Source organism: Lihuaxuella thermophila (genome assembly GCF_900110165.1).
Lineage (GTDB): Bacteria > Bacillota > Bacilli > Thermoactinomycetales > Thermoactinomycetaceae > Lihuaxuella > Lihuaxuella thermophila.
This window is the reverse complement of the sequence record NZ_FOCQ01000009.1, coordinates 57,672-115,342: the sequence shown is the minus strand read 5'-3', so window position 1 is coordinate 115,342 and position 57,671 is coordinate 57,672. Positions and strand designations below refer to the sequence as shown.

Annotated in this window: 52 protein-coding genes (2 of these 52 cut by a window edge); 9 read left to right on the top strand and 43 right to left on the bottom strand. The window is 49.4% G+C overall.

The features are described from left to right. The 5 genes from ahpF to BMW55_RS11630 all read right to left on the bottom strand — a co-directional run. Nucleotides 1-307, bottom strand: partial view of an alkyl hydroperoxide reductase subunit F gene (gene ahpF, locus BMW55_RS11655; protein WP_089969350.1) — the start only. The gene continues 1,226 nt to the left of window position 1, outside the view; the window shows 307 of its 1,533 coding nt (coding positions 1-307); it begins with the start codon at nucleotides 305-307; its stop codon lies beyond the left edge, outside the window. A 12-nt stretch (nucleotides 308-319) separates the two neighbouring features. Continuing rightward, nucleotides 320-889: an alkyl hydroperoxide reductase subunit C gene (ahpC, locus tag BMW55_RS11650; protein ID WP_089969347.1), complete on the bottom strand. Its 570-nt coding sequence runs from the start codon at nucleotides 887-889 to the stop codon at nucleotides 320-322. Nucleotides 890-1,365: 476 nt separating this feature from the next. Beyond that, nucleotides 1,366-1,923 carry a GNAT family N-acetyltransferase gene (locus tag BMW55_RS11640; protein ID WP_089969341.1) on the bottom strand — a complete coding sequence of 186 codons (558 nt, stop codon included), beginning with the start codon at nucleotides 1,921-1,923 and terminating at the stop codon, nucleotides 1,366-1,368. Between the two features lie 87 nt (nucleotides 1,924-2,010). Next, nucleotides 2,011-3,069 carry a tartrate dehydrogenase gene (locus BMW55_RS11635; protein WP_089969338.1) on the bottom strand — a complete coding sequence of 353 codons (1,059 nt, stop codon included), beginning with the start codon at nucleotides 3,067-3,069 and terminating at the stop codon, nucleotides 2,011-2,013. Further along, a complete protein-coding gene (locus tag BMW55_RS11630) occupies nucleotides 3,066-3,254 on the bottom strand; it encodes a hypothetical protein (protein WP_089969335.1) in 189 nt (62 codons plus the stop codon). The genes BMW55_RS11635 and BMW55_RS11630 overlap by 4 nt, the downstream gene beginning before the upstream one ends. 293 nt (nucleotides 3,255-3,547) lie before the next feature. On the opposite strand from BMW55_RS11630, the gene typA reads away from it, so the two are divergent. Continuing rightward, nucleotides 3,548-5,374 (top strand): translational GTPase TypA, encoded by a 1,827-nt coding sequence (gene typA / locus BMW55_RS11625; protein WP_089969332.1) that lies wholly within the window; start codon nucleotides 3,548-3,550, stop codon nucleotides 5,372-5,374. A gap of 78 nt (nucleotides 5,375-5,452) precedes the next feature. Here the strand turns inward: typA and BMW55_RS11620 are convergent, their stop codons facing one another. The 3 genes from BMW55_RS11620 to BMW55_RS11610 form a co-directional block, all read right to left on the bottom strand. Further along, nucleotides 5,453-7,093 carry an enoyl-CoA hydratase/isomerase family protein gene (locus tag BMW55_RS11620; protein WP_170839903.1) on the bottom strand — a complete coding sequence of 547 codons (1,641 nt, stop codon included), beginning with the start codon at nucleotides 7,091-7,093 and terminating at the stop codon, nucleotides 5,453-5,455. A gap of 412 nt (nucleotides 7,094-7,505) precedes the next feature. Then, complete coding sequence (locus BMW55_RS11615) at nucleotides 7,506-8,168, bottom strand: flavin reductase family protein (RefSeq protein WP_244527547.1); 663 nt, start codon at nucleotides 8,166-8,168, stop codon at nucleotides 7,506-7,508. After that, a complete protein-coding gene (locus BMW55_RS11610; RefSeq protein WP_089969450.1) occupies nucleotides 8,165-9,322 on the bottom strand; it encodes a homogentisate 1,2-dioxygenase in 1,158 nt (385 codons plus the stop codon). The genes BMW55_RS11615 and BMW55_RS11610 overlap by 4 nt, the downstream gene beginning before the upstream one ends. A gap of 236 nt (nucleotides 9,323-9,558) precedes the next feature. Here BMW55_RS11610 and lepB point away from each other — a divergent pair, with 236 nt between their 5' ends. After that, entirely contained in the window at nucleotides 9,559-10,107 is a 549-nt protein-coding gene (gene lepB, locus BMW55_RS11605; RefSeq protein WP_089969326.1) for a signal peptidase I, read from the top strand. A 286-nt stretch (nucleotides 10,108-10,393) separates the two neighbouring features. Here lepB and BMW55_RS11600 read toward each other — a convergent pair whose 3' ends face one another. The 19 genes from BMW55_RS11600 to BMW55_RS11520 all read right to left on the bottom strand — a co-directional run bounded on the left by BMW55_RS11600 (nucleotide 10,394) and on the right by BMW55_RS11520 (nucleotide 36,907). Beyond that, nucleotides 10,394-12,130 (bottom strand): DUF4091 domain-containing protein, encoded by a 1,737-nt coding sequence (locus tag BMW55_RS11600; protein ID WP_425283855.1) that lies wholly within the window; start codon nucleotides 12,128-12,130, stop codon nucleotides 10,394-10,396. A gap of 305 nt (nucleotides 12,131-12,435) precedes the next feature. Then, nucleotides 12,436-13,449, bottom strand: coding sequence for a glycoside hydrolase family 15 protein (locus BMW55_RS11595; protein WP_170839902.1), 1,014 nt, complete (start codon nucleotides 13,447-13,449; stop codon nucleotides 12,436-12,438). A 303-nt stretch (nucleotides 13,450-13,752) separates the two neighbouring features. Then, the gene (locus BMW55_RS11590) at nucleotides 13,753-16,152 is read right to left on the bottom strand and encodes a sugar phosphate nucleotidyltransferase (RefSeq protein ID WP_089969319.1); all 2,400 of its coding nucleotides are present in this window, start codon (nucleotides 16,150-16,152) and stop codon (nucleotides 13,753-13,755) included. Nucleotides 16,153-16,181: 29 nt separating this feature from the next. Next, nucleotides 16,182-18,995, bottom strand: coding sequence for a 1,4-alpha-glucan branching protein domain-containing protein (locus BMW55_RS11585; protein WP_089969316.1), 2,814 nt, complete (start codon nucleotides 18,993-18,995; stop codon nucleotides 16,182-16,184). Then, nucleotides 18,995-19,777: a DUF4912 domain-containing protein gene (locus BMW55_RS11580; RefSeq protein WP_089969312.1), complete on the bottom strand. Its 783-nt coding sequence runs from the start codon at nucleotides 19,775-19,777 to the stop codon at nucleotides 18,995-18,997. Before BMW55_RS11580 ends, BMW55_RS11585 begins: the two co-directional genes overlap by 1 nt. A gap of 355 nt (nucleotides 19,778-20,132) precedes the next feature. Beyond that, nucleotides 20,133-22,421, bottom strand: a complete 2,289-nt coding sequence (locus BMW55_RS11575) for a right-handed parallel beta-helix repeat-containing protein (protein ID WP_170839901.1) — start codon at nucleotides 22,419-22,421, stop codon at nucleotides 20,133-20,135. 810 nt (nucleotides 22,422-23,231) lie between these two features. Continuing rightward, the gene (locus tag BMW55_RS19450; protein ID WP_170839900.1) at nucleotides 23,232-23,369 is read right to left on the bottom strand and encodes a hypothetical protein; all 138 of its coding nucleotides are present in this window, start codon (nucleotides 23,367-23,369) and stop codon (nucleotides 23,232-23,234) included. 308 nt (nucleotides 23,370-23,677) lie between these two features. Then, a complete protein-coding gene (locus BMW55_RS11570) occupies nucleotides 23,678-23,857 on the bottom strand; it encodes an H-type small acid-soluble spore protein (RefSeq protein WP_089969305.1) in 180 nt (59 codons plus the stop codon). A 91-nt stretch (nucleotides 23,858-23,948) separates the two neighbouring features. Next, entirely contained in the window at nucleotides 23,949-24,476 is a 528-nt protein-coding gene (locus BMW55_RS11565) for a GNAT family N-acetyltransferase (protein ID WP_089969445.1), read from the bottom strand. Between the two features lie 317 nt (nucleotides 24,477-24,793). Next, a complete protein-coding gene (locus BMW55_RS11560) occupies nucleotides 24,794-27,424 on the bottom strand; it encodes a DUF2309 domain-containing protein (RefSeq protein WP_089969302.1) in 2,631 nt (876 codons plus the stop codon). Then, nucleotides 27,421-28,956: an NADH dehydrogenase subunit 5 gene (locus tag BMW55_RS11555; protein ID WP_089969300.1), complete on the bottom strand. Its 1,536-nt coding sequence runs from the start codon at nucleotides 28,954-28,956 to the stop codon at nucleotides 27,421-27,423. The genes BMW55_RS11560 and BMW55_RS11555 overlap by 4 nt, the downstream gene beginning before the upstream one ends. A gap of 162 nt (nucleotides 28,957-29,118) precedes the next feature. Beyond that, complete coding sequence (locus tag BMW55_RS11550; protein ID WP_089969297.1) at nucleotides 29,119-29,481, bottom strand: Na-translocating system protein MpsC family protein; 363 nt, start codon at nucleotides 29,479-29,481, stop codon at nucleotides 29,119-29,121. A gap of 631 nt (nucleotides 29,482-30,112) precedes the next feature. Continuing rightward, nucleotides 30,113-30,295 carry an H-type small acid-soluble spore protein gene (locus BMW55_RS11545; RefSeq protein WP_089969294.1) on the bottom strand — a complete coding sequence of 61 codons (183 nt, stop codon included), beginning with the start codon at nucleotides 30,293-30,295 and terminating at the stop codon, nucleotides 30,113-30,115. Between the two features lie 81 nt (nucleotides 30,296-30,376). Further along, the gene (locus BMW55_RS11540; RefSeq protein ID WP_089969290.1) at nucleotides 30,377-30,889 is read right to left on the bottom strand and encodes an adenine phosphoribosyltransferase; all 513 of its coding nucleotides are present in this window, start codon (nucleotides 30,887-30,889) and stop codon (nucleotides 30,377-30,379) included. Then, complete coding sequence (gene recJ / locus BMW55_RS11535) at nucleotides 30,828-33,245, bottom strand: single-stranded-DNA-specific exonuclease RecJ (RefSeq protein WP_089969287.1); 2,418 nt, start codon at nucleotides 33,243-33,245, stop codon at nucleotides 30,828-30,830. The genes BMW55_RS11540 and recJ overlap by 62 nt, the downstream gene beginning before the upstream one ends. A gap of 69 nt (nucleotides 33,246-33,314) precedes the next feature. Beyond that, complete coding sequence (locus BMW55_RS11530) at nucleotides 33,315-34,214, bottom strand: cation diffusion facilitator family transporter (protein WP_089969284.1); 900 nt, start codon at nucleotides 34,212-34,214, stop codon at nucleotides 33,315-33,317. Nucleotides 34,215-34,289: 75 nt separating this feature from the next. Continuing rightward, complete coding sequence (gene secF / locus BMW55_RS19445; protein ID WP_170839899.1) at nucleotides 34,290-35,201, bottom strand: protein translocase subunit SecF; 912 nt, start codon at nucleotides 35,199-35,201, stop codon at nucleotides 34,290-34,292. Continuing rightward, the gene (gene secD, locus BMW55_RS19440; protein WP_170839898.1) at nucleotides 35,191-36,426 is read right to left on the bottom strand and encodes a protein translocase subunit SecD; all 1,236 of its coding nucleotides are present in this window, start codon (nucleotides 36,424-36,426) and stop codon (nucleotides 35,191-35,193) included. Before secD ends, secF begins: the two co-directional genes overlap by 11 nt. 196 nt (nucleotides 36,427-36,622) lie before the next feature. Then, nucleotides 36,623-36,907: a post-transcriptional regulator gene (locus BMW55_RS11520; protein WP_170839897.1), complete on the bottom strand. Its 285-nt coding sequence runs from the start codon at nucleotides 36,905-36,907 to the stop codon at nucleotides 36,623-36,625. Between the two features lie 193 nt (nucleotides 36,908-37,100). On the opposite strand from BMW55_RS11520, the gene spoVB reads away from it, so the two are divergent. Then, nucleotides 37,101-38,690 (top strand): stage V sporulation protein B, encoded by a 1,590-nt coding sequence (gene spoVB, locus BMW55_RS11515; RefSeq protein ID WP_089969281.1) that lies wholly within the window; start codon nucleotides 37,101-37,103, stop codon nucleotides 38,688-38,690. Here spoVB and BMW55_RS11510 read toward each other — a convergent pair. Beyond that, entirely contained in the window at nucleotides 38,687-39,388 is a 702-nt protein-coding gene (locus BMW55_RS11510) for a DUF421 domain-containing protein (RefSeq protein WP_244527546.1), read from the bottom strand. The two genes, spoVB and BMW55_RS11510, sit on opposite strands and share 4 nt — an antisense overlap. 131 nt (nucleotides 39,389-39,519) lie before the next feature. On the opposite strand from BMW55_RS11510, the gene BMW55_RS11505 reads away from it, so the two are divergent. Beyond that, on the top strand, nucleotides 39,520-39,918 hold the full coding sequence (locus BMW55_RS11505) for a TIGR04086 family membrane protein (protein WP_244527545.1): 399 nt from the start codon (nucleotides 39,520-39,522) through the stop codon (nucleotides 39,916-39,918). A 138-nt stretch (nucleotides 39,919-40,056) separates the two neighbouring features. Here BMW55_RS11505 and yajC read toward each other — a convergent pair whose 3' ends face one another. From yajC to BMW55_RS11445, 12 genes are all read right to left on the bottom strand, one after another. Further along, nucleotides 40,057-40,398, bottom strand: coding sequence for a preprotein translocase subunit YajC (yajC, locus tag BMW55_RS11500; RefSeq protein ID WP_089969272.1), 342 nt, complete (start codon nucleotides 40,396-40,398; stop codon nucleotides 40,057-40,059). A 41-nt stretch (nucleotides 40,399-40,439) separates the two neighbouring features. Continuing rightward, on the bottom strand, nucleotides 40,440-41,576 hold the full coding sequence (gene tgt, locus BMW55_RS11495; protein WP_089969268.1) for a tRNA guanosine(34) transglycosylase Tgt: 1,137 nt from the start codon (nucleotides 41,574-41,576) through the stop codon (nucleotides 40,440-40,442). A 106-nt stretch (nucleotides 41,577-41,682) separates the two neighbouring features. Beyond that, nucleotides 41,683-42,717 (bottom strand): tRNA preQ1(34) S-adenosylmethionine ribosyltransferase-isomerase QueA, encoded by a 1,035-nt coding sequence (gene queA / locus BMW55_RS11490; RefSeq protein ID WP_089969265.1) that lies wholly within the window; start codon nucleotides 42,715-42,717, stop codon nucleotides 41,683-41,685. Between the two features lie 44 nt (nucleotides 42,718-42,761). Beyond that, nucleotides 42,762-42,980, bottom strand: coding sequence for a DUF2905 domain-containing protein (locus tag BMW55_RS11485; RefSeq protein ID WP_089969260.1), 219 nt, complete (start codon nucleotides 42,978-42,980; stop codon nucleotides 42,762-42,764). After that, entirely contained in the window at nucleotides 42,977-43,975 is a 999-nt protein-coding gene (ruvB, locus tag BMW55_RS11480) for a Holliday junction branch migration DNA helicase RuvB (protein WP_089969258.1), read from the bottom strand. Before ruvB ends, BMW55_RS11485 begins: the two co-directional genes overlap by 4 nt. Nucleotides 43,976-43,986: 11 nt before the next feature. Beyond that, on the bottom strand, nucleotides 43,987-44,607 hold the full coding sequence (gene ruvA / locus BMW55_RS11475) for a Holliday junction branch migration protein RuvA (RefSeq protein ID WP_089969255.1): 621 nt from the start codon (nucleotides 44,605-44,607) through the stop codon (nucleotides 43,987-43,989). Continuing rightward, nucleotides 44,604-45,110 (bottom strand): crossover junction endodeoxyribonuclease RuvC, encoded by a 507-nt coding sequence (gene ruvC / locus BMW55_RS11470; RefSeq protein WP_089969252.1) that lies wholly within the window; start codon nucleotides 45,108-45,110, stop codon nucleotides 44,604-44,606. The genes ruvA and ruvC overlap by 4 nt, the downstream gene beginning before the upstream one ends. 223 nt (nucleotides 45,111-45,333) lie before the next feature. After that, a complete protein-coding gene (putP, locus tag BMW55_RS11465; protein ID WP_089969249.1) occupies nucleotides 45,334-46,800 on the bottom strand; it encodes a sodium/proline symporter PutP in 1,467 nt (488 codons plus the stop codon). A 380-nt stretch (nucleotides 46,801-47,180) separates the two neighbouring features. Further along, a complete protein-coding gene (locus BMW55_RS11460) occupies nucleotides 47,181-48,041 on the bottom strand; it encodes an endonuclease/exonuclease/phosphatase family protein (RefSeq protein ID WP_244527544.1) in 861 nt (286 codons plus the stop codon). 180 nt (nucleotides 48,042-48,221) lie between these two features. Continuing rightward, nucleotides 48,222-49,145 carry a polysaccharide deacetylase family protein gene (locus tag BMW55_RS11455; RefSeq protein ID WP_170839896.1) on the bottom strand — a complete coding sequence of 308 codons (924 nt, stop codon included), beginning with the start codon at nucleotides 49,143-49,145 and terminating at the stop codon, nucleotides 48,222-48,224. Between the two features lie 327 nt (nucleotides 49,146-49,472). Next, nucleotides 49,473-50,042 (bottom strand): class I SAM-dependent methyltransferase, encoded by a 570-nt coding sequence (locus tag BMW55_RS11450; protein WP_089969243.1) that lies wholly within the window; start codon nucleotides 50,040-50,042, stop codon nucleotides 49,473-49,475. Between the two features lie 178 nt (nucleotides 50,043-50,220). Further along, nucleotides 50,221-50,727 (bottom strand): PCYCGC motif-containing (lipo)protein, encoded by a 507-nt coding sequence (locus tag BMW55_RS11445; RefSeq protein ID WP_089969240.1) that lies wholly within the window; start codon nucleotides 50,725-50,727, stop codon nucleotides 50,221-50,223. A 174-nt stretch (nucleotides 50,728-50,901) separates the two neighbouring features. Between BMW55_RS11445 and BMW55_RS11440 the strand changes: the two genes are divergently transcribed. Further along, a complete protein-coding gene (locus BMW55_RS11440) occupies nucleotides 50,902-51,843 on the top strand; it encodes a DMT family transporter (RefSeq protein ID WP_089969236.1) in 942 nt (313 codons plus the stop codon). 37 nt (nucleotides 51,844-51,880) lie between these two features. Here BMW55_RS11440 and BMW55_RS19435 read toward each other — a convergent pair whose 3' ends face one another. Continuing rightward, a complete protein-coding gene (locus tag BMW55_RS19435) occupies nucleotides 51,881-52,054 on the bottom strand; it encodes a hypothetical protein (protein ID WP_170839895.1) in 174 nt (57 codons plus the stop codon). Nucleotides 52,055-52,383: 329 nt separating this feature from the next. On the opposite strand from BMW55_RS19435, the gene BMW55_RS11435 reads away from it, so the two are divergent. The 4 genes from BMW55_RS11435 to BMW55_RS11420 are packed head-to-tail and all read left to right on the top strand — an operon-like array spanning nucleotide 52,384 to nucleotide 56,304. After that, nucleotides 52,384-53,313 (top strand): metal ABC transporter solute-binding protein, Zn/Mn family, encoded by a 930-nt coding sequence (locus BMW55_RS11435; protein ID WP_089969233.1) that lies wholly within the window; start codon nucleotides 52,384-52,386, stop codon nucleotides 53,311-53,313. 20 nt (nucleotides 53,314-53,333) lie between these two features. Then, on the top strand, nucleotides 53,334-54,086 hold the full coding sequence (locus tag BMW55_RS11430; RefSeq protein ID WP_089969229.1) for a metal ABC transporter ATP-binding protein: 753 nt from the start codon (nucleotides 53,334-53,336) through the stop codon (nucleotides 54,084-54,086). 5 nt (nucleotides 54,087-54,091) lie between these two features. Continuing rightward, nucleotides 54,092-55,411 (top strand): metal ABC transporter permease, encoded by a 1,320-nt coding sequence (locus BMW55_RS11425; protein ID WP_089969226.1) that lies wholly within the window; start codon nucleotides 54,092-54,094, stop codon nucleotides 55,409-55,411. Continuing rightward, nucleotides 55,411-56,304 carry a metal ABC transporter permease gene (locus BMW55_RS11420; RefSeq protein ID WP_089969223.1) on the top strand — a complete coding sequence of 298 codons (894 nt, stop codon included), beginning with the start codon at nucleotides 55,411-55,413 and terminating at the stop codon, nucleotides 56,302-56,304. The genes BMW55_RS11425 and BMW55_RS11420 overlap by 1 nt, the downstream gene beginning before the upstream one ends. A gap of 55 nt (nucleotides 56,305-56,359) precedes the next feature. Here the strand turns inward: BMW55_RS11420 and BMW55_RS11415 are convergent, their stop codons facing one another. Together BMW55_RS11415 and BMW55_RS11410 are read right to left on the bottom strand one after the other, a co-directional pair. Beyond that, on the bottom strand, nucleotides 56,360-57,115 hold the full coding sequence (locus BMW55_RS11415; protein WP_089969220.1) for a YebC/PmpR family DNA-binding transcriptional regulator: 756 nt from the start codon (nucleotides 57,113-57,115) through the stop codon (nucleotides 56,360-56,362). Between the two features lie 23 nt (nucleotides 57,116-57,138). After that, nucleotides 57,139-57,671: the 3' portion of an NAD+ synthase gene (locus BMW55_RS11410; RefSeq protein ID WP_244527543.1), read on the bottom strand. It continues 319 nt past the right edge of the window; the window shows 533 of its 852 coding nt (coding positions 320-852); its start codon lies off the right edge, out of view; it ends in the stop codon at nucleotides 57,139-57,141.

The window sequence follows — 57,671 nt, the reverse complement described above, 5'->3', positions numbered from 1 at the left end:
CTTTCGGGGCTCTTCCGCTAACCTGCAACAGAGCGAGTACCAATGAAGTAAATTCATGTCCCAGAGGGATACCGGCAAACGTTACCCCGGTATCTTCGCCGATCCGATTCACACTAAAGCTGGGCGTTCTCGGCAATTGTGCATGCTCGATCTTAATGTTGGGTGACAGGCTGGCCAATTCATCCACTAAAGCCAGCATGTCGCGGGATACGTCATCGGATCCCGCGCTGACTTTCAGAAGTACATCTCCCTCCATCAATTGAAGGTATTGGGCCAATTGTGCTTTGATCTCTGCATCCAGTATCATGGATCATACTCCTTAAATTTTTCCTACAAGATCCAGGCTGGGTTTAAGGGTTGGAGCCCCTTCCTGCCATTTCGCCGGGCAAACTTCACCCGGGTTGTTGCGAACATACTGTGCTGCCTTAATCTTATTTACAATCGTGCTTGCATCGCGGCCGATGCCGCCCGCATTAATTTCAACCGCTTGAATGATCCCATCCGGATCAATGATGAAAGTTGCACGATCCGCCAGGCCCTCTTCTTCGTTCAGCACATCGAAGTTGCGAGAGAGCTTTCCTGAAGGATCCCCGATCATAATATATTCAATTTTGTTAATAGCTTCTGAGTGATCATGCCATGCCTTATGTGTAAAATGCGTATCTGTTGAAACGGAGTACACTTCAACCCCGAGTTCTTTCAGAGTTGCATATTGGTTTTGCAGGTCTTCCAGTTCAGTCGGGCAAACAAATGTAAAATCTGCAGGGTAAAAACAAACGACACTCCACTTCCCTTTTAGGTCGGCTTCAGTAACTTCGATAAACTGGTCTTTTTGGGGGTGGTAAGCCTGTGCTTTGAACGGTTTTACTTCTGTTCCAATCAGAGACATAATCCAATTCCTCCTTGGTATTTTAGAAGATTTATCTATCTAAAATAATTATAATTTAGTTATGATTATTACTTAAAAGGTATTCTTTTGTCAAGGACAAAATAAAAAATCCTACTTTTCACATAAATACTTTAGTGTATACAAGGCTAGACTGCCGTAGCTTCATCGTGTTCACAAACATAGATATGACAAGACGGAGAGCAATCCTTAGCTCAAAATGATTACTTGAAGGAATGGTTTACATGCAACTAAAACGCAGCTAAAGAAGGGAAAAAAAGACTCCATGTAGATATCCGGTCTACTTGGAGTCTTTTTCATCGTTTCTTTTTTGAATCCGGAATGAGCGGTTCAGGTTTAGCTTCGGCCTTGGCTGGCGAAATAGGTTTGATAACGGATTAAAATCGTTGTCCTGGCAATCCGTCAAAAAGCCATTCTCAATTCTTTTAAAGATCCGGTCGACCTGGTGATCGCTCAGATCAAACGTCTGCATCCGGTTTAAAATCTTCCATGGTGATCGCGTAGATCTTGTGGTCCTCCCAGCCCCCGTTGATCTGGAGATGATATCTGGAATAACCGATATAACGGAAACCGTTTTTTTCCAGAACGCGGATGGAAGAGATATTGCGTGGCATCACTCCTGCCTCCACCCGGTGCAATCCAGCCTCCCCAAATGCAAATCGCAATGCTGATTGCACAGCTTCCGTCATATATCCCCGCCCGTTGTGTTCCCGGTCCAGGAAGTAGCCAATCGTACAATTCTGCCACGCTCCGCGCACCACATTGCTGAGATTTACCCTGCCGATCAACTGGTGTGATGTGGACAAGAAAATTCCAAATCCATACCCGGTCCCCTGTTCCCACTGACCGATCCCTTGACGGATCGCTTCCAATTGCGCTTCCAGCGTATAATGAGAGTCGGGACGCACGGGCTCAAACGGTTGCAGGAAAGAGCGGTTTCTCTTTCGTAAATCCAGCAATGCACCCGCATCCTCCGGTTCCAATCTTCTGATGTAGATTCTGCGGTTGGAGATCATTTTCTTTTCCCCCATTGGTTCAATCTGTCAAAACGAGACGATTCGTTCTACAGCCGGCAAAAGCAAAATCACGGTGATACCCCTGTCCTACAGGGCTTTTAAACGCCGGCAGATTTCCCCGGTTACCTCCCGGGTGGAGGCGCTTCCTCCCATATCGGGAGTTTTCACTCCTGCTTCAGTTACTTCTTCGATCACCTTAAGAATTTTGTTTCCCAGTTCTTCTTCGCCAAAGTGGTCCAGCATCATTTTGGCCGTCCAGATCTGCCCGATCGGATTGGCGATTCCCTTGCCGTATATATCGGGGGCCGATCCGTGGACGGGTTCAAACATGGACGGATATTTTCCGTTTAAGTTGATGTTGGCCGCCGGTGCGATCCCAATACTGCCCATAATGGCTCCGCCCAGATCGGTCAAAATGTCCCCAAACAGATTGCTCGCCACGATGACATCAAACATCTGCGGCCTTGTTACAAAAAAAGCCGCCAGCGCATCGATATGAATGGAAGCGGTAGCAACATCGGGATAATCCTGTTTTACCTCATTGAATACTTCGTCCCAAAACGGCATGGAATGGAAAATGCCGTTGGATTTGGTCGCGCTCGTTACATGTCCCCTTCTTTTTTGGGCCAATTCAAAAGCATAGCGCATGGCCCGTTCCGTTCCTTTTCGGGTAAACACGGCATTTTGGATCGCCAATTCATCTTCTCCCCGATGAATCCTCCCGCCGACCTCACTGTACTCTCCCTCACTGTTTTCACGCACGACAATCAGATCGAAATCGTTTGGATTCACCAGCGGGGAACACAACCCTTTGAAACATTTGGCCGGCCGGATATTGATCACCTGTTCGAATTCGCGGCGAATTTTAATCAGCAATCCCCACAAGGAAATATGATCGGGAACGAGCCGGGGATTTCCGACCGCACCTAAAAAAATCGCGTCAAATCCCTGCAGAATTTGCAAACCGTCGTCCGGCATCATTTGCCCGTGTTTCAAATAATAATCGCAACTCCAGGGAAATTCCGTAAAGTCAAACCGGATTCCCCCGTGTACCTCCGCCGCTGTATTCAGCACCGTGAGTGCTGCCGGAACCACTTCCTTGCCGATGCCGTCCCCGGGAATGACGGCAATTTCAAATTTCTTCACAGCCATACCTCCATCATTTCTGAAGTTTCAATCCGGTCCCTGGCTTTCTGTAGAGATTCCGGTCCGAGCGAACCAAACAGTTCCATTTCGATTCCGTCGGGATCCGCCGGAGTTGCGTCCCGACGAACCAGGCTTTCCATTCTCCCCCATCGGTGGTGAAGATCGTTTTTCTCAGCATATGGCATCCCATTCCGCTTGTCTATCTCTATCCTCCACAGCAGATCCAATCAACATGGAGAGCGGAAGAGACGGATGGCTCTTTTATCCTTCTTTTTTGACAGTTAAAACAATAATTCCGGTTGAAACGGTTGGCCTTCCTCCCGCGAAAGATGAATCCATCGCGTCATACCAGTTTATTTCTTTGTTTTCCGGAAATCGATGATAGTAAGTTCACGCCTCCTGTGTTACTATTGCGGTTGGGAACAAAATTGAAATTGCAAAAAGGAGGTTGGGGGTCGGTTCAGGCTCCTCACCAGAAATGAGACCGGAAAACATTCGTAATATCGCCATCATTGCACACGTAGACCATGGAAAAACCACGCTTGTGGATGCGATGTTGAAACAGAGCCGTATTTTCCGTGAAAATCAGCAGGTAGATGAACGGATCATGGACTCCAATGCGCTGGAGCGGGAACGGGGGATTACGATCCTCTCCAAAAATACAGCCATTCAATATAAAGGAATGAAGATCAATATTGTGGATACTCCCGGACATGCGGACTTCGGCGGTGAAGTGGAACGGGTCATGAACATGGTGGACGGGGTTCTTCTGTTGGTGGATGCCGTGGAGGGCCCGATGCCCCAGACGAAATTCGTGTTGCGCAAGGCACTCGAACGCGGACACAAAGCGATTGTTGTCGTCAATAAGATTGATCGTGCAAACGCGCGCCCGGATGATGTGGTCAATACCACCTTTGAATTGTTTGTCGATTTGGGCGCGTCGGACGAACAATGTGAATTTCCTGTGATCTATGCCAGCGGGCTCTCCGGAATTTCCGGAACTTCCCCGGACGATCTCAAACCGACGATGGAACCCTTGTTTGAAGAGATTATCTCTTACCTGCCCAGCCCAAAAGTTGACCCGGACGGGCCTGCTCAAATCCAGGCCACTCTGCTCGGCTATGATGAATACAAAGGGCAGATTGTTATCGGAAGGTTAAACAGGGGGCGTATCCGGCGCAATCAATCCCTTGTCCTGCTCACTTCAGACGGGCAGAGCCGCCAGGTGAAAGCGGGTCAAGTCTTTACACATAATGGTTTAAACCGGCAGGAGGTGGAAGAGGCAACAGCCGGAGATATCATCGCCTTGACCGGACTGGGGGAAGTCGGCATTGGAGATACGATTGCCGATCCGGCAAATCCGGAAGCCCTTCCGCCGATCACGGTGGAAGAGCCAACGTTGCGGATGACCATCGGTGTCAACACCAGCCCGTTTGCCGGGCGGGACGGCACTTATCTCACTTCCCGCAAGATCCGTGAGCGCCTTTATCGCGAAGCAGACAAGGATGTCGCTTTAAGAGTAGAGGATACCGATTCGGCCGACAATTTCCTGGTTTCCGGCCGCGGCGAACTGCATTTGAGCATTCTCATTGAAAATATGCGCCGCGAAGGTTACGAATTCCAGGTGAGCAAACCGGAAGTGATCCTCAAGGAAATCGGCGGCATCAAAATGGAACCCGTGGAATCCGTTGAAATTGAAGTCAGCAGTGAATACCAGGGGGCCGTGGTGGAGCTCCTCGGCAAACGCAAAGGTCAATTGGAAGATATGAGCGTGCAGGAAAATGGCAACATCCGCTTTTCCTATAAAGTTCCGTCCCGCGGTCTGCTCGGGTTCAGGCAGCAACTGCTTACCGCAACCCGGGGGGAAGTAATTATGAACACGCTCTTTGCCGGCTATGAGCCCTACACCGGAGAGATCGACACCCACGATTACGGTTCCCTGATCGCCTGGGAATCCGGTACGGCCACCACTTACGCGCTCCATTCGGCCCAGGAACGGGGACAACTTTACATCACCCCCGGCACCGAGGTATATGAAGGGATGGTCGTGGGTCAGCATATCCGCGAAAACGATCTGGAAGTCAATGTCTGCAAAAAAAAGCATCTCACCAGTATCCGGCGGGCCACGGCGGAGGAAGCTCTGCGCCTGGACGCACCCCGGAACCTGACCATCGACGATGCCCTTGAGATCCTCAAGGAAGACGAACTGCTGGAAGTTACGCCAAAAACCTTCCGACTGCGCAAAAAATATTTGTCCAAAAACGAGCGTGCCCGTCACGCCAAGCAAAAGAATTTTCAGGGATGACCATAGAAACACACCATTCTCCCGAAAACAACGGAGAATGGTGTGTTTTTCGTTTATGGCCGTTGATGTGTGAACCTTTCACCTTGGCAACGCTGTCCACTCTTCAAACAATTGTTTGCTGTCCATCAGATCCAAACGGGGCAGCGCATGCTGAATCACACAGATGTCATTGTCCTCATCATCGCTCATCCGAATCGGAGCCAGCTCCTGCAAACGGCTGAACGGAACAAGATGGATGAATAAATCCCGTTGGTCCCAATAGCCGTTCCAAAGGTGATTATTTGGCGTGACCTGTGTGATATGGCAAACGGCAAACTGCTGATGCACCCCTTTCATCTGCTCCTGTATGGAGGAATGTTTGATATCTCTGACGGGCAGTCGGGGCTTCTTCTGCAAATGGATCGTCACCATCTCTCCGATATTCAACCATCCCTCCCGTTTCACTTCTTCGCCGATCGCGACTACCAGACCCAAACCCATGTGCCCGGTCACCGTGAAAGGTGCATCCTCCTTCCGGTGGTGCCTGGATAAATCGATATGATTCACTTCACTGGCCAGCACATATAGCAATACTTCATAAGCTTTCGGCTTTTTCACCGGCACAATTCTTTTCCTTACATCAAACCCGCGCATTCCCTCGATGGGGACAACTTGAAAGGCATACTGCCATTCGGGGAGTTGGGTAAAACGAGGGTAGAACGGAACTCCGGGCGGGAGCAATTGCCCCTTTTCCAGCCACTCCGCCTCTTTTTCAACCGGAATTTCCTCCTCACCGTGATTCTCGGCCACCCACAATCTGTCCATTTGAACATTTCTCCTTTCATCCCGTTCGCTGATCAGGCTCATATACAGTTCTTCCTCTCTAATGAGTCCCGCCTGAAAACCGTGTTGATAACCATATCGGATCAGTTCCCACACTTTTTTCTGCTCTTCGGAAAAATGAGGCAAATCCGGAACCAGCTCATCAGAGAGCGCCTTTTTCAACTCCCAATCCATCATCCATGCCTTCCGCCGCACATAGGCGCGCCAGAGGAGCCCTTCCCCTGAAACGATATACTCTTTGGCAATGGCTACGGCATATTGAAACACATCTGCTCCCGGCGATATCTCATCAACCAGACCGGTTCTCCACGCCTCGTCAGCCTGCAACACCCGCCCTTGAACCAACATGCGGACGGCTCCCAGAAACCCCTGTCTGCCGCGCTTACTTTGACACAGGCGCGGAAGCCGTTGCGTTCCTCCTGCTGAAGGCATGCACGCACCAAAAATCGCATCTTGATCAGCGATTACCAGATGCACGGCCCCCAACAGTTCACAGCCATGTCCGAACGCCCCCCTCGCCACAGCAGCCAGCACCGGTTTATTAAAATGTTCGATCAGATGGAACAATTGCCGGATTCGGTTTATCTTATCAGGCAAATCCTCAACCGCGACAAAGAAATCCTGCCCCTCGGGCCACCCCTCTTTTTCTTCGCCGGTCAGAATCACGGCCCGAACTTCATCTTTCCCGGCAATCCTGATCATGACCCGCTCGAAAGCATGGAGAAATTCATCCTGGAAGAAGGAGAGGGAAAAATTCCGCAGTACAATGGCCGCCACCCATCCCCCGGCATATAGTTCATGATACTGAACTTGAAAGTGGGGATAATGCTCAAAACACGGCTTCTTACCCGAGAAGCAGCGGTCTTTGCCCATTTGTTCCCTTGCCGATGCTTTCATCGAATGATCAACCCCTGCGATCTGTTGTAATAGTACATAACATATTTTAAACATCTGTTATATAATAATCTTGTTTTTATTCTATACGAATGACCGGCATAATGACAAGTATTTTTTGAAAAATAACATAAAAAAAGCCTCCAAACAGTTTAATTAGAACCGTTTGAAGGCTTGGAAGGATTGCTTTTCTTTATTCTTCGGGTATGGGAAGTACCCTTTGCCCCGTTCAGGCCGGACATCCTGCTGCCATTGTCCCGAGCGAAGAAAAGGGAAACGACTCCGCTAGCACAGCAATAATGACGCCTCATGCAAATGCGCCTTTGAGGCCTGCCGTGGGACGGACAAAAGCCGATTCTTCCATAGTGGAGAAAAGATCGGCTTTTGTTTTCCAGAACTGCATCGTTTTGTTGGACTACTCTTTCTTGTTCCCGGCAAGCCATTCATCGTATGACAACCGAGGCAGAGAGAAGATCTTCCCGATCTTGCCGTAATTCGTTCCCGCCAGCCGGCTGACCGGATCTAAAGCCAAGGTGTCGATTTTCCCGTCCTGATACAGTTCATCATCGACATGAAACTGTACCACTTCTCCGATGATCAAGTCCGCATTGGGAACGCCTTCTTGTCCTCCCAGCGCCAGCATCTGATGCAGCCGGCATTCCATCTGGACTCTGGTTCCGGCAATGCGCGGCACCCGTACAATGGCACCGGGCAGAAGCTCAAATCCGATCATTTCCGCTTCGCTCACTTCAGAGGGAAATTCCACTGACGTATCGTTGACTCGTTCCACGTTTTTTCCATCGACAATATGCACCACAAATTCTTTTTGCCCGGCGATATTACGGGCTGTATCCTTCATTTTCCCTCCAGGCTTCCGTATGCAGCTGAAGCAGATGAGCGGAGGCTCCGTTGCGACGACGTTGAAAAAACTGAACGGAGCGGCGTTTACCAATCCCTGTTCATTTACGGAGGTTACAAAGGCGATCGGCCGCGGCAAGACACTGCCGATCAACAGTTTGTAATTTTCCTGTTTTGTCTGCCGTTTCGGATCAATTTGCATCGTTTTCACCTTTTTCATTCCGGCAACCAGCTGTACATATAGTCCGGGTCCTCAATTTCCAAAGCCGCTTTGGTCACCTTTAACGGACGGAAGGTATCCACCATGACGGCCAGCTCTTCCGTTCGTTCCTTTCCGATGCTGGCCTCCGCTTTTCCCGGATGGGGTCCGTGCGGCAAACCGCTGGGATGAAGCGTGATCGATCCTTCTTTTATCCCTTTGCGACTCATAAAATTACCCCTCACGTAATACAAAACTTCATCACTGTTTACATTGCTGTGATAATAGGGAGCAGGGATGGCCAGCGGATGATAGTCATACATTCTCGGCACAAAGGAACACACCACAAAATTGGGTCCGGCAAACGTTTGATGAACCGGCGGCGGCTGGTGAATCGAACCGGTGATCGGTTCAAAATCCTCAATATTAAACGCCCAAGGGAATAAGTAGCCGTCCCAGCCGACCACATCAAACGGATGAAAGTCGTACGTATATGAGTGCAGTCGGTTTCTCGCTTTGACACGGACTTCAAAAGTTCCTTTTTCGTCACGCGGATGGAGCAGCTCCGGAACCCGGATATCCCGTTCACAGAATGGGCTGTGCTCCATCAATTGACCAAATTCATTGCGATATCTTTTAGGCGTGGTAATTTCTCCGAACGATTCGATCACAAGAAAGCGGCTTTCTTTGCTGTTCATTTCCAATCGGTAAGTCGTTCCTACCGGAATGACCAAATAGTCTCCCGCTCGGTAGGGCAAGTTCCCAAAAATCGTCTCCAAAATCCCTTCGCCCTCGTGAACAAAGATGATCTCATCTCCATCACTGTTGCGGAAAAAATAGTTCATCCGCTCGGTTGGTTTTGCAGTCGCGATGGCAACATCTTCGTTGACCAGCAAGTGAATCCGGCCGTCGATCGGATCCCCTCCCTCTTTCGCTTGAAAGGTGAGCAAATGACGGTGCCGGTTTGCTCCCTCTTCTTCGACCGGTACGCTCCAGTCCCTGATCAAGCGGGCAGCTTGTACTTGTGTAGGGGGATGGATATGGTACAGAATGGATTGCATTCCCGAAAACCCTTTTGTCCCCATCACTTGTTCTCTGTACAAGCTTCCGTTTTCCTGGCGAAATTGGATATGTCTCTTGGGTGGAACCTTCCCGAGACGATGATAAAACGGCATATTCTCCCCTCCAAACTTCCGGTTCTCTTCATTTGTAAGCGGATTCATTTTTATTTTAACAAATTGTCCGATCAATAGGAGTAGATCGATTTGAGTGACAGGCTCACTTCCGGTTCCGTCATCTGCCCCTGACTCCACCTGAAATGAAAATCAAGAAAAACAGCAGGAAAACTCCCCTAAAACAGCCAATTACTTCTTATAACTTTAACTTACGCAGGTGAGAGTGAATCATTTCCATGAACTGGCTCAGAGAAATTTCAACTTGGTTCAGTTCCATTACGATCGGGATTACGTTAGCCCTGATGATCAGCATCTTTGTTTTTCAACCAACCATCGTGCTGGGAAGTTCGATGGAACCAACCTTGTACAATAACAGCCGGATTTACGTGTCAAAATTGCCCCGAACCCTGAAATATCAACCCCATTACGGAGATATCGTCATCATAGACAGCCGCATCCACAGACAGCGCACCCTGAAAGATGATCTGATGGACAGTTCGCTGTTTAAACTATTGGTCGGGTACGAAGAACATAATATCTGGGTGAAACGAGTCATCGGAAAGCCCGGGGATTTGATTGAATTTAAAAATAACAGAGTTTACCGTAACGGTAGACTCCTGAAGGAAGATTATATCAAAGAGGCAATGATCCATACGCCGGATCAAAAAATCAAGGTGCCTCCAAACACCATTTTCGTCATGGGCGACAACCGCAACAACAGCCGTGACAGCCGCGAAATCGGCTGTGTGCCGCTCGATCACGTACTGGGAGTCAAGTTGTTTTAAAAATTCGCCGTCAAACAACTTGACTCCCTTACTTTTTTCACTTTGAGCGCATATATTCTAAAAAGATCCCGGATCATTTGGGGGCCGTTGGATCGTATATGGATCTTCCTCTTCCAGCTTTGGTCGTTGTTGGGTTGTCTTTGCATTTCTTAATGCATAAGAAACTATGGCGGCGACTGCAACTATGACCAAGACAACGATACCCAGCAATAAACTCTTGTCCATCAAGCTCAACCCCTTCATGTGAAAATACGACAGCAATAATGAATCACACCGACCCGCTCCATCAACCGTTCTTTTTCGTCAAGGAACCGGATCCAATCCGGTACAACCTGTCATAATCTCCCGGGTCTTGACTGTACAGTTCTGCTCCGGATTCCCCCACATACAAATCTTTTATATCTGCAAACAAAAACACATGGTTCAGCACCTTCTCCACTTCATGACCGCGCCCCGTTTCCTTGAGTAACTGCATATACTCAAAATCCCTGATGCCCCGCTGCAACCATTTATATCTGAGGGACAGCATCGGTTTGCCTGACGGCCCCGGGTATACAAAGTTGGTATCCCCGGCCGGCCACACCGAGGGGCGATACACGATATTTTCCAATGGCCGGTCCGGCCACACCGTATAATTCCATCGCAGAAATCCGTCATATTTCAATTTCTCGGCCAGCCAGGGGATCACTCTGGCTTCGATGGAAGGAGACCCGAGAAAGGTATTGGGGTACTTGGGATGGCAGCAGACATAAAAGAGCAATCGTCCCGGAATCTCTCCCCTTAATGACTCGATCTGTTCGGCTTCGTTTGCCGCGCAAGTAAGAATCGGAACATAATCATGCAATCCTTTCACCTTTTTTTGAATAAAATTGGCATGATTGATGGCTGCTTTATACTTGAAAGAGGGAGCGATCTGTTGCAACGTGTTAATTCTTTCGCTGAACAGCTCGTAATCAGCCGGCTCATCCGCGAGAATACGGACTTTGTCGATCCAGCCCTTCTCCGTCAAATGGCTTTCTAGCGCCCGGATGTAAGCTTCCAAATGCGGACGCTCACGAATATATCGGTAACTTCCTGACTGCTCGTCATAATAGCGGACCCGAATTCCATCCGGGTATCCTTCGACAATGGAACCGTAAACAGAATTTTGCCAGATGTTCAGAAGGCCAAATACTTCGATTTCACTGGAGATTCCATGTTTAAACCCTGTTTCGACGTAGCGGTCCAAGGCAGCAAAATCATACGAATAGCTTCCGTCCGGATGCCGTCGGACGTGAACCATGCTGTATTCAAATAAATCGGACGGTTCGCGATCCAAATAAGAACCCTGCCCCGACCATGGAATCTCCGACACAACAACCGACAGCGCTTTCTGCCCCAAATCCGCCAAACTTTTTAAATAGGCATCGATGAACAAAAAGTGTTCCTCCGACCAGAGCGGAACCTCATATTTTCGGGCAATATTTGAATTGTGTTGCCATAAATCCAAGTAGAACTTGTAATATTTCGGTTCGGGCAAAACCTCTTCCCGCACATGAACCGTAAAAACCAATTCTTCTTCCAACTTTTCATCGTCGAATAAAGTATGGGTCCATAATTTTAACTTCCCGCTGTAAGTGCCGGCCGGGATCTCTGACTCAGCTTCCAATTCGATCCAGACAGGCTGGATGCGGCGTCTTTCGACATAAATATGGCTCTGCTGAAGCAAGATGTCCGATTTAAGGCTTCGGTCATCATCTTCGATCAACCCGATTAAGTGGACATTCACCCGGAATGGGGCATCCGTTTCCACGGACAATCGGGCGATTTCAAGCGGCCCCCCTTTCCAAAACAGCGGCTCTTCACGAATGGTCAGCAAAAAATCTTCCTCTGAACTGACAACAGCCTGAAAGGCAGCGCTGTCCCTTCTTGCACAGGTGAGCTCGATCTGCTTTTGCCCCGTTTCCGTTTTGTGGTGGTTCCAGTCGTTCAATCCCCGCACATATTTGTAAAACATCGATTGTAAGCCAAAATACACCGCCATCGCTCCCATCTTGTCAGTCTATTGGGAAAAGTGTGACCTTTCTCAGTTTAAACCACCTGTGTATCTATGTAAAATAAATTTTTGGATAGACCGCCAGGTTCCCTTTCGATGTCTACTCTTTTGAACGGGCGCCGGATCAGAAATAGAACTTGTTCATCGCGCACGACCTTTTCATGCAACCAGATCATAGAAAAGACGGGGAATCTTCAGCCAGACTCCCCGTCTCCCCCGTGTCTGAACAATATGTTCCCACAGATCGCCGCTTTGAAACCTGCAAATGCGCAAAAAGTGACGATCATACAGCTTTAACTCGCGGCCAGCTTTGGGAAAGCATCCTCCTGGATTCGTTCAGCCAGCAGCATCACCATGGCCACCGCCCATGCAAGCGGAGTATTGCCATTCGGACGATCCGTGCCTCCCACATACAGTTCGGGAACCCGGCCGTTCTCGGGGAGGATGCGCTGAGTCTTCTTCCAGTACTCCATCACTTTTGCTTCCTCTCCCAATATCGAATAACACAACCCCAGCCATGGGAAGCCAAAACACCATTCCGCTTCGCTGCCTTCGTTATAATAGTGGTCGCCTTGATAACGAATGCAGCCGTAAGTCCTTTCCAACTTGGATGTGACCCGGAACAGGATCTGATGGGCCATGGAACGGGAGACGACTTGATAAGGGTAAATCAGGGAGAGAAGAGCCAAATCCGTTTCCTTGGAAAGACTTTCGCGCGGCAACAAGGCATGAAGCGCCTGTCTTCCCTTTTGAATCAGATCACCGGGAACGTCCACCAACAGCCGCACCGCCTGCAGGCCCGACACACAGGCTCCGACACTGGAAGCATGAACCTCTTTATTCTCTTCCCACATCCCGTTATCCGCTTCTTTCCAGTATTCCAGACAAGCAAGATAGGCAACCAACTTCCGTAAAATGGTACGGTCGTGTTCATCGCGAATCATCTTCTTTCCAACCCGGACCCCTTCACCCACTCCCCACAAAAACAAACCAATCGCATCGTTTTGCGCATGCCCCCATGGTTGCCATACCTCTGTCAGATCTTTGGAATAGCGCGCATGGATATATTCGTATAAATGAACGGGTTTTTGCCGGGTGTGTATATCTATTTTCCATTCATATTTTTTAAAAAGATCAAAAAGTGCATAGTAGGCTTTTTCATATCTGTAGCAATCCGAGTATAAATAAGGCAGTACGGTGTAACATACATCCCGGATCCAGACGTAGGAGTAGTCGCGAGAGAGACTGGCAATGTAGGAACCGTTATCGAGACGCATCGATTCCAATATCTGATGAAGCGTTTTCATAACTGTCACTCCCTTCCTACGACCATCTTTACCTTTTTATAGAAATCTTAATCCTCTTTTTTCTGTGATTATGCCTGGGGGCGGTCCTTGCAATCTCCATCAGCCGAACCAGCGGAGAATTCTTTTTTGCGACGAGTGTCTGCCACCGCCTCGGAACAGAGTTGAAAAACAATTTCGGAGTGACCTTCAAATAGATCCCCTTTCATCGCTGGATAGTGCCGAAACAGACATGTATCTTTTTATATGCATAGATGGATGAAAAAGAGACTGCTTATGCGGAGGCAGTCTCTATCGAAGCAAAAATCAAATCTGTTGATAGGAAATAATTTTGTTTTTGTAAAAACTGGTCAGCTCACCGGCACGATCCGGAGTCTTCCCCTGGGCAATCACTTTAAACAAGGCTTTTTCTGAGTCGGGCAGAATCAGCGCCCAACCGTCTTCGGTAAACACCTTGATCCCATCCAACAGCTCGACCGGCTGTTCTTTGATTTCTTCCATCAGCCGCCGCATCACCTTGCCTTTTGCTTCAATCGGACATTCCACCCGTTCCGAAACCATATAGAATGCAGGGATGGACTTGATCAACTGAGGAACCGACCACTGCCCGGCGGACAGTTCATCCAAAATGGAAGCGAGAAGATAAAGTCCGTCACCAAACACTTGTAACGGTTTTTCTCCCCCTGCTTCCAGGAGAGAGCGTATCGAAGCTTTGGCCGTATGAACTTTTGCTCCTTTTTGTTCAAGCAGTGATTTTACATGGGAAGGAGCATGGACAGGGACAGCAATTCTCGTTTGTTCTTTTGCCGAGAGAAGGAGTTGAAGAACAAGCATTTCCTCCCGGGACAACCAGCCCTTCTCAGCCGAGTAGACGCGCAGGGCTTCGACGTCTTCCTTCAAAAAGACCACCAGATCCGCTTCAGCCCGGTCTGTCAGCCCCGGCTCCTGCGGTTCGGTGCTGCTCCAGAAGTGCACATCGCAGCCAAGCCGGTCTAACAGTTGTTTTACCAGCGGCCAGGCACGCGTGTTATTGCAGTGGACATCCACCCGATACATTCTCTTGCGGATGCGCTCCGCATTCACGCGTTTGAGTACTTCGTCGATATAAAGGATATCGGCATTGGCTACAGGATCATAATAACCGGCCGCGTAGGGGTCCGGACGGGAAAAGTCTTCCTGCAGATAAGCATGCTCAATCTTTCTTTCCCAACCCGAATCGATCGGCCAGCCATTCGCGTCATAGAACTGGATATACATCCGTTTATCCTCTGAACCGGGACCCTTTTTGATATAGACGGCTCCCGAACTGTGCGAACGGCGTGCGTCATAGCGGACCACGGGGGATAAGGTTTCACCCGCATCGCGGACATGGACCCCTGTGGCCATCAATCCGGAGACCACCGTTTTCCTTAAGATCCGGCTGTATGGATGGTCATCACTGCCGATGGTGACAGTCGAATGTGACTTAAAACAGGAACCATACGCAACACTGATCTTGCACACTTTTTCCGGAGTGAGCTCCACATTGGGAATTCCCTTGATTCCTCCCTCCGAGAACAACCGCGCCCCTGCGAATGCCCCATGGATCAGGGAAGAGTGTTGAATCGTTCGTTCCGCCACCGTTTTCTGCGGCCATATTTTTACTCCCGGCTTAATGACGGCCATTTGTCCAATGCGGCACTTTTCACCTACCACCGTTCCCTCATGGAGTTCCGTCCCCGCTCCGATCTGAACGTCATCACACAACAAGGTTCCACACAAGCTGGCAGCTTGATCGATGAAAGCGCGGTCCCAAACCATTGATCTCTCGATCACGGAACCTTTTTCGATCCGGGTAAAACGTCCCAACACGCTGTACGGCCGCAACTTCGCTTTCTCCCCAACACTTGACCCTTCACCAATATAAACAGGTCCGTTGATTTCGGCATCCGGGTGAATGTTGACCCCTTCTCCAACCCATATGTTATGAGCCATCTGTTTCCCCCTGAGCGAAATACGGACCCGTCCGTCCAGCATGTCGATCTGGGCTTGTTTATACTGCTCAATATTGCCGATATCGGACCAGTATCCGTCTGCAACATAACCATACAGCGGAAGCTGGTTTGCCATCATAAGCGGAAATAAGTCTTTAGAGAAATCAAAGTTCTGGTTTTTACGGAATAATTTGAGTATTTCCGGCTCGAGAACATAGATGCCCGTATTCACCGTATCGCTAAACACTTCACTCCAACTCGGTTTTTCCAGAAAGCGGACAATCCGGCCATCTTCCCGGGTCATCACCACTCCGTATTCGAGCGGAACTTCTACTTTTGTCAGCACCAGTGTTCCTAACGCCTGTTTTTCTTTATGAAAGGCGACGGCTTGACCCAGATCAAAATCGGTTAACGCGTCACCGCTGATGACTAGAAAAGTCTCATCCAAAAAGGATTCCGCATTTTTGACACTGCCTGCCGTGCCGAGTGGAACGGTCTCTTCAAAATAGTGAAGCTTGACTCCGAACTCCGAACCGTCTCCGAAGTAGTTTTGGATCGCCTGGGGAAGATATTGAACGGTTACCGCGATCTCCGTGATGCCATGCCGTTTTAACAGCTCGATGATATATTCCATGCAAGGTTTTTCTAGAAGAGGAACCATCGGTTTGGGCAGATGACAAGTGATGGGACGCAACCTTGTCCCTTTACCGCCTGCCATAATCACAGCTTTCATAGAAAAAGTCCCCTTTCTCTGATCTCATGTCAGACCCTTTCTCCACTGGTGACTATGCTTTGCTCCCGACTGCCGGGCTTCCATACCTTGAGATACGTTTCGATTGTCATCCGCGCAATCTGGTTCCAGTCATACCGGCTTAACTCAGAGAGCGCCGTTTGCGCCATCTGTTGAGCCTGTTCCGGATTTTTCAGCGTTTGGATCACTTGATCGGCGAGCGAATCCGGGTTGCCGGGCCACATTTTCCGCCCATTTCGTTCATGATCGACCACATCACCCAAGCCGCCGACCTCAGAGACAACCACAGGCGTGCAGGCCGCCATCGCCTCCAGCGCAACAATCCCAAACGGTTCATACAAACTGGGGAATACAGCAACTTTTGCTAGTCTCAACAAGCGGTTCCGCTCGTGATCAGGAATAAAACCGGTCAATAAAACCTTCTCTTGCAAACATTGTTCACGTACCTTGTTGTTTAATTCATCCATCAGCGGGCCGCTGCCCACAATCACAAATTTGGCTTCGGGGATTTCAGCGAGAATTTGCGGAGCCGCGTCGATCAATGTATGAACGCCCTTCTCACGGACAAGGCGGCCGACAAACAGGATGATGGATTCCCCGTCAGCGGCATACGGCTCTTGATCCGCCGGGTTTCCTTCCCGGAAAACCCGGAGTTGGTCCGGATCGACACCATTTGGAATCACGTCCGATTTATCCGGCGGCAAAGAGAAAATTTGCTCTACTTCCCGCTTCATATATTGACTGCACAGGATGATCCGGCTGGACTCGTAGGTGAGTTGCCATTCGATATGGGAAATTTTCCGTTGCAAATCCGTATGAATCCCGTTATTTCGCCCGTGTTCCGTAGCATGAATGGTGGAGACGAGCGGCAGGCCCCACTCATGTTTGAGCGTTTTTGCTGCATACGTTACCATCCAGTCGTGGGCATGAATCAGATCAAAGCGATGACCCGCATCAAACAGAGTGTGGCAGGCATCAATCATCATCAAATTTAATTGCAACACCCAATGGATAAATTCGCCCCCATCCGGTTTTAACACGTGAACGCGGTGGACATGAACGCCCTCGATCTCTTCCGTGTGGGGAGCATTCCCTGTCTCAGTGGTAATCACATGCACTTCCCAGCCCTGGCGGACGAGATATCGGGACAAATCGTAGACATGACGGGACAATCCCCCGATCGTCAATGGCGGGAACTCCCAAGAAAGCATCAATACCTTGGGGCGATCCGATGGTTGAACTCGTGAAATCGCATGTTCAGAACGATAATGACGGTAATTGATATCCGGGAAAATTGGATTCAGCCGCTCCAGCTTCGATAACCATTCGTCATCGATCTGCCCGTGTCCGATCATCCGGACGAGGCGCTGAAAACGGTTGACATGGTGTTTCGTCCGTTTGACGGCATAATCGACCATCGTTTTGTTGTCCATGATGAATGCCCAATCGCTGCTCTGAGCGAGCATCAGTTCACGTGCCGCCTGATTGCACGCTCTTTCCTCTGCGGGAGACGGATCTTGAATTTTATTTGCGAGGTGAACCATTTGCTGTTCACAGTGGTGCAGAGCCGGATAAATCCAGTCGTTTTCGCCCCGCAACCAGACATCGCTGTATCCCCCTCTTCCCCAGGAAGAAAAGCCAAGCTCACAAACCTGGTAATCAGAGTAGAGAGTGAGATACTCGGAGGGAGTGATCGTTTGGATAACATCCTGGTCATAGTGAATTTTTCTCAGCAGGAAGTCCATCCACATCGGCCCCTCATACCACCAGTGTCCAAACAGCTCCGCATCGAAAGGAGCCACCACGACCGGGCTCCGGCCCATCTTTTCTTTTTGCTCCAGTACCTGGCGGATTCGTTCGTCGAGAAAATGACCGGCGTGAAGTGCCGCTTTTTCCCTCGCCCAATCCGGATTGTAGGGTTCTTTGTGCTCATTTTGACCCGTGATGCGGTAATATTTCATCCCCGTATGAATCCGAATGCCATCCGGGTGAATAAAAGGCCGGATCGTTTCGAAGTCCAGATCATATCCAATATCGCGATAATACTCCCGATAATCCACATCCCCGGGATACCCCGTCTTGGAGCTCCACACTTGTTCGGAAGATCCGGGATCTCTTGCGAAGGCGGCTATTCCTTCAGGAGTCAAAACTGGGCTGTATCCGCCGAAGACAGGACCCGGTTTGGATTGCTTCAGACCGTGGCTGTCAATGAAGAAATATTCCAGTCCGCATTTTTTGAGCAGGCGATCCAATCCCGGCCGATAGCCGCATTCCGGCAGCCAGATCCCTCTGGGACGCTGGTTGAAGTGCCGTTCATGCAATTCGATCGCTGTCATCAGTTGGGCGTAGATCGCTTCTTCGGTCATCACAAACGGGAGGAAGGCATGTGTGGCGGCAGAGGTAATCAATTCCAGTTTACCCAGCTGTACAAATTCACGAAAAGACTGGAGAATCTCTTTTTCACGAAATGCATCGCGAATCAAGGAGAACTTATGGTAATACTCTTCGGCCAGGCGGTGAAACGGGGTACCTGCTGTTCGTTCCATTTCTTTTTCCGCCAGCTCTATGCACCGGGTGATATGGTTTAAATAACGGGTCTTGAGCAGCGGATCGTTTAACATCGACAGCAAAGTGGGGGTCAAAGACATGGTCAGGCGAAAATCGGTTCCATCTTCCACAAGCCGCTGCATCATTTGGATCAGAGGCATGTAGGTTTCCGTGATCGCTTCAAAGAGCCAGCGTTCTTCCAAAACATGTTCACTTTCCGGATGTCTGACATACGGTAGATGGGCATGCAGCACTAAAGCCAGGTATCCTTTTTCCATCAATCATTCTCCTTCTCTTTGAGCGTATAGCCGTCAAAAGATTCAATCCACGAATGTTTGTCCGTGATGAACTGAACGGAAAAAGGAGTCGTCGGTTGTGGAAAAGCAGAACGTGTTGCAGTTGGTGCAGAGTGAAGAGAGCCGAAACAAATTGGGGCTTGGTTTTGGGGCACTTGTTCCAACCGTGGCGTCTCAACTACATTGGAACGAAGAATCGCAAAAAACTGACCGGACAGCGAGGTTGTTCCCCAATCTGCCAGATACTTGCGCCCGGGTGAAAGGGAGTGAATATACCAGTGGTCAGCTTCCGGGTGAGTTCTGAAGCGGTGAACCGAATGAGCATTATACCCGTCAAACCAGACATCTGTCACATCATATACTTGAAGGTAGAACGGCAATTCGTTCCAATCGCTTTCAAAATGCTCACAGATGATCGCTTTGCGTTGCTCCTGAACCTCCCAGTAAGCGAATAGAGTGGACGTGTCTTTGACCATAAGGACCAGGCGGTTCCGGTTCCACTTGCGGGACCAGCTTTCATCCCATAAAGCGGGGTCATGGAAGATTTCCGTCGGTTCAGGTACCATTTCGACAGCTTCGACAGCAGCTGCTGCCTCTGGCTCCGCAGAAACCTGCTCTAAAAACTTGCGCAGCCGATAGCGGAACTGCCCGCGTGTCAATCCCAGCTGTTTGGCCAATTCCGCCTGAGTGGCACCTTGTTCCAGTTTTAGCACGACTTCCCGCCAAATATCAAACTCTTTCAATACAACCATCATCCCATCCATCGGTCGTTTACATCTTATATTATCATCAATATTTTTTTATTATATTTTCTATTCTTTATTTTATTGTTAAAATCCTTTTTTGCTTTTGTTATGAAAGCGCTTAACTTTTCGAGCGGTTTCGACAAAATCTCGATGGCCTTTATTCACAAAAAATGATGAAATTATTGCATATCAAATAAAAACCATCCGTCAATTTGAACACATTCACCTGTCGCCACGAATCTCCTGTTCTTTCACCAACCGTTCCCGGTCAAGTGAGTGCCCGGCGAAGACGGCGTGGTAGAAAACAATAGACGGATGAAAAAGAAACACCATCCGGGGATTGGATGATGCTTCTTTTTCAGCAGTAATTAAACTAATGGTCGCCCAGCTCTTTCAACCACGAAACATCGTCCGGCTGGACGTCCGATTTCTCCTTCACCATGAGGTCTTCAGGCAAAAAAGTGGTTAACACCTCCATGGTTCGTTCCTGTTTGGGAAGCCTCGAGCACCTGCGGCTGTGATGGGCTTTCACTTTTTGCAAGTACTCGCGTACACGCTCCGCTTTGCTTTTTGTGTCAAGTTTATTCCATAACCTTCTCATCTCTCTGAGGAGAACCGGAGAAGCAGCCGGATGTATGGTATAATCTTCCTCTTTGGCTGCGCTGGCAAAAATCTGCGCCAGATCCTCCGGAGAATAATCGGTAAATACATAACGATTCTGCAGTTGATCCGCGATCCGGGAGTGGGCTTGTAACCAATGGTTCATCTCTTGGTCGGGACCTGCAACGATGAGGGCAAATTCAGATCCCTCTTGTTCCAGCAGCTGTTCCAACAGGGAAAAAAGCATGTGCGCCGAAGGTGCCGGCCACGGACCGGTGTCAAGGGTGTGAAGCCCGTGCAGATACAAGATGCCCCCTTGTGCCTGCCGGGCGAACGAGCGGATGTTTCGTTCCGTCTGAGCGGGATCTGGATCGATCAAATCGGATACCCCGGCCACGACTACATGTCCCTTGGCCAGAAAACCCATCTCACGCATCACGCGGCCATAAATATCTGCGATTTGCAGCTGGCCGGAATCGGATGGACCCGTGAATAAGGCGTGAATGTTCAATGGTTCGTTTGTCTTGAAACCCATCCGTTTGCGATCCTGCAGATAATCGAGATAAAGCACTGCTTCACGAAGCGCTTCCTTCACCTGTTGTTGTCCGATCACGTCATCCAATTCACGGAACAAGTCGGAAAGCGGTTTGCTCAACATGAATTCATAAGGCTTGTCTGGCAGTTCCAATCCTTGTTCATGTTCATCTTTGCAGTTGCGAATGGCCGGGTGGCTCTCATGAATCTCCCAGACCTTCTCCAATCCCCGAAACAGACACTGTTCAAACGTGCCACGGCCATTTTCGATGATTTCCACTCCCAGCCGACTGTCATGAATCCGGCAATGAACAAACGAAGGATCGGCCGCCTGCCGGATATGAACCGCTGCTTTTCTCGGAAAACGGGAAATTTCTGTATCCTGAATAATCCCCTCCGCTTTTTGCGCCATGTAGATCCCGTGTTCATTCCCGTTATACACTTTGCAGCGGAGAACATCCATCTTACCCGAGTGAGTGACGGAAACGATATTCCCGTTAAAGCCGTACAGCTCACAGCTTTCCATCAATCCTTTGCCATGGTCCGTGCTCACAACGGCTTCACGGTTTCCGTCGTGGATACGCGTACGCAAGATCTGAGGGTGGGCTTCCGTGCGAATGATGATGGCGGGAGCATGAATAAAACCGAACAGATCACAATTCTCGACGAGTCCGCTTCCTTCATTTTCAAACAAAAATGCGCCACCCTTGCAATTTTTGATGGTGCAATACTGAAAACGGGGTTGGGAACGATTACAAACACGAACCGCAGGCAGCTCTTTCTCAAAACCAAACAACGTGCACTCTTGAAAGACACCTTTTCCACGATGAATGACGATCCCGCTCTCCCCGCCGTCGTGAATCCTGCAACGGTAAAAATAGGGATTTCCCCCGTCAATCCCCACCGCAGGGCTGTAATTAAACCCGAACACATTGCACTCTTCGAACGTTCCTTCCCCGTGTTCATCGACAAAGATCCCGTAGCCCGGGTTACCGGTAATCGTGGAACGGCGAACAACGGGGTTCCCATCGGCAATAAAGATGACGGCAATATCGCTGTCGCTGGAAAGATGGCAGTCTTCAAATAATACTTTTCCCCGGCTCCTGTTTAAAACGGCCACGTTTTTGCCGCTGAAAAAACGGCACCTTCTGAAAACAGGTTCAGCGGAGTTACCGATCACTGAAACACCCGGACCGGACCCGGCAAATACATCGCAGCCGTCTAAAACCAATGAACCGCGGCCGGCAAGAACCACTGGCGATTGGTTTCGTTTCGCCTGTTGTAAGGTCACGTTTTTAACGACCGCATAATCAGCCCCCATCTCAATGGTCGGCTGTTTTACTCCCTGAATGATAATTTCTTCCTTGGGTCCCGCCCCAATCAGTTCTATGTACCGGTCGATCCATACATCTTCTTTATATATACCGGGCTCTATTTCAATTACACTGCCGGCAGGGGCATCGGAAATAGCAGCCTGGATACTGCGATATCTGGCAAACAGCTTTCGTGATACCCGAATTTTGGACACGGTTCGCTCACCTGCCTTTCTCTTTGTGTCCATCTATTATTATCTTTAATTATGAACCATTTAGACCGAAGATTGACAACTCCCCTCTTTCAATATATCACGCTCGTTCATCACTTAGCACACCGGATCCCGGCTGAAGGCAAGATCATCTCTGCAAGATGGATGGCAAGAATGACAAAAAATATATATTTTACAAAAACAGCACCAAATGCATAAGGAAACTTAATCATGCTGATTTATTATGGGAAGGAGGATGAAACAGAAAGGAGAATGCGGGATGGATCAACTCACGGTGATTTGGGTGATCAATGGCAAACGGATCAAACTGACTCCCAAACAGGTCGAGTTGCTTACCAAAGAGGGGAAAAAGGAGAAATGAAGCAGACGGGATCACCCGGAATCCAGTTTTCATTTCTTCATATGAAATGAGGTCACTCTCTGTAAAGCAAACCGTGTTCTCTTCCACTCAATTTGAATCCAGAGTTCCACTACCGGATGAACCGTGGATAAACCATCACCCTGACGGGGTGTTTAAAGAGATTTGAGCCACATGACGGGAAGTTGTCATATAAAATACGGCTCTTACTTTGTGTATACGACAACAAAGCAAGAGCCGTATTTTTTTCTGTGAGTCGGTTCGGTCGGCCGTGTTGGATTGGGTGCTCTTCAGCCCGGAAGAAAACAAAAACGGCCCTTTTGATTCGGGAGTAGCTTAAATCACTGTCGCACGGCGCTTCTTTCCTTCAATGGATTCACCCTCAACGACATGACGTTCCTCCCGGATGGCACCGACAACTATCAATATTTTTATTACTCGTAATGTTTCAATATATATTTCAGAACCAGATCATCATTGGCAGGCCGGGTGTCTGTCTCTGGTGCTTTCAACTCGGCTCCGCACAGCTCGCAATGGTGAGTTTCGTTCAATTCTTGAGGTTGGGTGTTCACCGGAATCTCCTCCAAAAGAAAGGGGTGTTGTACTTATATTATATTATAACACCTTCTGTTATGCAACAGATTGTAGTATAACAAATCAAACCCATTTTTTCAAAACCACTTCCCGTCCGGCGGTAAGGTTTTACCTGTAAACAACCAGGCGGATGAATGGATAAAGGTTCAAAAACAGATAAGAGATCCCGCCAAACGCGAAGTCGGGATCCCTTTTTGCTTTAAGGGGAATCATTTTTCTGCGGCTACCGAGCACGGGTCAATACGGAAATGTTGACAACAAAGAAAAAAGCGGGGTTTCACCCGATCTATCTTTCGTCCAGATCCCAGACAGGCACGATCTTTTCTTCATCCGGGCTCCCCTCCGGGTACACCAGAGCCTTTTCGGCAGTTTCATCGATATATTGGATCCAGACGGGAACTCCCCGGTACTTCACTTCCACCCTTTCCGGTGATTGCAAGATCTCCTTCGCCCGAGATATGTCCATTTGCTTCTTCCTCCTTTTCAGGCTGTTTGTCTATAGGTTGCGTCACTGGAGGAATGTTATTCCAAATATCCCTGCTGAATGGCTGGAATTCTCACGGACGCGATTGCGTGCTTGTTTTTGAGGATGTCTCGAGAGAATAAATCAGAACCGGAACGGAGCGGAAGATCGTCTCCTTTTCTTTCACCATCCCGATTTTTTGAGCCACGTGGATCGAAGCATGGTTAGCAGGTTGAATGATGGAAATCACCCTGCTGATTCCCAATTGCTGAACAGCATGATCGCGAAATCCAAGCGCAGCTTCGGTAGCAAAACCCTGACCCCAGTATTTTTTTGCCAACCAGTAACCGATCTCCCATTCATGTTTTCCATCCACTTCCTGCCGAATCAGTCCCGCATGTCCGATCGGCTCTCCCGACTCTTTGAGAACAGCCACTTGCAATCCGAATCCGGATTGGCTTCTCTTCACCCATGCCGGGAATAAGGCCCGGATCTCCTCTATATTTTTGGTTTTTCCATTGCCGATATATCGCACCACATCGGGATTCGCCCACAGGGATGCAAGAAAGTCCAGATCCGTCCATTGATAGGGGCGAAACTGCAACCGCTTTGTTTCGATCATTTTTTCCGGCACCTTTCTCTTGAGTTACTTCCAAGCTCAGACCGTGAGTTCCACGGCGATGAATCTCAACCCTGGTTGCGGGAGATTACCCAAGGGGAATGTTATGCCAAGCGACATGCCTAAATAAATGGATTCGCTTCAGGAACGGAATGCGTTAAGGCGGCTGGGGCCGCGATATAGGATGGGTCGCACCAAGCACACCCATCCACGCGGTTGCTCCGGTCGACAACCCGCATAGGCTGCCCACGAATAACCCCACCGTTCCGTAAGCAAGCGGCATGAGCAGTGCCATCGCGACCCGTTTTTAGCCTATGACCTTATGACCAGATCTTCCAGTATCCTTCCGGATCGATGTTCGCCAGTCGAAGCCATCCGTTTTGAACTTTCCGGCGAAACGCGGGGTCATGATCCAACAATCGTTCCACATACTCCTGTGGTGCCTGGATTACCACCAGCAAACGAAGAGGAGTATGATAGACTTCCTGATCCGATCGCATCACGGACTGCCAGGGCAGTCCAGCTAACAAGTCACTGGCGTTCCCCTGCATGACGCCAATACCTCCGGTAACTGTTTGGGTTGCTTTATTCCCACTACCATAATAATGAGGTGCAACGGTAGACGCGTAATACTGGAGGTTGATCCATTGAGCAACTGTCACCGGCCCGGCAATAATGTTGGAAAGCAGAGTTCCGTCTTTATCTTTCTGCCAGTCATAGCTGTGCAGAAAAACTCTCCCCTCAAGATCGCACTCCTGGGTCAGCCGGCGGTGGCCGATGATAAACGCGGCGTTACGCGCCAGCCCCCATTCTGGACGTACCTCACTCCAATCTTCCGCAAGACGTTGTGCCTCGGCCCTCGGATTTTTGGAACGAAAGCCCAGATTGGGCAATTGCGATAATCGCTCACCATTTGCATCATTACTAACTTTCGGCAATATGGTCTGGATATGTTGAAATGCTTCTTGAGCCGCGTCTGATAGCTTAGGAACATAGATCCAACGCAATTCATCAAGTGTTGTGATATGCTCAGCGGCTACGAAAACCGTGTCTTCCGGAATCGAAATCCCCTCAGTTGCGAGGACCTCCCTGATCTTTGGGAGATTACACAAAGCAGCTAAAACTCTCGCATTGAATCCGCCGGATGCCCCCCCACAAGCACCACAGTCCAGTGCAGCAGCATAGGGATTGTTCGTACTGTGACTTCCATGCCCACAAATAACCACTAATGGGGCGAAATGATTTGTGAGTCCCATCATTTTCAGAGCTTGTCGTACATAATGAACCTTCTCTTCCTCACTAAAACCAACCGGCAACTCTGTTTCCAAATGGTACTCGCGGTCGAGCGAGAGTTCTGTGGAAGGTTTTCGCAGCCATGCTTCTCGAAGTTTTTGGATGATATGACCTGCACTGCGTGGAACAAAGCTGCGCCCCAACATCTGCAAGCAGAGCCAAGGTCCACTTACCTCCGGCAACATTAGGCTGGCAAGCAAGTTTTGTTTCATCATTTTAAACGTGTAGCTAAGTGAATTTACCGTCTGGCGACGTTGTTGATATGATTGGAGTTTAAACTCAGGCGAAGTTTCATTTACTTGATATTGCGGTTTGAGGATCACCGGCAAGGAAGAATGAGCATGTTTACTGCCAAGTTCGCATGTCTTTATTGGCAATCCGAAAAAACCGGCAATTCCATACGTCTCAAAGGGACCTGCTTTTTCTAATTTGCGACGAAAAGGCTCTGATCGCACATCGATACAGAATGCAAATTGTGCTAACGCCCGTTTTTTCTGGTCTGATACCCGTTGTTTTGATGAGACTTTCTCAATTAATTGATCTGTGTATGTTTGTTCCCACGCTTCCAGCCAAAGCCGACGCCGGACGATCTCATCAAAACGGCAGGCGAGTGTAAGGCGTGCTTTTTGTTCGGGTACAGACAATTTTTCCCAAGCTTCGATGGTCATGTCACCCCAATGAATCCAAGCCGCAATCAACGGAACAAGAGAACATTTATCCTCAGATTTTTGCTTAAGCAAGCGCAGATGGGGTTTGATTAAAGTCCATTCCATCGAAATTCGAACCGCCAAATATTCTGTTAGAAGAGAGCTTTCTCGGGTTGATTGTTGCGAACGCCAGAGCATCATTCCTGCCCATCCCGGCAAGGCAAGCAAATGTGCCTCAAGATAGTCCTGGAACTCTGACTGAGGGATTTCAAGAGCCGACAATGCTCTCTTTAGAGCAGCATGTGCTTCTTGCGGCCAATCTTTGAGCCGTTGTCGTTGTGTGTGACTAAGCGCCGGATCATATTGGATCAGTCGGCGCCATGCACGATAAAAACCCTCTTCACGATTCGGAAGTGACCAGGTTGCTTGGGACTCATCCAAGAACAATTTGCACCACTTGATGATGTGATGATCCAGAGCATGGGCCACCTTCTCACTGCTTTGCTGTTCCAAACACAGGCTTAGTGGCTTCAATGGATGTTTTTCGGGATTCTGCGGCTTTAAAGGACTCAGTTTTTCTGCCAAGATCTTCAACTCAGGTGCTTCCAATAGAGTGGAAGGTAACTCATCCAGCTTCAGTGCAGCCCGACAGAATCGTTCTGCTACCCCTAGCGGCAGATCAATAGACTGTACATCAAGCCAACGTTGAAGCGCCATTTCCAGAAAATCCCCATCAATCTCACCGCGCTGCTGTGCGGCATGGATCAAGGAGGCACAGGGATAGATATCTACATCACGGGTATCTTTGAGCCAGCGTGCGATCTGTTCAAATGTTTGTCCTTCAAGTCCCATCCAGGGATTACGTGCGGCAAATGTTGAGATAGGCCAAAGGGGTGCAATCACACGGCTGGCCGACTTAACAAGATCGTCAATATCAAGGTGAGGGACATCCTGAGTCAACTTTTCCTTTTGCAAATTTAATTTTTCGGGTAATGAAGATGTTACAGTCATCGCCGATTCCCTCCCCAGTACAGATATCGTGCAAGATAGTTTGGATGACTTTCGACCGAATCAGAATGAGGCTCACTCAATCGTACCAGCCATAAATAAAGAATAGCGAAGGAAGCGGAAGAACGATTACGAGTTAACCATACACCTAAAGCACTACCAGACAGCAGGATGACCATGACCAAAATGACCGCTAGCGTAGGCGGTTGAACAACCTGGTAAATCGTTTCATGTAACAAATCATAGAAGGCAGCATGAATCATGCTGAACACCATTCCTGCTCCTCCCAACAGGAAAAATCCCGCAATACGCCCAATGAGTCCGTATCCAAAAGCCACCAGTTGTGTCCAGGCAAAAAACAGTGAATAACCCAAAATGAGAGCACTAATCAATTGATAACCGATTTCAGGAGCCGTTAGCCAAAAATAAACCACCACGAAGAGGCCTAAAGCACTCCCGACGATGAGCCATAATAATGACGATAATTGAATCGGTCGAGACGTCGGCTCGTAGCGACGTACCGCTGAGCCAGCCTGTAAGAAAAGGGTTGCTTTAAATAAACCATGGAACACGAGATGAATAATTGCCGCTAAATAAGCACCCAATGCACATTGGATGAGCATGAACCCCATCTGAGCAATCGTAGAGCCAACTAACTGGCGCTTGTAGTCAACTTGAACCAGAATGATTCCGGTCCCCAGGAGGATTGATAGACCGGAAAGAATAACCAAAACGATCTGGGCTAAATCACCGCTAAACAGAGGAGCGAATCGAGTCAGCATAATTCCTCCAGCATTCACCAAACCCGCATGCATAACAGCAGAAACGGGCGTCGGAGCAACCACGGAATTCAAAAACCAGCGTTGAAAAGGCCATTGTGCGGCTGGAATGATCACTGCTAATACCAACAGCAGGTTGATCCCGGTTCGCTCCCATGAACTGATTTGCGCCAAGCGATCGTTGACCATCATAAGGGATAACTGCCAGTGCCCTGTAGCTTGCGAAAGCCAGAGGACCGCTACCAACAAAGCAAGCCAACTGAATATAAACAGGCGACCAGAAAATATAGCCGAGACTCTAGCCACTTTCCACTCTCTGTTTAAGCCTATGAGCAACAGTAGCCCAAGGAGTGTGAGGCCCCACCAAACCAGGAGCCAACGAAGATCATTGCTTAGCCAAGTAAATGAAGCAGCACCTGTCGTGAATGTCAATAGTACGAAATATTTTCGATAAGAGCGATCACCAAGTAAGTAGCGTACGGAATAACGCTGCACTACTAAACCTATCGTAAGAACAAACAAAACCATCAACCAAGCCAGAGAATCTAAACGCCAAGGGCCAATAACAGTACTTGCATCAGTAGTGATAAGTGCAAACAAGGCAATCAATACGGGTAAAGTAATGATTCCCATATGAAGACGAATAAATCCCAGGGGAACCCGTGGATGTAAGAAAAATAATGCGCTAAGTATACAGACAGCAAGCGATACAGAAAAAGCTGTGAATATTGGCAGAGAATCTAACAAAACTAACATCGGAACCTCCTACAAAATATTTAAGACGTGTGTCTGAATGAATATTTCCAATAAAAAACCCGACAATTTTCAGAATTGATCGGCATGAAAGCCTCAATACTGAAAGTTGTCGGGTTATCTCCAACTAACCATATAAGGTTTTTTGGAAGATCTCCCTTTTTATTAAGACATAAGCTTTTTCTCTAAATTAGCAGCTAATCTAAAGACCATAATTCGTTCCCCGGTTTTTGTGCTGATATCCGTATGAAATGTGATTACTTCTTCACCAGTTAGGTCCCTAATGATTTTATCTAATTCATCCCGACCTGATTCCACCAAATCAGAACGAATTCTCTTTATGGACGATCTTCCTTCTGTTGTTTCACATAATTTATATTCAGAAGGAGTTAATATTCCCTTCAAGGTAACAACTACCATGTCCCGAAGGATATCGGTCTTTACCATAACTGATCCGCGACCCAGATACTCCTTTTCCCATCGCGTCAATGCTTTGCTGATTTCTGCTTCTAATTGGCCCTTTGTCATAGTCTCTCTCCTAACAATAAATCGGTATACAATATAACAACCTATAGTTATATTGTATACCGATTTATTTTCAATCTAACTACAAAGCCTCTGATTGTATTTTCACTGGAACAATGGATCATTATCCCAAGTGCTAATACAATTTTCTTTGTAGTTATATTGATAATCTATCGTAGCCTTCATACTGTACATACATTTTACCTTGAAGCTGTTTGATTGTCAAACTGATTACCCAAAAAGGGGCGAAGGGAGCATCGGCCGATTTTGCCGCCAATCGGTCCACTCAAGTCATTTGGTGTTTTTACAGGAAATTCGGGAATGACACGTATAACGTGGAAACAAACATCAGAGAGATTCAAGATCCCTAATCAAAAACAAATAAAAGTGCAAAAGATAGTCATGTTTGCCAGAGCGATAAAATCACCCCTCCCTCGCCCGACGCTCGCTCTCATCTGTAGCTAAAGCTAAGGGTTTTCTCGCTCGAAAAAGATAGAACAACCAACGTTTTCATCCGAGAAATTCGATTGGAAGGAAATTGGATGGATTCTGTCAGGCAATAAAGCGGCAGGTTGGACAATGAGCAAAGAAAAAAGAGATACCCGAATGCGAGTACCTCTTCAACGGTGGATGATTATCTCTGTTCCTCCAGCTCCCTGACCGGAACTTTCTTATGGTCGTCCGGATTGTTTTCGGGATATACCCAAGCCGTTTGGTTCCCATCATCAACCGCTTCGATCCAGACCGGAACCCCCTGGTGAAAAACCTTTACCTTTTCCGGTGATTCCACAATCTGGTTTGCACGTGATAAATCCATCCGTATTTCCTCCCTTTTACCAGGTTTGTCTATAGATTGTGTAAAGGGAGGAAGGTTATACGAAAGGATGGTAACCGGACTTTAATATTGAACCAGCGAGATGATTTCCAGATCTTTCAATTTTTCGCGGCCGTTCAAGTACGACAACTCGATGAGAAAAGCAGCTGCCACCGGTTCTCCCCCTAATTGTTTCACCAGATCGAGGGTAGCCGAAATCGTGCCCCCGGTAGCCAGGAGATCATCGGCGATCAGCACTTTTTGGCCCGCCTGGATGGCGTCTTTGTGCATCGCCAGGGCATCCTTCCCGTATTCCAAACTGTAACTTGTTTCAATGGTTTCCGCTGGCAATTTGCCGGACTTTCGTACCGGGACAAACCCTACTCCCAGTGCGTAGGCAAGCGGAGCTCCCACGACAAAGCCGCGCGCTTCGGGGCCGACCACCAGATCGATCTCCTTGTCTTTCAGATAACCCACCAATTCATCGATCGCCTTTTTGTACGCCGCCCCGTCTTTCAACAGGGTGGTAATGTCCTTAAAACGAATCCCCGGTTGCGGAAAGTCTGGAATCACCCGAATCTTCTCTTTGAAGTCCATCACTTTTTCCTCCTATGTTCCATTTAACAGCCATATGGGCATATAAATAATCGCATAATTCCCGATAAGATGAGTACACCAGTTTTTGCAGCACTTGCTCTCCGGCAAGCTGGCGCTGATATAATGCCGATTCCGTCAACGCTCTTTTCACAGGATCCGGATTGACATGAATCCAATCCTGTTCGATCCTTAAAAACCCCAATTCTTCAAACACTTGAATCATAAAGGAAAGCACTCGTTTTTGCAATCCCGTTTTCCGCATTAAAGCCGGCATATGTTTCGATATGGAAATGGGCCCTTTTCCTCTGAGGGTTTGGTACAAAACTTTAAATTGATCCCGGCTCGGGGCTTTGACCAGCATATCATCAAAGGGAGCATCACCGAAAATAAAATAGAGGCGTTCCGCTTCCCGGCAAAACTGAAGTCCCCGGCAAAATAATTCCAGCGACGGAGGAGGATCGACGAAGATCACATGTTTGGCTGTTTTCGCCTGCTCCCAGCCGTTTTCGGGTAAGTCTTCCCAGATCGCTATTCGTTCGGGCGCTTTTTCCCGGATGATCGGCTGCTCTACAGACGATTTTGTGCAAATGAAGAGACCATGTTCATCGATCGCCGCCAACCGTTCCGGCTGTACACGATTGCTTCGCCAATCAAAGATTTGCAGATGGGGAATGGCCATATCGCGGATCAACAGCTGCGGGGTGCATTTACCGTTCCATTCGTTCATCTGCAGTTCGCCGAGCAGTTCCACCTGGGCATGCGGCGTCATTTCTTCAGCCAGGCCGCCCAGCCGGAAGCCGACCGCTTCCAATTGTCTTTGCCCGGACTCCAGGTACAGCTTCAGATGATTGCTTTGCTGTCCCATCAACTGTACACGATTCACCCGTGCACCGCGGACAATAAACAGAGGTGTCGGGTTGCCCATCCCGTACGGAGCCAAGGATTGTAACTGATCGATCAACACCGGGTCCACGTTGTCAAGAGTTAATTCGCCGTCCGCCACCGACAGGGGAATGTAATCTTCCGGTGTGAGCCACTCTTTTGCCAGCCGGGTCAGCCGGTCATGCAATCGGGACAAATCTCCGGCGGGCAAAGTCATCCCCGCTGCCATCGAGTGACCGCCGTAGTGGGGAAGCAAGTCCTGACATGCCGTCAACGCTTTGTATATATCAAAGCCGGGAATACTGCGGGCAGAACCTTTCGCCATCCCTTTTTCTTCATCGATGCCCAGCACGAGCACAGGGCGGTAATATTTTTCCACCAAGCGCGAGGCGACGATCCCAACCACGCCCACATTCCATCCGGGTTTCGCCACGACGATGACATAGCGGTGCCGCTCCGGCTGGGATTCCACTTCATGGACGGCCTCTTCTGTCATCTCTTCCACCAATTGCTGCCGCTCGCGGTTCATGTGATCCAATTCTTCCGCCATCGCAAGCGCTTGCTCGGTATCGGTGGTGATCATCAACTCAACCGCCAGATTGGCGGAGTCCAGGCGGCCGCTCGCGTTTATCCTCGGTCCTAGCGCAAATCCGACATGGCCGGCAGACACTTCCTGTTCGATTCCGGCAGTCTGAAGCAAGGCGGAGATGCCAACATGCTCCCGTAAATTCATCCGCTTTAACCCATATGTAGCAAAGATGCGGTTTTCATCGACTAACGGCACCAGATCGGCAATAGTGCCAAGGGCGACAATCTCCAGCAGCTCCTCGGGCACCCTGCCCAAAACGGCTGTCGCCAGCTTAAATGCGACTCCCACTCCGGCCAGCATATCGAAGGGGTAGGGGCAACCCGGCTTTTTCGGGTTAATGACCGCCAGCGCATCCGGCAATATTTCCGGGGGTTCATGGTGATCAGTGATAATCAGATCCAACCCCATCTGTCGGGCAAACTGCGCTTCCTCCACCGCGCTGATTCCCGTATCGACGGAAATAATCAGTTGATAGCCCCGGTCTTTAGCCAGCCGCAATGCCTCGTTGTTTATGCCGTAACCTTCGCGAAAGCGATGGGGAATATAATAATCTACATCCGCCCCCAGCCCCCGAAACACGTGCATCAACAAACTGGTGCTGCTGACGCCGTCCGCGTCATAATCGCCATAAATCAATATCTTCTCCTTTTGGTCGAGGGCTCTTTGGATCCGCTCGACGGCTTCCCGCATCCCGTCCAGCAAAAACGGATCGTGAAGATCATCCAGCTTGGGAAAGAGAAAACGTTCCGCTTGTTCAGGGTTTTGAATTCCCCGCCGTATCAGCATACCGGCAAGGATCGGGTGGATTTCCAGCTTCCCGGCCAACTGTCCGCACAGATCCGGGTCCACCTCCGCCGCTTGCCAGCGTGTCTTGGAACGCAACATCAGCCGTTCACCTCACTTTGCGCTTTTTCATTATAGCAAAGAAGGAACGGCTCATCATCCAAAACAAAATCAGTCCGGGTTGGGACTATATGGATTGACATGCACCAGCACATTGGATACATGGGGAAAAGTGTCCATCAGCACCTGTTTGACCCGCTTTCCGATCTGGTGCCCCTCCTCGACTGTGATACGGGGTTCGACCGCGATTTTGATATCGACGATCACATAATGGCCGTGATGCCTGGCCAACAGTTCATCCACCTTCTGGACACCCTCCACCCGGGAAGCGGCTATCAATAATTCTTTTGATTCTTCTTCATCCAATACCCGATCCATGGCATTGCGGATCGATTCTCCCGCCAGTCGGTAGGCCATGTACAGGACGAAAACAGAGACACCCAGACCGGCGAGGGGATCTAAATAAATGAGCCATGGAACATCGAAATACTCTCCGGCAATCGCACCCAGGATCCCCAAGAGCGCCGCCAGGGTGGAAAATACATCGGACCGGTGATCCCAGGCGTTGGCAATGATCGCATCGCTGCCCAGCTTTTTTCCCAAACGATATGTATAGCGGTATAAAATCTCCTTGGTCAGCATGGAGAAGATGGCCGCCGCAGCCGCAATCCATCCCGGGGCTGTTACCGGCTCAAAAAATGCACGAAAAGAACTGTAACCCACCTCCAGCCCCACCCCGGCGATTAACACTGCCACCACAATGGCGGCGATGGTTTCCGCTTTGCCGTGCCCGTAGGGATGCTCTTCATCCGGGGGGGTATGAGCCACGCGAACCCCGAACAGGACCGCAACAGAACCGGCCACATCCGTAGCCGAATTGGCCGCATCGGCGATCAGCGCCCGGCTGCCTGACACGTAACCCGCCACTCCTTTCACAATGGCCAAACCCGCATTGGCGAGAATCCCCAGCCACGCTCCCCGCTGCAATTCTTTTAACCGTGTCTCATTCATGCCCTCAACCTCCAAAAGATGGGCCGCGGAAAATCCGCGGCCTTCAAATGAAAGTTTACGTATATGGGCGACAAACTATTCAGCAGCCAATTTGTCACCTGCTTTTTCTTTTTGCATGGAACGCCATTTCCAGCTTACCCAGATTTGGCTGGCGACAAAGATGGAAGAATAGGCTCCGGAGATCAAACCGAACAAAAGAGCCAATGAGAAATTGCTGATGCTTTCTCCCCCCAGCAGCCAGAGGGCAAAAGCGGCAAACACGACGGTCAAAACGGTATTGATCGAACGGGTTAATGTCTGATGGATGCTGTCATTGACCACTTTGGAAAGTTCTTCCCACTTGGTCGGTTTCACGATGTTCAAGTTTTCGCGAATCCGGTCAAAAATAACAATGGTATCGTTCACCGAGTATCCCACAATGGTAAGGATCGCGGCAATAAATACAATATCCACTTCCAATTGTAAAATGGAAAACATTCCGACCGTAAAGATCGCATCATAAAACAGGGCGAGAATGGCCGCAACGGCAAAGCGGTATTCAAAACGAAGGGTTACATAGATGATGATCCCGATCGAAGCGATCAACACGGAGATGATCGCGTTTTTCGCCAACTCCCGGCCGATGATGGGATCGACCACCTGTTCTTGTACATTGACTTTGGTATGGAATACACTTCCCAGTTTCTGAGAAATTTTCTCTTTTTCCTGCAGGGTGATCTCTTTATCCAAGCGAAAAATCAGGATATTTTTATTCGGTCCCCCGACCCGGGCATTGGGGTTTTCATATCCGAGGCCTTCCAACTCCTGCTTGGCTTTGGCCAAGTCAACCGGTTTATCCATTGAGATATCCAAACGGGTTCCGCTGACGAAATCGATCCCCAGATTCAATCCCTGGATGAGCAGGGAACCGACGGATAAAGCAACGATGACCAGTGTGATGATAAAGTAAATTTTTCGATTCTCCACAAAATCGATCTTATAGGTCACTGATCTCATCCTCTCTCACGCTAAAGAGACCGGGGCTTTTTAGAATGTTGGATCGGACTAACAAGTTGATCAAAATCCTGGAGAGAGCAACAGCGGTCAGAAAGCTGACAATAATCCCGATGACCAGCGATACGGAAAATCCTTTCACACTGGATGTTCCGTAGGCGAAGAGAACGGCAGCGGCGATGATGGTGGTGATATTACTGTCGAAGATGGTCAGGAAAGAGCGCTTGGAACCAGCTCTCACTGCGGCCGGAATGCTTCTTCCCACACGCAGCTCTTCGCGGATCCGTTCATTCATGATGATGTTGGCATCTACCGCCATCCCGATTCCGAGGATAAAGGCGGCGATTCCCGGAAGGGTTAACGTGACGTCCATGAGCATAAAGGTCAGCAGAACCAAGTAGGAATAAGCGATCAGCGTGATGACGGCGATCAATCCGGGCAAACGGTAGTAACCGATAACAAAGATAAAAATGGCAAGCACCGCATACAGGCCGGCAATTAAACTCTCCCGAAGCGAATCGGCTCCCAGGCTTGCATCAACGGCAAAACTCGATTTTTCCTCCAATTTGACGGGGATGGCTCCCGCATTTAAGAGGTCAGCCAATTCCTGCGCCTCTTCCACCGTCCGTTGTCCGGTAATCTGTGCCTCCCCACCCGTGATGACACTTTGGATGACCGGTGCGCTTAACTGGTTTTCATCCAGATAGATCGGCATCGGTTGACCCAGATATTTTCTCGTCACATCCGCCAATTTGTCCGCATTTTTCATTTGCAGCGTGACGATCGGCTGGTTGGTTTGCGGATCAAAATCCACTTTGGCGCCGTTTTGTTTCAAATCTTTTCCGTCAATCAATACTTTTTTCCCCGTCGGGTCGCGGAAAGTAAGGTGAGCCTCTTTTCCCAGCAGTTCTCTCGCTTTTTTCTGATCCTGCACTCCCGCTAATTGCACGCGAATCCGGTTGGTTCCTTCCACGGTAATTTCGGGTTCGGACACTCCCAACACGTTGACGCGTCGTTCAATGGCCGCGGCGGCATCTTTCATAATTTGCGCATTTACTTTTTGTCCAGGTTCCGCCTGGTAAAGGACTTCGAATCCGCCTTGCAAGTCCAGTCCTTTGGTAATATTGTTCCATATATTTCCAGTGGTTGTGCAAACAATTGCGAGTATGGCAACCACCAGGAAGGAAAAAACGGCTAACCTTCCTTTACGTACCTTCATTCTCTCGCTCCTCCTTCAGACTGCAAAGAACACCATGACTATAATTATCCCAACTGGGACAAGCAATGTCAATGAAGGGCAGGAGTAACACGGTCATGGTTCCTCTTTCATTTTGCCGAGCAAGACCGGATCAAAAAAGACCCGGCCCTTTTACCCGATGAGGAAAAAGGCCGGGTCTGAAACTGTCAAGCGGCTTTTACTCCTTATACACGGACAGCATCAACCAATTCATAAAGCGGTTGGCTTTCAGGGACATAATATCATTGACCAAACGATTGAGCCGTGGCCATCCCCTGCGATAGTTCTCGGAAACGCACGCCCAGATTTGTTCACCGGTGACATTTTCATATCCGTACATCCGGAACTCTTCCGCTTTGCTGTTGCACAAATCTTCGATGCACTGCATGAGTTCATGTTCACGCAAAAGTTCAACCTGATTCTGTTTGGAACGGTTGACAGGTTTTAATGGACTGTGTCTCATCCTGCTGTTCCTCCTCGTTCGGATTCCGTCGTCTGTAAAAAACATGATTCGACATTTTTCTGCTGAATCCTACTCTTATCTGTTTTTTTGTGAAGATCCCGGGTTGAAGAACAGAGCCAATTTCTTTTGTCATGTCTTTGCGGGACAAGGCATAAGTTGATAACAATTCGGTTTATAAAAGGGGGATCGGGATTTGAGCAAACAAGGTTTTCTTTACGGCACCCTCGTATTGGCCGGTGCGGGATTTATTACTAAAGTGCTGGGCTTTATTTATCGGATTGCTCTTTCCCGAATCATCGGAGATGAAGGAATGGGTTTGTTTCAAATGGCGTTCCCCATCCTGATTTTTACCATCGTGATTACAACGGCCGGTTTACCTGTAGCCATTTCCAAGCTCGTTTCCGAGGCCGAAGTGAAGAATGAAGAGCACCGGATTCGTTCGATTCTTATTGTCTCCATCTTGATCGTCGTCATCACCAGTGCAGTCATTACCAGCGTAGTCCTGCTTGGCGCGCCGATCATCGCCCATACCCTGCTAACGGATGAACGGGCGATTTACTCCCTGTTTGCCATCGCGCCGATGATCCCGATCATCGCCATTTCATCCATTCTCCGCGGCTATTTTCAGGGACGGCAACATATGAACCCGTATGCCCTCTCCACGATCATCGAACAACTGGTCCGCATTTTTACCGTCCTTCTCTTGGCTCAGTACCTGCTTCCTTACGGCATTGAGTATGCGGCAGCCGGGGCGATGATCGGAATGGTGATCGGGGAGTTTGCCGGTCTGATGTTTCTTTTTCATTCTTTTAAAAAAGATCCGAAACGCCCCCGACTCCGCAATCAGTCTCAAAGGGAGCACAAAAGAAAGGCGGGACCTTTCTGGAATCGGTTCAAATGCACGCTGCGCGATCTGCTCAGGATTGCCATTCCCGTGTCCGCCAGCCGGATGGTAGGCTCTCTCTCCTATGCGATCGAGCCGATTGTGGTCTCGCAAAGTTTGGCCCTTGCCGGCATTGCCGCCACTACGGCGACCGCCCTGTACGGGCGTCTGGAAGGAATGGCTTTGCCGCTGGTCTTCTTTCCTTCATTTATCGCTTATTCCATTTCCGTTTCGCTCGTCCCGGCGATCAGCGAAGCGGCTGCACAAAAAAACGCCCTGTTGGTCGGATACCGATTCCAGCAAGCGCTTCGCCTGTCATTGATCGTATGTGCCCCTTGTTCGCTCATCATGTTTATGCTGGCTGAACCGTTATCTGTCCTATTATACCATCAAATTGAAGTGGCCCGGCTGATGCAGATCATTGCCCCGTTTGCTATTCTGGCTTACTTGCAAGGACCGTTTGCTTCCGTCCTGCAAGGCTTGGATCAGGCGCAGGTGGCGATGCGCAATTCCATCGTGGGTGCCGTGGTGAAAACAGGAATGATCTTTTTACTGGCCTCCCGCCCTGAACTTGGCATCGACGGTGTGGCGTTGGCCATTAACTGCGGAATTACCATTGTAACCGTCCTGCATTTTATCAGCATCGCAAAAATCGTTCCGGTTTCGATTGATCTGAGGGAACTGTTCAAACTGGGGATCGCGCTTCTCCTGATGGGTTTCACAGCGGACCAGTTTTTAGCACAGGATCATCTTCCGCTGTTATCCCGATCCTTGCTCACTCTGACCGCAAGTCTCTGTGTATATCTGGCTTGCCTGGTTTTCCTTTCACTTATTCGCAAGGATGATGTCAAACGCATCCCTTATGTCGGAAAATGGATGTCCCAGCTGCTCTCCCGCTAGTGTTTTTTGTCGGGATCTTTGCGATCAATATATAGTGTACCTTCGTAATTTAAACTTGCAAAGTAGATCTCTTTGAAATCTTTGTAGCCTTGTTTTTGAATTTCATTCTTCAACCAGAAACGGGTCTGTCCGATCTTGTCCAATCCATCATCCTGTACCTTTCCCTCAATAATCAAGGGAACCGGCATTTCAAAATGGCGGAGTGAATGTTTGGAGCGCACGTCTTCTTTCATAGCGGGACGCTTTTCTTCCTTGGGAAATATACTCAATTTCCCGGTCGGCTCCAAAATGGCAAATTCCACATCGGACACATCCGGAATATCTTTCTCCCTGAGCTGCATGAGTAAATCATCGACACTGTACCGGGATTTGGCCATCGCGGCATCTTGAATTTGCCCGTCTTTAATCAGTACGGTCGGTTCTCCTTCCACGAGGTGTCGTACCCTTCTGCTTTTTAGCGAAATATAGGCGATTATCATCTGGAGGGCCACAAGGGTCAAAATGGGGATAATCGCTCTTGTGAGGGGAATGGCAGTCTCTTCAAGGACAATGGCCGAGATGTCCGCAATCATAAATGATACGATCAAATCGAAAATGGACAGCTTGCCGATTTCCCGTTTGCCCATGACCCGCATCATCAAGAGAATAAAAAAGTAGATAAAAAGCGTACGCAAAAAGACCGTCCACAATTCTTGCACCTTGCTCCCTCCTTTCCTGCCGGTATCCATATTTTGACCAAAGACCCTTGTTTTATGAACGGGTCAAGCGGTGAATAAATTCCAACTCCGACTCATAACATGTACCAATCATGTGCGGAGGTGAACTCAAGGTGCAAGAAAAAGAATTCTTCCTCGGCTCTGTTCAAAGGGGATGGCGCTCCCCCTGGGTGGCGGGCCAAATCTCCATCTGGGGAGTCGTTCTCGTCTGTTCTTTTATTACTGCTCTCATGATGAAATTCACTTCGCTCGGGTCTTCCCAGCTACCCGCCATCTCCTACGCAATCAATGCGCTCGCTCTCCTGCTCGGAGGTTTTATCTCCGGCCGCAAAGCGGGTCAAAGAGGATGGTATTACGGTGGATTACAAGGGTTGATCTATGCGGTGATACTCGTATTGATCAGCTTCCTCGCCTATGATTCGCCAATGATGATCAATCCTCTGGTATTTGTGATCTGCGCTTTCTTCGCAAGTGCACTGGGAGGAATTTTCGGGGTAAATACCAAAAAATAAAAACCCAAAAGATCGAAAAACTTCGGAAAATGAACCGAAGTTTTTTTCTTAGTGCAACAACAGGTTGAAACGGGGAGAGAACAAAAAAAGAAGACCCTCAATAGGTTCTTATCAAGGGTCTGTTCAGGGTGCACGCGATTACTTGCTTTCGCTTGCCTCTTTCTGTTCTTCTTTTTTCTCTTCTTTCTTTTGTTCCGCTTTCGGAGTTGTCGTCTCATCTGCGTTGGTCACGGCGTTGATCGCTGAGCGCTCAAAGACCAACCGCGTGTTGTCGCTCACCTTCAGGGTGACGCGGTCTTCGGTCAGATCGACGATGGAACCGTGAAGTCCGCCGATCGTGATCACTTTATCCCCTTTTTTCAGCGCATTCAGCATTTGCGTGCGCTCTTTCTGCCGCTTTTGCTGCGGGCGGATCAAAAAGAAATAGAAAGCGACGAAAATCAAGATCATCGGGAGCAAACCCATCAATTGTTGTTGCATGATCCAGTCAGCCTCCTTTTCGGGTTGAAAAATAACGTTTTTTAAAACGCGGTTTGCGGATGGGTGGAGCCGTAATACTGGCTCATAAACTCATCACGGAAGGTGAGCAGCCGGTCTTCCATGATCGCCTGCCGCACTTTTTCCATCAAACGGAGCAGGAAATACAGGTTGTGGTAAGAGGTCAGGCGGAGTCCGAAGATCTCATCCGCTTTGATGAGATGCCGCAGATATGCGCGCGAATAGTTCCGGCAAGTATAGCAGTCACAGTTTGGATCAAGCGGCGAAAAATCACGCGCATATTTGGCGTTTCGCACAACCACGCGCCCCTGGCTGGTCATGGTGGTTCCGTTTCGTGCGATGCGTGTGGGGAGGACGCAGTCAAACATATCGATTCCCAATATGGCTCCTTGGATCAAGGCATCCGGAGAGCCGACTCCCATCAGATATCGCGGTTTGTCTTTGGGCAAGAGCGGTGTGGTGTACGAAAGCACCTCATACATAATCTCTTTCGGTTCCCCGACACTTAATCCTCCCACGGCATATCCGGGCAAATCCAGGTCAACAAGTTGACGGGCGCTCTCCTCGCGGAGATCCCGGTACATTCCTCCTTGGACAATGCCAAACAAGGCTTGGTCACCCGGTCTTTGATGAGCGGATATGCATCTTTTCAGCCAGCGGTATGTACGCTCGGCAGATGCCTTCACATAATCCCGTTCCGCCGGATACGGGGGGCACTCGTCAAAGGCCATGATAATATCGGCTCCGAGTGCATTTTGGATCTCCATCGCTTTTTCCGGGCTGATAAATAGCTTCTCCCCGCTTAAGTGTGATCGAAAGGAGACCCCCTCTTCCGTGATGTTGCGCAGCTGGCTCAGGGAAAATACCTGAAAGCCGCCGCTGTCAGTCAAAATGGCCCGGTCCCAATTCATGAAAGTGTGAAGACCGCCGGCTTCTTTGACGATTTCGTGTCCGGGACGCAAAAAAAGATGATAGGTATTGCTGAGGATAATCTGGCTCCCCATCTCTTTCAATTCTTCCGGACTCATCGCCTTCACCGTCGCCTGGGTCCCGACCGGCATGAATATGGGAGTATCAATCGTCCCATGAGGTGTATGTAAACGCCCCAAACGGGCACCAGACTGCTTGCATTCTTTGATGAGTTCATAACGAACAGGCAATGATGGTTCCTCCCGCATGTTATCCATTATATCGAAACAATCAGTCCCCTGCTATCCCATTATAGATAGGAACAAGTCCCGGGACAAGTTTTTCACATATTTTTTGCTAGATGATCAGCATGGCATCACCAAAACTGAAAAAGCGATATCTCTCCCTGACCGCTTCCTGGTATGCTGCCAGGATGTGTTCCCGGGAGGCAAACGCGCTCACCAGCATCAAGAGCGTTGACTTGGGCAAGTGGAAGTTGGTGATCAGCCCATCCACTGCCCGGAAGGTGTAACCGGGATAGATAAAAATATCGGTCCAACCGCTCGAAGCCCTGATCTCGCCGTCAAATTGGTTGGCCACCGTTTCCAGAGTTCGGACGGAAGTAGTCCCGACTGCGATCACCCGGCCCCCTCGTTCTTTGGCCCGACGGATGATCCCGGCCGTCTCCTCTCCCACTTCATAGTACTCGGCATGCATTTGGTGTTCTTCCACGTGTTCCACCGTGACCGGCCGGAAGGTTCCCAAGCCCACATGCAGGGTGATAAAAGCCGTCTCCACTCCTTTTTGCCTGATTCTCTCCAACAATTCCTCCGTAAAATGCAGCCCGGCCGTTGGGGCGGCCGCAGAGCCGACAACTCTGGAAAAAACCGTCTGGTAGCGCTCCGGGTCATCCAGCTGCTCGTGGATGTAGGGCGGAAGGGGCATTTGTCCCAATTGTTCAAACAGTTTTTCCACATCGTCAGCCTCATATTCAAGGCGAAACACTCTTCCCCCCGCCACTTCGGTCTGTTCTTCCGCCACCGCTTTCAATTGCCCGTCCCCAAAGAGGATCACCGTTCCCTCTTTCACCCTTTTCGCAGGTTTTACCAATGCCTCCCAGCGATCTTCCCCGAGCGGCTTCAACAATAGCAACTCAATATTGGCGCCGGTCCCTTCCTTCATCCCGATCAAACGGGCCGGACGTACACGGCTGTCATTCAAAACCAGTACATCCCCGGGCTTCAAATGCTCGAGAATTTGCGAAAAGCGGGTATGAACGACTTCACCCGTTCGACGATTCAACACCATCAACCGGGAAGCAGCGCGATCCGTTATCGGAGTCTGGGCAATCAATTCTTTGGGCAAATCAAAATCATATAATGAAACTTCCATCTCTCTCACTCCATCCGAAAAATGAAAAAGAAATCGCCCGTTTACTAGCGAAACAGGCGAAAGAGATAGCTCACCAAAGAAAGGATGATACTGATCAGAATACACGTTACGATCGGAAAATAAACTTTCATATTTTCCTTTTCAATCACAATATCACCCGGCAGCCGGCCAAGCGGGAGGAACTTTCCCCCCACTTGCCACAATAAGCCGATCACGATGAGAGCTCCACCGAGAATGATCAACAGTTTGGCAACTGGATTCATTTGGGCCACTCCACTCCAAAATGCTCACAACAACGAAGGGTTACCATCCGTCCCCGCGGCGTTCTTTCCAAAAAGCCGATCTGCATCAGATAAGGTTCGTAAACATCTTCGACGGTGTTTGTTTCTTCCCCGATGGTAGCCGCTAATGTTTCCAGACCGACCGGACCGCCGCGAAACTTTTCAATAATCGATTTTAACAGCCGATGATCCACATGATCTAACCCCAGTTTATCCACCTGGATGCGATCTAATGCGTCCCGGGCCGCTTCTCCGCTAATAAATCCGTCCCCTTCCACCTGAACGAAATCGCGAACGCGTCTCAGCAAGCGGTTGGCGACGCGCGGCGTTCCCCGGGCCCGGGAAGCGATTTCCCTCGCCCCTTCTTCATTGATCCCCACCTGGAGAATATCTGCCGCCCTCTGGACGATCAGCGTCAGCTCGTCCACGGTATAATACTCCAGCCGGCTCACCACGCCAAAACGGTCTCTCAGCGGTGAGGAGAGAGAACCGGCCCGCGTGGTTGCCCCCACCAGCGTAAACGGCGGCAGATCCAGCCGGAGCGAGCGGGCACTGGGGCCCTTCCCGATCACGATGTCCAACGCGTAATCTTCCATCGCCGGGTACAAAACTTCTTCCACCGACCGGTTGAGCCGGTGAATCTCATCGATAAACAACAAATCGTACGGCTGCAAATTGGTCAAAATGGCCGCCAGATCCCCCGGGCGTTCAATCGCCGGTCCCGAGGTAGTGCGGATATTCACGCCGAGCTCATTGGCAATGATGTGGGAGAGCGTCGTCTTTCCCAGCCCAGGCGGGCCGTACAAGAGGACATGATCCAACGCTTCCCCTCTCATTTTGGCTGCTTCTATGTAAACTTTCAAATTTTCTTTGGCTCGCTTTTGGCCGATATACTCGCTCAAATAACGAGGGCGCAGGCTGTATTCGACCATCTCGTCTTCACTGGCCATCTTGGTGGAGATGATCCGTTCTTCCATGTGCGACCCTCCTATCTTTTCATCGAAATCTGGAGTGCCCTTTTAATCCAATCTTCGGCCGGCAACGATTCTGCGCCGGAAGACAGCAAAGCCTCACGGACAGCCCATTCCGCTTCTTCCTCATTATAACCAAGAGACAGCAGTGCTTCAATCACGTCGCGTTCAGGGGAAACCGGCGCGGAAACGGCGCTTTGTTCATCCGACGATAGAGAGGATTGGAATCGCTTGTCCCAGCCCCGTTTCTTCAATTTGTCTTTCAGATCGAGCACAATCCGCTGGGCCGTCTTTTTGCCGATTCCCGGCAGCCGGGTGAGAAACTTGACATCTTCTCTCGCAATCGCCGCCGCCAGCTCCCAGGGACTTCCCCCTGCAAGCATGGCAAGGCCGGCTTTGGGGCCGATTCCCGAAACCTCAAGCAGCAACCGAAACAGATCCCTTTCGTCTTTGGAGGGAAACCCGTAAAGCAAATGGGCATCTTCACGCACGATCTGATGGGTATAGAGCATGAGGTGCTCCCCTTCTTCCCAGGCATAGGGGTTTGTTACATACACCTGATATCCCACCCCGTGAACCTCCATCACCACGCATTCACCATCTGCATAGGCGATTTGTCCTTTTAGAAAGTCAATCATCGCATCGTTCCCCGCTTATTCAACTTATGTATTACAGTGGATGAATGGGCTTCGCAGATGGCAATGGCCAGCGCATCGGCCACATCATCCGGTTTGGGAATGTCAGGCAAGCGAAGCAACATTTTGACCATTTCCTGCACTTGCCGCTTTTCCGCCTGTCCGTAGCCAACCACGGACATTTTCACTTGCAAGGGGGTGTATTCCGTAATCGGTATGCCCGCTTCTTCCGCCGCGAGCATGATAACCCCCCGTGCTTGTCCCACCGTAAAAGCAGTGGTCACATTGCGGTTAAAAAAAAGCTTCTCAATCGCCACCACATCGGGACGGTGTTCAGCCAAGAGCTTTGTCATTGCATCATAAATCTGCTTCAGCCGGGTTGCCGTTTGAAGATCCGCCTCCGTCTGGATGCTTCCGTATTCAATCGGCTTTAACAGATTTCCTCTCTGATCCAGCACACCAAATCCCACGATGGCGATGCCCGGATCGATTCCCATCACCCTCATCTGTTTTCTCCTCCCGCTCGAGCGAACATTCATTCTACATACCTGAATTATATCATTTTTCGCCGGGATTTTTATTCTACTTTATGCAGGAGGTGCTGAAAACAGACAGATGGAGAAAAACGGTGAATTTGCCAAGACTGGTGCAGGATCATAGGATCACACCGTTTAACTTTCACCTACATAAAAAGAGCTCCTGCCGTTAAACAGCAGAAGCTCTCACAATTTAAGCCATTGTTTGCTTTCTGGCTTCCTCAAATTCAGCTTCAATTTCCGCGGACGGCTTTCCTGAGAGCAGGCTGACCACGATGATGGCCAACGTACATGCGATAAAGCCCGGAATCATTTCGTAAATCTGCTCGAAAGCTTTGATTTGCTCCCAGACAATTACCGTCACCGCACCCGTGACCATTCCGGCGAGCGCGCCCCACTTCGTCATGCGTTTCCAATAGAGGCTGAGCAGAACCACCGGTCCGAAAGCGGCTCCGAAACCGGCCCAGGCATAACCGACAAGATTCAAAATGGTCTCATTCGGATTGAGCGCCAGATAAAGCGCGATCAGCGCAACGCCGAGCAAGGACAGGCGTCCTGCCAGCACAAGCTCTTTATCGGAGGCGGATCTGCGCAGGAATGCCTTGTAAAAATCCTGGGTCAAGGCGCTGGCCGTTACCAGGAGCTGGGAAGAAATCGTACTCATGATTGCCGCGAGAATGGCTGCCAGCAAGAAGCCGGTAATCAACGGATGGAACAGCACATGAGACAGAACGATGAAGACCGTTTCCGGATTATCCAGCTTATTTTCTTTCATGCTGAAATAGGCGATGCCGACCAACCCCGTAAACATGGCCCCGACGACGGAAAAGATCATCCAGCCCATTCCGATGCGGCGGGCACTTTTCATTTCTTTCACCGTAGTGATGGCCATAAACCGGACGATGATGTGCGGCTGTCCGAAGTATCCCAGACCCCAGGCGAGCAGGGAGATAATTCCCACCAGACTGGTTCCTGTGAACGCATCCAGGAGCTTGGGGTCGATCGAGTGGATTTCGTCGAACGCGGGCCCGATTCCGCCCACACTCATAATCGTCACAACCGGAACCAGGATCAACGCGATGAACATAATCGTGCCTTGCACGAAATCCGTCCAGCTGACAGCCAGAAAGCCGCCAAACAGCGTATACAGGATCACAACCCCGGCCGTCAGCCAAACCCCCCACTCATAATCCATATGGAAAGAGGTTTTGAACAGTTCGCCTCCCGATACCATCCCGGAAGAAGTATAAAATGTAAAGAACACAAAGATGACAAGTGCGGACGTAATGCGCAGGAGGCGGGATTGATCTTTAAACCGGTTCTCAAAATAGTCCGGAATGGTAATCGAATTGCTGGCCACCTCGGTATAAGTTCTTAGACGCGGCGCTACATACAGCCAGTTTAAATACGCACCGATGGTTAAACCGACGACAATCCATCCGCTGCTGAGCCCGGTTGCGTACATCGCGCCAGGCAGCCCCATCAATAGCCATCCGCTCATATCAGATGCACCGGCGCTCAAGGCGGTGACGGCCGGCCCCAGATTCCGTCCGCCAAGCATATAGTCGGACAGATCGGAGGTTCTTTTGTAAGCAACATAACCAATCAACAACATGGCGACCATATAGATTCCGATCGATACAATGACGCCATACTCCATGTACGGTTCCTCCTTCACTCCAATGATTTCCTCGCACCCCAATGTTATCGCTTACAAGTATAAAAATACAAAAATGAGATTAAATTTTTTTGATAAATATCACAATAAAAGATTCCTTATTCAAAAGTTCTTCCATAAATAACAAGTAACCGATAACTTATGGGGCAGGATTTATAAATATGAATTATGTCCTATGATTAGTAGTATGACAGAATGGTGGCTAAACGTCAATTTTATATGTTTAATAAAGATTCTGTATGTCAAATTGAATAAAAAAAGCCCGACAGATGCGGGCAGGTATCAACACTCATTGAAATATCCTGTGCGTTCGAAAACTGCTTGTTTGCAGGCCTTGATTCAACCGTGCAGGAATAGCTGAATCAATGTTGCCGCCCTCGCGAAAGCATGACATCCGCGATCACCGGGCGGTGGTCCGACGCCAACGTCTCGGGAACATGAGCAGCTACCACGCGAATGTTCGGGGTCGTCAATACATAGTCGATTTGTTTGACGGGAACATCAGCAGGGAACGTATACACGGGTTGGGAACCGATGGCGGACGCGTTGATAAACTTGGCAAATAAGGGGGCCAATTCAGGGGCGTCAGGTGTGGCATTTAAATCTCCCAGCAAAATTTTTTCGCGGTGATTCCGGGCAATAATATTTAACATATCCCGCACCTGCATTTCCCTTACAGCCGGATCGGAGCGATAGTCGAGATGGGTCACATAAACCGGCAAGCGGATCCCTTTGGCGTTGATCCACACCTCAGGGAAACCGGGAGCCGGTTCCGGTGAAGGGTTGGGTTCCTGGGTGGACAAGCGGGTGATCTCATGATTGACCGCATGGATAATCGGATATTTGCTTAACACTCCGACACCGTATTCCCGCCTGGGTTCCCCTTCCTGAACGGGTGCTAAACTGTAGATCGGCGCAAAATAATAGTTCATATCCAATTTTTCGGCCAGAATCCTGATCCCGTCTTCAAATCGGCTGCGGCTCCCCCAATGGACATCCACTTCCTGCAAGCCGACGATGTCCGCCTTTGACTCCCGGATGACCGACGCGATCCGGTCGAGATTGTACACTTGATCCATTCCCGCCCCGTAATGAATGTTATAGCTCATCACCCGGAGAGTCACATGATGTCCTTGATCCGAAGCCCCCGCCATCCGGGGAGACAGAAAAATCGGCCAGGCAGCCGCCAAAGCCAGCAAGACCGGCAGGATAAATTTTTTCAAACACAAAACCCCCTTTCTTCACATTCATCTGTCTATTTATCGATCCGATTAAGATTTTCCTGCCGTCGAATTACCCCAAAGCAGCGATACTCCCCGTGGCCGATGGAACGGTTTTATCGTGTGGAAAGCGATGCAACCCGCCTTCCCGTGAAACACGATCCGGTAAGGAGATGTTCACCGTTATCGGGCAGATTCTGCATAGGGAGGAACCTGGAGCAGTTCATCCACGGTGACAAATTGATAACCGTTCTGTTTCAGATATGTAATGATCTCCGGCAATGCTTGTATCGTCCCGTTCAGCTTTCCTTTCGGCCCGGCCGAATGTTGCAAGATGATGCCACCCGGTTGAATCTGATTTTTAACCGTTTTAAGAATCCGTTTGGATGACCGCCCTCTCCAGTCGAGAGTATCCACACTCCAATTGATGATCTTAAATCCTTTACTTCCCAACTGCCTTTCCACCCGCTCATTTACCGATCCGTACGGAGGGCGGATGAGCATCGGAGTTTTGCCAAGCGTTCGATGAATGATTTCATTAGTTCGGAAGATTTGATCATTTACTCCTTCGGCAGATATTTTCGTCAGCTGCGGATGGTTCCAGGAATGATTTCCGACCACATGCCCCTCCTGATCGATCCGTTTTAATACATCGGGATACTTTTGTGCCATGTTGCCGATCACAAAAAAAGTGGCAGGGACTTGTTCGCGTTTTAATATATTTAGGATTTGAATCGTATAGTAGCGGTCCGGCCCGTCATCAAAAGTAAGTGCAACTTTTTTTATCGTTTTCGGGCCTTTAAAAAACAAGATCTGTTCGGCCGGCTGTACTTGCTTTTCCTTTTCGTTCATCTTGGCGGACACAGTGATACCCTTGGGCCCGACCTTTTCTTCCGGCTGATTCTCCGCTTTCGGCACTGGTTTCGCTGGTTTTTCTTTCACTTTCTCCTTCGTCGCCTTTGTCGATTCGGGGTGTTCATGAGCCACTTTCTGTGGCGGTTTCACTGATGGTTTGGCCGCGTCAAGATTCGTTTCATCCTGTGCACATCCTGCCAGCATCAGAGAAAAAAAAAGAAAGGCAGCGCCTACTTTTCCCCAAAAATGCATATACTCCACTCCCATACTCAAGTCGAAATCCAATGAAAAAAATTAAAAAAGCAGAAGCTTCGTGCTTTCGAGACATGAAATAGACGCAATCCAATAGACAAAAAAGAATCTACCAGATCTTTGCACCGTCTTCAACGCCTGTAAAAGCCAAAAACCGCCAATAGCCCCGTGATTCTTCGTTCATTCTACCATATCTTTTCTATCTCGACATATCGTATGATAGAATGGCAGACAACCGGCTGCATATTTTTATACTTCAAAGAACGGAACAAGCATGACCGGGAAAGTTCCATCAGTGAGGTTTCATTCATTCATGATCACACGATGTCATTTATAACACGTATAGACAAAAGCTGGAGGAATGTTGAGCGGGACAAAGGAAACGTTCACAGAAGAGAAATAGAAGTCGAGTTGTTCTCGCAACTGAAGGGAATATTGAAACGCGACAAATAATCCGCACGGCTTTAATGCCCGGGAAACGCTTTTCAGAATAGCATCTCGCAACGCTTGTGGAAACATGGCAAACGGAAGACCGGAGAGAATCACATCCACATGCGTAAGACCCAGCTCTTGCAAAACGGGCAAAAGGTCGATCGCATTCGAGCGGATCATCAGCCCGGGAAATCTTATCTCCAGTTGATTCCTGAGGTTCTGGTCTTGCTCAAAGATGATGGCCAGGCTGTCTTCCCGTTTTTGTTCATAGATATGTCTGGTAAACGCACCTGTTCCGGCTCCCAACTCCACGATCGTCTCTACTTGATCCCAGCGAACCTCTTGCAACATGGCTTTGGCCAGACAATTTGAACTGGGGACAATGCTGCCCACCCTGAATGGAGACCGGATGAACGTATAAAAAAATCGCAGATTGTCTGCAAGTGAACGAAAGGATTCTTTCATCTGTTGAACACCTTACTGCACTTATTATGTATTCCGCAAATCGGATGGTCGTGAGTGTTGATAGAGAAAAACATCAGATTTGAAACATAAATTTAGTTTTACCTCGAATACTCACGATTATGTTCATCACTTTCAGCCGCTACAGAATTGAAAAAAATAAAGCTTACGACTGTAAGCTTTATTGAACCGGCACAGGGGTGGGCGTCGGCTCTGCGTAGCCTTGTTTATATTTGTTATCGATGAATTTGCGAATTTCCGGGGTGCTTTTCCCCTGTTCTTTTAACTGGATCGACTCCAGAGCGATCTGTTGGCAGTTATAACAGGTTACTGCGTGAGAATCCCAGACGATGGTTCCGTTCCGGATCTCTTTGATAAAGCAGTCGCGATTGCTTTTGTGACCCACACTCCGGCCGCAGCCGCAATAACAGGGAATGTGCTGGAGCAAATCGGGATGTTTGGCTGCCAACCGGTAAATGGAAACCACTTTCGGATCCACCTGATTTAAAAATGAAGGGAGCTGGTTGCTTGCTGTTCCTTCCCGCAGATCCCCTGACATCGCCTGATTCTGATGGGTTTTTGTATGCTGTTCCCCCGCCCCGGCATGTTTTTCATTGGACGATCCGCAGGCAGTCAGGCTGATGGCAACCACCGGAGTAAGAACACATGCGGCGAAGAACCGTTTCATTTTGTTTCACCTCTTTTCAACCTCCATTATACTGCTTTTTTGGCGCCAATCCTGTTGAAGATCTATGAACATGCTCATGATCGCGTTTATTTCATCGAATGCTTGATCCTTTCCCATTCATTAATTATATTTAGCATTATTATGTTCGACTTTTTAGTTAAAGGGGGAGCATCCATGTTCGAAAGCAGGAAGTGGTTGGCAGATATCATCTTGATCGGAATTGCTTTTGTCTGGGGAACAACTTTTGTTATGGTACAAGAAGCGATCTCTACTTTGCTCCCATTTTCCTTTCTCACGATCCGATTCGGCCTTGCCGCACTCTTTCTCTGTCTGTTTTTCCGCCTATCCATGCGCCAAAAGGGCCCTCTCAGCGCCGAAGCGAGAAGACAAAACCGGATCGGCGGGTTTGTACTCGGACTTTTTTTGTTTCTGGGGTATGCGTTTCAAACGTTTAGCCTTTTATATACCACCTCGGGCAAATCAGGTTTTCTGACAGGCGTATCTGTCGCCCTGGTGCCTGTTTTATCCTTTTTAATCCTCGGCATCCGTGTGAGATTTGTGTCCGTGCTGGGCGTCCTGCTGGCGGTCAGCGGTTTGTATCTGCTGGCTTTTGCCGATTTCAGCGTCATTAACCGGGGAGATGTGCTCGCTTTCTTTTGCGCCATTTTTTTTGGTCTGCAAATTGTTTTTACAGCAAAATTTTCGGGAACCCGTTCTGTTTTTCATCTGGTCACCATCCAGATGGTCACCGTGACGATATTGAGCTTGTGTTCTGCCATTCTCTTTGAACCCTGGCATCTGATGCTCAAGCCTGACACCTATCTAAATCCGGCCGTTGCCAGCGCTCTTCTGGTCACTTCCTTGTTTGCCACAGCTCTTGCATTTATCGGTCAGACCCATGTTCAAAAGTTTACGACCCCCAACAGGGTTGCCCTCATTTTTTCCATGGAGCCTGTTTTTGCGGCACTTGCAGACTATTGGTGGCAAGGGGTCGCCCTGGGTGGCCGGGCGCTGGCCGGAGCATTCCTGATCCTCTGCGGCATGATCCTGGCGGAGGTTCACTTTCCCACACTGTCGATCTTCAGGAAAAAAGTCAAGGAAAAGTCAGGGCAATAAAAAAGGCCTCCCTATCCGGGGGGCCTTTTTTCCATTCCTATTTTTTCAGCCATCCAAGAAGATCAAAAATCTTCATCTCTTTGGATGCTTGTTCTTTCACTTCTTTGGACCAGCGGTTTTCCCAGTCCTCCCAGGTTCCCTTCCCCTCTTGAATATCCAGAACCTCCTGAAGTGCTTTTTCTACCTCAAAGTTACGAAAAATTCTTCCCAATCTGCTTCTCTCCTCTGTGCTTTAACTACAAAAACAGGATACGTCCTGCCGTCCGTTTTTATGACAATCGTGCCCCGATCAATCTCAGGATATGATTTCACCGGATCTCTCGTGCCAGGCCATGAAAAAGATATTGACAGTAGAAAAAAAGCAGGAATACAATTGGTTTAGATATGTTTTGCATTAGGCCAACTTATATGGTTTCCAGAAAAAAGATTTTCCATAGGCATAAACTGTGGTCAGCTTCAAATCATGGCTAATCGATGAAGTTTCATCCATTCTGTGAGGAAATGAAAACACGACAGGAAAATTAAAGGAGGGCACTTTCGTTGAAAAGATGGCACAAGCTTCTTTTGCTTGTTTCCTTTTTGGTCCCGTTGCTCACGGTGACGGCCTGCAGCTCTTCAAACGGCAAAGAAGCCGGCGGCGGGCCGGTCCAAGTAACGGCCACAACCGGCATGATCGCCGATATTGTGAAGAATGTCGGCGGCAAGTATGTGCAGGTAACCGGATTGATGGGGCCGGGTGTGGATCCCCATCTGTATAAAGCATCTCAGGGAGATATTGAAAAGCTGGATGATGCCGATATCGTCTTTTACAACGGGCTGCACCTGGAAGGGAAAATGACTGACATTCTTACCAAAATGGGGCGAAGCAAGCCGGTGATCCCGGTTACGGAGAAAATCGATAAGAAAAACCTGCTGAAAATCACAGGAGGTCAATATGACCCTCATGTTTGGTTTGATGTAAAGCTATGGATGAAAGCGACGGAACGCGTCAAAGAAGGGTTGATCGAAATCGACCCTGCTCATAAAAAAGAATACGAACAACAAACGGAGGCGTATCTCCAAAAACTTGCAGAACTCGATCAATATACGAGGGATCAGTTGAAGCAAATTCCCGAAGATCGGCGGGTTTTAGTCACCGCCCATGATGCTTTCGGCTATTTCGGCCGCGCTTACCAAGTTGATGTGGTGGGGCTGCAAGGAATCAGCACCGCTTCGGAGTACGGCTTGAAAGATGTGCAGCGAATCGTCAACTTGCTCACCGAACGGAAAATCAAAGCCGTTTTTGTTGAATCCAGTGTTCCCAAACGGTCGATTGAAGCCGTTGTCCAGGGAGCCAGACATAAAAATCATCAGGTAACGATTGGCGGACAGCTCTATTCCGATGCCATGGGGCAACCCGGAACCGAAGAAGGCACTTATATCGGCATGGTGCGGCACAATGTCGATACGATCGTAAAATCATTAAAATAGAGGAAAGGAGAGGAGAAAGCATGAATCCACCTGTTTCAGTGCGAAATCTTTCCGTGGCTTATCACCGAAAACCGGTGCTCCGCGAAATTGACTATGATGCTCCGGAGGGAGAGTTGATCGGCATCATCGGGCCCAATGGAGCGGGAAAATCCACATTGATCAAAGCGATTCTCGGGCTGCTTCCACTCGCGAGCGGGGAAGTGCGCATCTACGGGAAACCTTACGCCCAACAGCGCCAACGGATCGGATATGTTCCCCAGCGCGAGTCGGTGGATTGGGACTTTCCCACGGATGCTCTGGACGTCGTCATGATGGGGCGCTACGGAAAGTTGGGATGGTTTCGCCGTCCGAAAGCGGAAGACCGTCAGATTGCGATGGAATGCCTCCGCAAAGTAGGGATGGAGGCTTTCGCCAACCGGCAAATCAGCCAGCTCTCCGGCGGTCAACAGCAACGGGTTTTCCTGGCGCGGGCATTGGCTCAGGATGCGCAGATTTACTTTATGGATGAGCCGTTCGCCGGGGTGGATGCAGCGACGGAAAAAGCGATTATCGGGGTCTTGAACGAGTTGAAACAACAGAAGAAAACGGTGCTGGTCGTGCACCATGACCTGCAGACGGTATCCGAATACTTTGATTCAGTTCTGCTCCTCAATATGAGGGTCATTGCCGCCGGACCGACAAAAGAAGTTTTCAACGCCGAAAACCTGCAAAAGACATACGGAGGCCGGCTCACCATCCTGCCCGGCAATTCAGGCCTCATGGTAGCGAGGTGAAAGCAATGGCGATCTTTCAACTGGTACGATCTTTTTTCGATGATCCCAATGCCTTATGGGTTATATCCGGTACAACTTTGCTCGGTCTCTGCAGCGGGGTGTTGGGATGCTTCGCCTTTTTGCGCAAACGGGGCCTGATGGGTGACGTCCTGGCCCACTCCACGCTTCCCGGAATTTGTCTGGCCTTTATGATCACCGGCTCCAAGCATCCATTCTTCTTCCTGATCGGGGCAACGCTGACAGGGATCGCAGCTTCCCTCTGCATCGGTTGGATAACCAGATACTCGCGAATTAAAGAAGACACCGCACTCGGCCTTGTCCTGTCAGTCTTTTTCGGCGTTGGAATTGTGCTGCTCACCCAGATCCAGCACAGCGACAACGGAAATCAGAGCGGATTGGATAAGTTTCTGTTTGGCCAGTCGGCTTCCATGGTGGCAAGCGACGTTCAAGTGATGGGAACCGTGGCCGTCATTTTGCTCATCCTTTGTTTTCTCTTTTTTAAAGAGCTCAAGTTGCTTTGCTTTGATGCCAACTTTGGCCGCAGCCTCGGGTTTCCCATGCGCGGGCTGGACTTCATGCTGATGCTGTTTTTAGTGGTGGCCGTTGTGATCGGCCTTCAAGCCGCCGGAGTGGTGTTGATGGCTGCTTTGCTTATCACTCCGGCCGCGGCAGCCCGCTATTGGACCGAGCGGCTCGAACACATGGTGCTCATTTCTGCCGCGATGGGAGCCTTTTCCGGCATTCTCGGAACATGGATCAGTTCTGTCGCCTACCATTTGTCAACCGGGCCGATTATCGTCATCTCTGCGACGTCCGTCTTCATGCTCTCGATGATCTTTGCTCCACAGCGGGGACTTTTGGCCAAATGGATCCGGCTGATGAAAATCCGGAAACAGGTGGCGAGGGAAAATCTGTTTGCATGGATCTATGAGTCATGCGAAGGGGAAGGAAACGAGTCGGTTTCGATTCATCGGCTGAATCACCATCCATCCTTAAAAAAACACAAGCAAATGCTGCATCAATTGGAAAAAGAGGGATATTTGCAACTGGAAACGGGGGAAGACGGAAAACCCTCCGTGATCCGTTTAACCGAAAAAGGTTGGGAGACGGCTTACGAAACGGTTTTATACAAACGGATGCTGGAAGTTTGGCTGATGCATGAAGGTGATTTGGAAAGTGATGTTCACTCGGAGGCGATCACCTCCAAAGAGCAGATTCCCGACCGTTTAATTCCGGAATTGCGGCAACTTCTTGTGCGGCACGGTCATGAGCCGAAACGGTATCAGGTCCGTTCAACCCCGCTGAAGGAAGGAGTGCCTTCATGATGAGTGAATTTTGGATCATTCTGACCGGGGCGCTGGTCGCCTCCTCTTGCGGTTTTTTAGGCTGTTTTCTGATTTTGCGCCGGATGGCCATGCTCGGAGATGCCATCAGCCATGCGATTCTGCCCGGAATCGTCATCGCTTTTTTGTTGAGCGGCAGCCGCAGCACCTTGCCAATGCTCCTGGGAGCGGCTGTTTTTGGTCTCGTTTGCAGTGTGGTCATTGAGTCCCTCAGGAAACAGGGGGTCCAAGCGGATGCAGCCATGAGTGTCACCTTCACTGCTCTCTTTTCGGTCGGGATCATTCTGGTCTCTCTGTTTACCCGCCAAGTCGATTTGGACTTGGATTGCGTTTTGTACGGCGAAATTGCCTACGTTCCCTGGGATACATGGGAAATCGCCGGCATCGATCTGGGGCCGCGTGCCGTCTGGGCAGTCGGGTCTGTCTTTCTGCTCAGCCTCGTGCTGATTACCCTGTTCTACAAACAATTTAAAATCTGTTCGTTTGATCCCGCCATGGCAGCCGCAATCGGCATTCCGGTCTCTCTGTTTCACTATCTGCTGATGGGTATGGTATCGGTCACGACCGTTGCCTCCTTTGAGAGTGTAGGCGCCATTCTCGTCGTCGCCATGCTGATCGTTCCCGCGGCAACAGCTTACCTGTTAACCGATCGTTTAAACATCATGCTCATCCTCAGCATCATCATGGGTACGTTGAGCTCGGTCGGCGGTTACGTCATCGCCCAACAAATCGATGCCTCGATAGCCGGTTGCATGACCATCATGGCAGCCTTCCTCTTCGTGTTGGCCTTTCTCTTCTCACCCAAACACGGAGTGTTGACCCGCTGGTGGATTCGCAGACAATTAAAGATGCGTTTGTCCGGTGAAAAGGCATGACCGGTTCGCTTAAATGAAAAAGCACCCAAACCGTAAGCGTTGGGTGCTTCTCTATTTAATCGGTGTATTTGGCCAACTCTTCTTCATCCACATCAAAGTTGGCATAAACGTTTTGCACATCATCATGATCTTCCAGGGCATCGATGAGGCTGAATACATCTTTTAGCATTTCCCCCTGGATATGGACTTTGTTTGCCGGAACCAGAGTGACTTCAGCGGAGGAAAAGGCGATTCCTTCCGCCTCGAGCGCTTGTTTGACATCCTCGAATGCTTCCGGAGAGGTAGTGACCTCATAGGCTTTTTCCGTGGTTTCAAAATCATCTGCGCCGTTCTCCAAAGCGAGCAGCATCAACTCTTCCTCATCCTTGTCCGCTGTTTCCCGATCGATGACGAGTTGCCCTTTGCGTTCGAACATCCAGGAGACACAACCCGCCTCTCCCAGGTTTCCGCCGCGCTTGGAAAAAATATGACGGAGATCGGCGGCAGTGCGGTTCCGGTTGTCGGTGAGCGTTTCCACCATCACGGCAATGCCTCCCGGCCCGTACCCTTCGTAGGTAATGGACTCGTAATCTTTGCCTTCTCCGCCGCCGGCGGCCTTTTTAATGGCCCGTTCGATATTTTCGTTCGGCATGTTTTGCGCTCTCGCTTTAGAGATGGCCAGCCGGAGCTTCTGGTTGTTTGCGGGATCTTTATCCCCTTGACGTGCAGCCACATAAATCTCACGCGCCAGTTTGGCGAACAGTTTTCCGCGAAGTGCATCCTGCCGTCCTTTGCGGTGCTGGATGTTCTTCCATTTGGAATGTCCTGCCATATCTCTTCACCCTTCCCTTTCTTCTAGAGTCCCCAATCGCGAAGATAGCGGAAGTCCACCCCAACGGTGCGGTTGCTCACTTTCAATATGACGGGCATGGTTCGTTTATACTGGTTGCGAATTATGCGAGTGCTCACTTTTTCGATGAAGGCGTCAGAAAAGTTGAGTTCTCGAAGCTGCTCAATCGGTAAACGCTGGTCGATCATATAATAGAGCAAACGGTCGACATCCAGATAACTGAAACCCAATTCCCCTTCATCCGTCTGGTCTTCCCACAGATCGGCGCTCGGCGGTTTGGTGATGATCTGTTCCGGGACGCCCAGATATGCGGCCAACTGGCGTACCTGTGTTTTGTACAGATCCCCCAGCGGGTTGATGGCAGACGCCGTATCGCCGTACTGCGTTCCATACCCGAGCAGGATTTCCGTCCGGTTGCTGGTCCCGATCACCAAGGCATCAAAATGGGCCGACAAATCATACAGGATCGTCATGCGTTCACGCGCCATTTTGTTCCCGCGCCGAAGCGGGGTTGCCTCCGGCATCCGTTCAAAATAGG

What these genes read in the sequence shown, in the direction of transcription:
- ahpC (WP_089969347.1), bottom strand. Translation starts at nt 889, where the DNA reads ATGTCTCTGATTGGAACAGAAGTAAAACCGTTCAAAGCACAGGCTTAC.
- BMW55_RS11640 (WP_089969341.1), bottom strand. Translation starts at nt 1,923, where the DNA reads ATGATCTCCAACCGCAGAATCTACATCAGAAGATTGGAACCGGAGGAT.
- BMW55_RS11630 (WP_089969335.1), bottom strand. Translation starts at nt 3,254, where the DNA reads ATGCCATATGCTGAGAAAAACGATCTTCACCACCGATGGGGGAGAATG.
- typA (WP_089969332.1), top strand. Translation starts at nt 3,548, where the DNA reads ATGAGACCGGAAAACATTCGTAATATCGCCATCATTGCACACGTAGAC.
- BMW55_RS11620 (WP_170839903.1), bottom strand. Translation starts at nt 7,093, where the DNA reads ATGAAAGCATCGGCAAGGGAACAAATGGGCAAAGACCGCTGCTTCTCG.
- BMW55_RS11615 (WP_244527547.1), bottom strand. Translation starts at nt 8,168, where the DNA reads ATGAAAAAGGTGAAAACGATGCAAATTGATCCGAAACGGCAGACAAAA.
- BMW55_RS11610 (WP_089969450.1), bottom strand. Translation starts at nt 9,322, where the DNA reads ATGCCGTTTTATCATCGTCTCGGGAAGGTTCCACCCAAGAGACATATC.
- lepB (WP_089969326.1), top strand. Translation starts at nt 9,559, where the DNA reads ATGAACTGGCTCAGAGAAATTTCAACTTGGTTCAGTTCCATTACGATC.
- BMW55_RS11600 (WP_425283855.1), bottom strand. Translation starts at nt 12,130, where the DNA reads ATGGCGGTGTATTTTGGCTTACAATCGATGTTTTACAAATATGTGCGG.
- BMW55_RS11595 (WP_170839902.1), bottom strand. Translation starts at nt 13,449, where the DNA reads ATGAAAACGCTTCATCAGATATTGGAATCGATGCGTCTCGATAACGGT.
- BMW55_RS11590 (WP_089969319.1), bottom strand. Translation starts at nt 16,152, where the DNA reads ATGAAAGCTGTGATTATGGCAGGCGGTAAAGGGACAAGGTTGCGTCCC.
- BMW55_RS11585 (WP_089969316.1), bottom strand. Translation starts at nt 18,995, where the DNA reads ATGGAAAAAGGATACCTGGCTTTAGTGCTGCATGCCCATCTACCGTAT.
- BMW55_RS11580 (WP_089969312.1), bottom strand. Translation starts at nt 19,777, where the DNA reads ATGGATGGGATGATGGTTGTATTGAAAGAGTTTGATATTTGGCGGGAA.
- BMW55_RS11570 (WP_089969305.1), bottom strand. Translation starts at nt 23,857, where the DNA reads ATGGACATATCTCGGGCGAAGGAGATCTTGCAATCACCGGAAAGGGTG.
- BMW55_RS11565 (WP_089969445.1), bottom strand. Translation starts at nt 24,476, where the DNA reads ATGATCGAAACAAAGCGGTTGCAGTTTCGCCCCTATCAATGGACGGAT.
- BMW55_RS11560 (WP_089969302.1), bottom strand. Translation starts at nt 27,424, where the DNA reads ATGACTGTAACATCTTCATTACCCGAAAAATTAAATTTGCAAAAGGAA.
- BMW55_RS11555 (WP_089969300.1), bottom strand. Translation starts at nt 28,956, where the DNA reads ATGTTAGTTTTGTTAGATTCTCTGCCAATATTCACAGCTTTTTCTGTA.
- BMW55_RS11550 (WP_089969297.1), bottom strand. Translation starts at nt 29,481, where the DNA reads ATGACAAAGGGCCAATTAGAAGCAGAAATCAGCAAAGCATTGACGCGA.
- BMW55_RS11545 (WP_089969294.1), bottom strand. Translation starts at nt 30,295, where the DNA reads ATGGATTTATCACGTGCAAACCAGATTGTGGAATCACCGGAAAAGGTA.
- BMW55_RS11540 (WP_089969290.1), bottom strand. Translation starts at nt 30,889, where the DNA reads ATGGACTTCAAAGAGAAGATTCGGGTGATTCCAGACTTTCCGCAACCG.
- recJ (WP_089969287.1), bottom strand. Translation starts at nt 33,245, where the DNA reads ATGTTGCGTTCCAAGACACGCTGGCAAGCGGCGGAGGTGGACCCGGAT.
- BMW55_RS11530 (WP_089969284.1), bottom strand. Translation starts at nt 34,214, where the DNA reads ATGAATGAGACACGGTTAAAAGAATTGCAGCGGGGAGCGTGGCTGGGG.
- secD (WP_170839898.1), bottom strand. Translation starts at nt 36,426, where the DNA reads ATGAAGGTACGTAAAGGAAGGTTAGCCGTTTTTTCCTTCCTGGTGGTT.
- BMW55_RS11520 (WP_170839897.1), bottom strand. Translation starts at nt 36,907, where the DNA reads ATGAGACACAGTCCATTAAAACCTGTCAACCGTTCCAAACAGAATCAG.
- yajC (WP_089969272.1), bottom strand. Translation starts at nt 40,398, where the DNA reads ATGCAACAACAATTGATGGGTTTGCTCCCGATGATCTTGATTTTCGTC.
- queA (WP_089969265.1), bottom strand. Translation starts at nt 42,717, where the DNA reads ATGGAAGTTTCATTATATGATTTTGATTTGCCCAAAGAATTGATTGCC.
- BMW55_RS11485 (WP_089969260.1), bottom strand. Translation starts at nt 42,980, where the DNA reads ATGAATCCAGTTGCCAAACTGTTGATCATTCTCGGTGGAGCTCTCATC.
- ruvB (WP_089969258.1), bottom strand. Translation starts at nt 43,975, where the DNA reads ATGGAAGAACGGATCATCTCCACCAAGATGGCCAGTGAAGACGAGATG.
- ruvA (WP_089969255.1), bottom strand. Translation starts at nt 44,607, where the DNA reads ATGATTGACTTTCTAAAAGGACAAATCGCCTATGCAGATGGTGAATGC.
- ruvC (WP_089969252.1), bottom strand. Translation starts at nt 45,110, where the DNA reads ATGAGGGTGATGGGAATCGATCCGGGCATCGCCATCGTGGGATTTGGT.
- putP (WP_089969249.1), bottom strand. Translation starts at nt 46,800, where the DNA reads ATGGAGTATGGCGTCATTGTATCGATCGGAATCTATATGGTCGCCATG.
- BMW55_RS11455 (WP_170839896.1), bottom strand. Translation starts at nt 49,145, where the DNA reads ATGCATTTTTGGGGAAAAGTAGGCGCTGCCTTTCTTTTTTTTTCTCTG.
- BMW55_RS11450 (WP_089969243.1), bottom strand. Translation starts at nt 50,042, where the DNA reads ATGAAAGAATCCTTTCGTTCACTTGCAGACAATCTGCGATTTTTTTAT.
- BMW55_RS11445 (WP_089969240.1), bottom strand. Translation starts at nt 50,727, where the DNA reads ATGAAACGGTTCTTCGCCGCATGTGTTCTTACTCCGGTGGTTGCCATC.
- BMW55_RS11440 (WP_089969236.1), top strand. Translation starts at nt 50,902, where the DNA reads ATGTTCGAAAGCAGGAAGTGGTTGGCAGATATCATCTTGATCGGAATT.
- BMW55_RS11430 (WP_089969229.1), top strand. Translation starts at nt 53,334, where the DNA reads ATGAATCCACCTGTTTCAGTGCGAAATCTTTCCGTGGCTTATCACCGA.
- BMW55_RS11425 (WP_089969226.1), top strand. Translation starts at nt 54,092, where the DNA reads ATGGCGATCTTTCAACTGGTACGATCTTTTTTCGATGATCCCAATGCC.
- BMW55_RS11420 (WP_089969223.1), top strand. Translation starts at nt 55,411, where the DNA reads ATGAGTGAATTTTGGATCATTCTGACCGGGGCGCTGGTCGCCTCCTCT.
- BMW55_RS11415 (WP_089969220.1), bottom strand. Translation starts at nt 57,115, where the DNA reads ATGGCAGGACATTCCAAATGGAAGAACATCCAGCACCGCAAAGGACGG.